43 protein-coding genes (2 of these 43 running past the window's edge) are annotated in these 57,671 nt (G+C 62.0%); 31 read left to right on the top strand and 12 right to left on the bottom strand.

Annotation, left to right across the window (positions count from 1 at the left end; genetic code table 11):
* Positions 1-2,798, top strand: the 3' portion of a protein-coding gene (locus J5M57_RS08105; protein ID WP_207849467.1) for a DUF6543 domain-containing protein. The gene continues 1,999 nt to the left of window position 1, outside the view; the window shows 2,798 of its 4,797 coding nt (coding positions 2,000-4,797); its start codon lies off the left edge, out of view; it ends in the stop codon at positions 2,796-2,798.
* Positions 2,799-2,855: 57 nt separating this feature from the next.
* On the opposite strand, the gene J5M57_RS08100 is transcribed toward J5M57_RS08105, so the two are convergent.
* Positions 2,856-3,125, bottom strand: a complete 270-nt coding sequence (locus tag J5M57_RS08100; protein ID WP_064587422.1) for a PepSY domain-containing protein — start codon at positions 3,123-3,125, stop codon at positions 2,856-2,858.
* A gap of 153 nt (positions 3,126-3,278) precedes the next feature.
* On the opposite strand from J5M57_RS08100, the gene J5M57_RS08095 reads away from it, so the two are divergent.
* Positions 3,279-4,304, top strand: coding sequence for a FecR family protein (locus tag J5M57_RS08095; RefSeq protein ID WP_169841801.1), 1,026 nt, complete (start codon positions 3,279-3,281; stop codon positions 4,302-4,304).
* Between the two features lie 73 nt (positions 4,305-4,377).
* Here J5M57_RS08095 and J5M57_RS08090 read toward each other — a convergent pair whose 3' ends face one another.
* On the bottom strand, positions 4,378-6,738 hold the full coding sequence (locus tag J5M57_RS08090) for an acylase (protein ID WP_207849468.1): 2,361 nt from the start codon (positions 6,736-6,738) through the stop codon (positions 4,378-4,380).
* Positions 6,739-7,015: 277 nt separating this feature from the next.
* On the opposite strand from J5M57_RS08090, the gene J5M57_RS08085 reads away from it, so the two are divergent.
* Positions 7,016-7,393 (top strand): hypothetical protein, encoded by a 378-nt coding sequence (locus J5M57_RS08085; RefSeq protein WP_064587419.1) that lies wholly within the window; start codon positions 7,016-7,018, stop codon positions 7,391-7,393.
* A gap of 18 nt (positions 7,394-7,411) precedes the next feature.
* Here the strand turns inward: J5M57_RS08085 and J5M57_RS08080 are convergent, their stop codons facing one another.
* Positions 7,412-7,600, bottom strand: coding sequence for a hypothetical protein (locus J5M57_RS08080; RefSeq protein WP_025109975.1), 189 nt, complete (start codon positions 7,598-7,600; stop codon positions 7,412-7,414).
* Positions 7,601-7,757: 157 nt separating this feature from the next.
* Between J5M57_RS08080 and J5M57_RS29075 the strand changes: the two genes are divergently transcribed.
* From J5M57_RS29075 to J5M57_RS08055, 6 genes are all read left to right on the top strand, one after another.
* The gene (locus J5M57_RS29075) at positions 7,758-7,892 is read left to right on the top strand and encodes a hypothetical protein (RefSeq protein WP_257737114.1); all 135 of its coding nucleotides are present in this window, start codon (positions 7,758-7,760) and stop codon (positions 7,890-7,892) included.
* A gap of 262 nt (positions 7,893-8,154) precedes the next feature.
* Complete coding sequence (locus J5M57_RS08075) at positions 8,155-9,411, top strand: MFS transporter (RefSeq protein WP_207849469.1); 1,257 nt, start codon at positions 8,155-8,157, stop codon at positions 9,409-9,411.
* A gap of 9 nt (positions 9,412-9,420) precedes the next feature.
* Positions 9,421-10,551 carry an acyl-protein synthase gene (locus J5M57_RS08070; RefSeq protein WP_207849470.1) on the top strand — a complete coding sequence of 377 codons (1,131 nt, stop codon included), beginning with the start codon at positions 9,421-9,423 and terminating at the stop codon, positions 10,549-10,551.
* A gap of 1 nt (position 10,552) precedes the next feature.
* The gene (locus tag J5M57_RS08065; RefSeq protein ID WP_207849471.1) at positions 10,553-12,955 is read left to right on the top strand and encodes an aldehyde dehydrogenase family protein; all 2,403 of its coding nucleotides are present in this window, start codon (positions 10,553-10,555) and stop codon (positions 12,953-12,955) included.
* A 49-nt stretch (positions 12,956-13,004) separates the two neighbouring features.
* The gene (locus tag J5M57_RS08060; RefSeq protein ID WP_207849472.1) at positions 13,005-14,294 is read left to right on the top strand and encodes a phenylacetate--CoA ligase family protein; all 1,290 of its coding nucleotides are present in this window, start codon (positions 13,005-13,007) and stop codon (positions 14,292-14,294) included.
* Entirely contained in the window at positions 14,294-15,226 is a 933-nt protein-coding gene (locus tag J5M57_RS08055) for a GNAT family N-acetyltransferase (RefSeq protein WP_169841807.1), read from the top strand. Before J5M57_RS08060 ends, J5M57_RS08055 begins: the two co-directional genes overlap by 1 nt.
* Before the next feature lie 42 nt (positions 15,227-15,268).
* Here J5M57_RS08055 and J5M57_RS08050 read toward each other — a convergent pair whose 3' ends face one another.
* Positions 15,269-15,796 carry a hypothetical protein gene (locus J5M57_RS08050; protein WP_064587413.1) on the bottom strand — a complete coding sequence of 176 codons (528 nt, stop codon included), beginning with the start codon at positions 15,794-15,796 and terminating at the stop codon, positions 15,269-15,271.
* A 379-nt stretch (positions 15,797-16,175) separates the two neighbouring features.
* On the opposite strand from J5M57_RS08050, the gene J5M57_RS08045 reads away from it, so the two are divergent.
* The 16 genes from J5M57_RS08045 to J5M57_RS07970 all read left to right on the top strand — a co-directional run bounded on the left by J5M57_RS08045 (position 16,176) and on the right by J5M57_RS07970 (position 37,128).
* On the top strand, positions 16,176-18,167 hold the full coding sequence (locus tag J5M57_RS08045; protein ID WP_207849473.1) for a methyl-accepting chemotaxis protein: 1,992 nt from the start codon (positions 16,176-16,178) through the stop codon (positions 18,165-18,167).
* 362 nt (positions 18,168-18,529) lie between these two features.
* Positions 18,530-18,976 carry a DUF411 domain-containing protein gene (locus J5M57_RS08040; protein ID WP_064587411.1) on the top strand — a complete coding sequence of 149 codons (447 nt, stop codon included), beginning with the start codon at positions 18,530-18,532 and terminating at the stop codon, positions 18,974-18,976.
* Positions 18,976-19,410, top strand: coding sequence for a YqaA family protein (locus J5M57_RS08035; RefSeq protein WP_207849474.1), 435 nt, complete (start codon positions 18,976-18,978; stop codon positions 19,408-19,410). Before J5M57_RS08040 ends, J5M57_RS08035 begins: the two co-directional genes overlap by 1 nt.
* Before the next feature lie 86 nt (positions 19,411-19,496).
* Positions 19,497-20,549 carry an alpha/beta hydrolase gene (locus tag J5M57_RS08030; RefSeq protein ID WP_083369209.1) on the top strand — a complete coding sequence of 351 codons (1,053 nt, stop codon included), beginning with the start codon at positions 19,497-19,499 and terminating at the stop codon, positions 20,547-20,549.
* A gap of 13 nt (positions 20,550-20,562) precedes the next feature.
* Positions 20,563-21,516 carry a D-2-hydroxyacid dehydrogenase family protein gene (locus J5M57_RS08025; protein ID WP_207849475.1) on the top strand — a complete coding sequence of 318 codons (954 nt, stop codon included), beginning with the start codon at positions 20,563-20,565 and terminating at the stop codon, positions 21,514-21,516.
* 586 nt (positions 21,517-22,102) lie between these two features.
* A complete protein-coding gene (gene glgA / locus J5M57_RS08020; RefSeq protein WP_207849476.1) occupies positions 22,103-23,689 on the top strand; it encodes a glycogen synthase GlgA in 1,587 nt (528 codons plus the stop codon).
* A gap of 19 nt (positions 23,690-23,708) precedes the next feature.
* Positions 23,709-25,511, top strand: coding sequence for a malto-oligosyltrehalose trehalohydrolase (treZ, locus tag J5M57_RS08015; RefSeq protein ID WP_207849477.1), 1,803 nt, complete (start codon positions 23,709-23,711; stop codon positions 25,509-25,511).
* Positions 25,508-27,586 carry a 4-alpha-glucanotransferase gene (malQ, locus tag J5M57_RS08010; protein WP_064587405.1) on the top strand — a complete coding sequence of 693 codons (2,079 nt, stop codon included), beginning with the start codon at positions 25,508-25,510 and terminating at the stop codon, positions 27,584-27,586. Before treZ ends, malQ begins: the two co-directional genes overlap by 4 nt.
* Positions 27,583-30,351 (top strand): malto-oligosyltrehalose synthase, encoded by a 2,769-nt coding sequence (locus J5M57_RS08005; protein WP_207849478.1) that lies wholly within the window; start codon positions 27,583-27,585, stop codon positions 30,349-30,351. The genes malQ and J5M57_RS08005 overlap by 4 nt, the downstream gene beginning before the upstream one ends.
* Before the next feature lie 27 nt (positions 30,352-30,378).
* The gene (locus J5M57_RS08000; protein WP_064587403.1) at positions 30,379-30,711 is read left to right on the top strand and encodes a DUF2934 domain-containing protein; all 333 of its coding nucleotides are present in this window, start codon (positions 30,379-30,381) and stop codon (positions 30,709-30,711) included.
* Positions 30,712-31,003: 292 nt separating this feature from the next.
* The gene (gene glgX / locus J5M57_RS07995; protein ID WP_207849479.1) at positions 31,004-33,163 is read left to right on the top strand and encodes a glycogen debranching protein GlgX; all 2,160 of its coding nucleotides are present in this window, start codon (positions 31,004-31,006) and stop codon (positions 33,161-33,163) included.
* A 1-nt stretch (position 33,164) separates the two neighbouring features.
* Complete coding sequence (locus J5M57_RS07990; RefSeq protein ID WP_207849480.1) at positions 33,165-34,163, top strand: acyl-CoA dehydrogenase family protein; 999 nt, start codon at positions 33,165-33,167, stop codon at positions 34,161-34,163.
* Positions 34,160-34,933, top strand: a complete 774-nt coding sequence (locus J5M57_RS07985; protein ID WP_083369216.1) for a PIG-L family deacetylase — start codon at positions 34,160-34,162, stop codon at positions 34,931-34,933. Before J5M57_RS07990 ends, J5M57_RS07985 begins: the two co-directional genes overlap by 4 nt.
* The gene (locus J5M57_RS07980; protein WP_207849481.1) at positions 34,930-35,529 is read left to right on the top strand and encodes an SAM-dependent methyltransferase; all 600 of its coding nucleotides are present in this window, start codon (positions 34,930-34,932) and stop codon (positions 35,527-35,529) included. The genes J5M57_RS07985 and J5M57_RS07980 overlap by 4 nt, the downstream gene beginning before the upstream one ends.
* Positions 35,526-36,212 carry a glycosyltransferase gene (locus tag J5M57_RS07975; protein WP_064587398.1) on the top strand — a complete coding sequence of 229 codons (687 nt, stop codon included), beginning with the start codon at positions 35,526-35,528 and terminating at the stop codon, positions 36,210-36,212. Before J5M57_RS07980 ends, J5M57_RS07975 begins: the two co-directional genes overlap by 4 nt.
* Positions 36,213-36,369: 157 nt before the next feature.
* A complete protein-coding gene (locus J5M57_RS07970; protein ID WP_207849482.1) occupies positions 36,370-37,128 on the top strand; it encodes a PIG-L family deacetylase in 759 nt (252 codons plus the stop codon).
* A gap of 371 nt (positions 37,129-37,499) precedes the next feature.
* Here the strand turns inward: J5M57_RS07970 and J5M57_RS07965 are convergent, their stop codons facing one another.
* Together J5M57_RS07965 and J5M57_RS07960 are read right to left on the bottom strand one after the other, a co-directional pair.
* Entirely contained in the window at positions 37,500-37,859 is a 360-nt protein-coding gene (locus tag J5M57_RS07965) for a DUF6124 family protein (protein WP_207849483.1), read from the bottom strand.
* A 153-nt stretch (positions 37,860-38,012) separates the two neighbouring features.
* A complete protein-coding gene (locus J5M57_RS07960; protein WP_083369220.1) occupies positions 38,013-38,387 on the bottom strand; it encodes a DUF6124 family protein in 375 nt (124 codons plus the stop codon).
* Between the two features lie 469 nt (positions 38,388-38,856).
* Here J5M57_RS07960 and J5M57_RS07955 point away from each other — a divergent pair, with 469 nt between their 5' ends.
* Both J5M57_RS07955 and J5M57_RS07950 read left to right on the top strand, forming a co-directional pair.
* Positions 38,857-39,639 carry an endonuclease/exonuclease/phosphatase family protein gene (locus tag J5M57_RS07955; protein ID WP_064587394.1) on the top strand — a complete coding sequence of 261 codons (783 nt, stop codon included), beginning with the start codon at positions 38,857-38,859 and terminating at the stop codon, positions 39,637-39,639.
* A 194-nt stretch (positions 39,640-39,833) separates the two neighbouring features.
* Positions 39,834-42,368 (top strand): autotransporter outer membrane beta-barrel domain-containing protein, encoded by a 2,535-nt coding sequence (locus tag J5M57_RS07950; protein WP_207849484.1) that lies wholly within the window; start codon positions 39,834-39,836, stop codon positions 42,366-42,368.
* 116 nt (positions 42,369-42,484) lie between these two features.
* On the opposite strand, the gene glgB is transcribed toward J5M57_RS07950, so the two are convergent.
* The 3 genes from glgB to J5M57_RS07935 all read right to left on the bottom strand — a co-directional run bounded on the left by glgB (position 42,485) and on the right by J5M57_RS07935 (position 50,236).
* Complete coding sequence (glgB, locus tag J5M57_RS07945) at positions 42,485-44,716, bottom strand: 1,4-alpha-glucan branching protein GlgB (RefSeq protein ID WP_169841816.1); 2,232 nt, start codon at positions 44,714-44,716, stop codon at positions 42,485-42,487.
* A 2-nt stretch (positions 44,717-44,718) separates the two neighbouring features.
* Positions 44,719-48,060, bottom strand: a complete 3,342-nt coding sequence (treS, locus tag J5M57_RS07940; protein ID WP_207849485.1) for a maltose alpha-D-glucosyltransferase — start codon at positions 48,058-48,060, stop codon at positions 44,719-44,721.
* Between the two features lie 178 nt (positions 48,061-48,238).
* Positions 48,239-50,236, bottom strand: coding sequence for an alpha-1,4-glucan--maltose-1-phosphate maltosyltransferase (locus J5M57_RS07935; protein ID WP_207849486.1), 1,998 nt, complete (start codon positions 50,234-50,236; stop codon positions 48,239-48,241).
* 217 nt (positions 50,237-50,453) lie between these two features.
* Between J5M57_RS07935 and J5M57_RS07930 the strand changes: the two genes are divergently transcribed.
* Complete coding sequence (locus J5M57_RS07930) at positions 50,454-50,612, top strand: hypothetical protein (RefSeq protein WP_169841819.1); 159 nt, start codon at positions 50,454-50,456, stop codon at positions 50,610-50,612.
* Between the two features lie 128 nt (positions 50,613-50,740).
* Here the strand turns inward: J5M57_RS07930 and J5M57_RS07925 are convergent, their stop codons facing one another.
* The gene (locus J5M57_RS07925) at positions 50,741-51,253 is read right to left on the bottom strand and encodes an MgtC/SapB family protein (protein ID WP_207849487.1); all 513 of its coding nucleotides are present in this window, start codon (positions 51,251-51,253) and stop codon (positions 50,741-50,743) included.
* Between the two features lie 123 nt (positions 51,254-51,376).
* On the opposite strand from J5M57_RS07925, the gene J5M57_RS07920 reads away from it, so the two are divergent.
* From J5M57_RS07920 to mapR, 3 genes are all read left to right on the top strand, one after another.
* Positions 51,377-51,625: a DUF3203 family protein gene (locus J5M57_RS07920; protein WP_083369225.1), complete on the top strand. Its 249-nt coding sequence runs from the start codon at positions 51,377-51,379 to the stop codon at positions 51,623-51,625.
* A gap of 195 nt (positions 51,626-51,820) precedes the next feature.
* Entirely contained in the window at positions 51,821-53,251 is a 1,431-nt protein-coding gene (ccoG, locus tag J5M57_RS07915; RefSeq protein ID WP_207849488.1) for a cytochrome c oxidase accessory protein CcoG, read from the top strand.
* 168 nt (positions 53,252-53,419) lie between these two features.
* Positions 53,420-54,829, top strand: coding sequence for a GntR family transcriptional regulator MpaR (mapR, locus tag J5M57_RS07910; RefSeq protein ID WP_008087199.1), 1,410 nt, complete (start codon positions 53,420-53,422; stop codon positions 54,827-54,829).
* 134 nt (positions 54,830-54,963) lie between these two features.
* Here mapR and J5M57_RS07905 read toward each other — a convergent pair whose 3' ends face one another.
* Positions 54,964-55,710 carry an SDR family oxidoreductase gene (locus J5M57_RS07905; protein ID WP_064587387.1) on the bottom strand — a complete coding sequence of 249 codons (747 nt, stop codon included), beginning with the start codon at positions 55,708-55,710 and terminating at the stop codon, positions 54,964-54,966.
* A gap of 211 nt (positions 55,711-55,921) precedes the next feature.
* On the bottom strand, positions 55,922-57,671 hold the 3' portion of the coding sequence (locus tag J5M57_RS07900; RefSeq protein WP_207849489.1) for an EAL domain-containing protein. It continues 332 nt past the right edge of the window; 1,750 of the gene's 2,082 nt are visible here — the last part of the coding sequence; the start codon falls outside the window, past its right edge; its stop codon occupies positions 55,922-55,924.

Here is a 57,671-nt window from a genome sequence, read left to right as displayed (position 1 = left end):
GCCATCCGGTAAAACGCCTGGCCTTGCTGGAAAACCTCTCGGCGTTCAGCGATGGAGTTCATCAGCGTTACACGCTGGGTGCGCTGCACCTGATCACTGACAATGTGCTGCACAACCGTACGCAATCGGCCATCGAGCAGTTTCATCAACAGTGCGAACGGGTACGCGGCCTGAAGCTGGCACAATCCCGCGAGGAGCAGGCCCTCAAAGCCCTGGCTGGACAACTGATCAACGTTAATCTGCCCAGAGCAATCGCGCTGGCCACGGCACTTGAGCGCCAACAGACGCTGCCCGCGTGGCTGGGCATGGCCACGCTCGACGAACAGCAACTGCACCTGGAATTGCTCGAGCAATGGCGTCACAGCGTCGTCGATGACAAGGATTACCTGCACGGTTTGCCCACTTTGCGCGAACACGTCCAACAGCGCCTCAAAACATTGCTGAGCAGCCGCTATCAGGCACCGAACCTTGACCCGCAACACATCGAAATCAAACCGCTGCTGGCCCTCGCCGCCCCGGCCACGAACCTGGTCGACTTTGCGCTGAACCACACCAGCGTCGCCGGGCAAATCCGCTTCACGGTCGCATCGAGCGGTGTCCACGCCCTGCCGAAAGGGTTCGACCAACAGGCCGTGCGCACTCTGCTGCAGTCGCTGGATATCCCGGCCTTCGCCACTGCCCATCATTCGCTCCTCACAGGCGATGCGGCCACTGCTGCCCCGCGCAAACAACGGTTCATCCGCCAATTGCCCTGGCAGCTTTTGCAGCACGCTCATCAGATGAAGTTGCAGCAGCGACTGTCCGGCAAGGCGTTTGATTTGTTGAGCCAAGTGCTGGACATGCCCGACGCGCTCGCCCGGGCTGCGGTGCCGGGCGCCAATGCCATGATCCGCCCGGTGCAGTTGATCAAGACTGCGGGGGCTGCGGCGATCAAGGCGCTGGGCCTGTACCTGATCGGGCCGGTATCCGGCCAAGCCGGGCCGCAAGTGCTCTATTCGCCCGGTCACGGTGAACGCGTCTTCAGCGAATTCGAGAACGACGCAGCGGTGGTCGCCGCCTTCAACCTGCCGGGAGCCCTGCAGGACCTGCTGCTGCGCCGCCTGCCTGAAGATCAACAATCGATCTTTGGCGCCCTGCTCAAGGACAGTGCCGGCCAGACCAGCGAAATCCAGCTGGCGCGATCGGCGATCGACGGCCATGCATTGGAATATTTTTTCACCGACAACCTGGCGTTGCTCTCGCGGTTGCTGCACAGCCACGTAATACCGGGTGCGCAGGAAGATTGGGAGGCGGCGAAAAACCTGTTCAGCTCGACGATCAAACCGATTGCAGGACTGCTGCCGGGCAAACTGGCCTATGTGCAGTTTCTCTGGCACAGCTACAAGGACTTTCTCGCCTCCGCCGAACCGCTGCAAGATCATCACTGGACCCGCGCACTCGCCGCGTTCATTGCCGGGGGCGCCGAGATGGTGTCTCTGGGACGTTTGTCACTGGAGTCGACCCTGGCCAGCCAGGATGTTGCGTCTGCGCCAGCCGTTGCGACGCCGCTCAGCGTCCCCCACTGGTCGCAGATCAAGCCGACAGCCTCGGCCCGCACGACCTTGCAAACGTTCGAAGCACCGTCCATTGCCCTGAAAGACCTGACGCCCCATCCGGCCGACGGCACCTATCAGGACCTTGTCAGCAAAACCCGCTACGCCGCGATTGCCGGCAAAGTCTATGCGGTGGAGCGCCCCGGGGCGGTCTGGCGCATCAAGGGCACCGACCACGCGGGGCCAGTGTTGCAGCACACCGCGTCCGGGCAACTGGTGCTCGACCCGGATCGGCACACGGTGCATTTTGGCAAGGCACTGTCGAAAATGTATGACGCGTACGCCAATGAACGGCAGACCCGCCTGCCCATAAACATCGAAGCCCGAGGCATGACGGAAATTCGCGCCAGGCACCCGGAAAAGGCGTGGATGCTCATACAGGCGATTGATCTGGCGCGCTTCTATGCCTTCAACAGCCTGCACAACCTGGCCCAACTGAAGAACCATGCTCCCGGCACCCGACTGGACACCTTCCTGAAGGCATTTTTTGACGTGCCGCGCCTCGACGCCGACGTGCTGGCGAAAATAAAACAGGTGATCACCCCGGTCTGCACCGCACTGGTGGACCCGACCGAAGACCTGATGAACACCGAGCGCTTTGTCGTCGGTTCAAACAAATACCGACACACGGGCCTGATTGCCTTCGTGCTGGATAACGACTCGACCCGAAAAGTGCATTTCACCGAAACCTTCTTCAATCAGGGACTCGAGTGGTATCACGACGGCCTGACCGAACCGTTCGATGTTCAAGGCCATGCCCGGGCGGCAACGTTGATTCATGAGTTCGCGCATCAATTCTCCAAAGCTGTGGACATTGCGTCACTGGAGGCCCGACGGCCGTTTGTCGATCTGATTTCGACGATTACCCACTACGGTGCAGAGTTGAAGGAAAGTCAGACGCGTTTTCAGCGTGAAGCGCTGTCGCTGGCAACACCCCACGAGGAACTGTTTTCGGTCTGGAACCGCGAGCTGCGCGCGTGGGTCAGCCTGGATTCGATCCCTTACCTGTCCCATGTCGGCAAGGAAATTCTCAAGACCACTGCTTGCTCGACCCTGGAGGATGCACGCAAGGCGTTTCTCGACTCGCACAATCCTGTCGTCCGAATCGACACGATCCTGCGCAACGCCGACTCGATTGCCTTCCTGATCTGTGAGATGGGCCGGCAACTGGACCCGGTCACGCAAGCGGTCGAAGGGCTCGCCTGAACGGCAAAAAAAAACGCAGGCCCTTGGGCCTGCGTATTCGCGTGCGGTGGATCAATGTCAGTCTTTCTGATCACGCAGGATGTTGCCGGAGTTGCCGTCAATGCGGAACTCGTAGACCACGCCGTCAGCCTTGCGCCCCTCGCCTTTCCAGTAGCCGTCGTTGTCGGCTTCGATCTCATACACTTCGACATAACCGGCCTTGGTCTTCACGATCTCGATCGCCTTCTCGATGGTCACCCAGCCTGCGCCTGGACGGTCGGCCATGGCGGCACCGGCACTCAACAGGGCGGCAGTGGCAACAACAGCGGCAAAGGTTTTTTTGATCATTTTTTCACTCCATTTGTGGATGATGTTTCGTCAGATGTCCTGTTTTTGGGCGTCGGGCGGAAAAATAAGTTCCACTTTGATGGGCAATTGCCATGACTGATGTTCTCGGCGCCTTGCCCGCAGGGTTAGAATGCAGCAAATCAGGACGAGTCAATGACCCAAGAAACCCTCTCGGAAGCCGAATACGATGCGATCACCGATGCCGCCGCGCACTGGTGCATGCGTCTGCATGCGGTCGACTGCTCCGCCGAGGAGCGTCTGGCTTTCGAGCAATGGCGCGACGCGCATCCGCTGCATGCCTTCGAATACGAAGCCATGCTGGAAATCTGGGACGTTGCCGAACATTTGCCGCGCCCTCTGCCGACAACCGAGGCAGCGTTGAACGTGCCGCTGAATGCGCCGTTGCACGCACCGGTTCGCGCCTGGCGTCGTTACGCAATGGCCGCCAGTGTCTGCGCCCTGGCGTTGCCCTTGGCCGCTTACAGCGGCTGGCAACTGGGCTGGTTGCCCAACAGCTACCAGCACTTCGCAGCCACCGACAATGTCCGTCAGGTCACCTTGAACGATGGCAGCCAGGTCGAGCTCAACCTCAACACCGAACTGACGTTCAGCAATTACAAGGACGAGCGCCGGGTCACGCTGAAAAAAGGCGAAGCCTTTTTCGAAGTCAGCCACGACCTCGCCCATCCCTTTGTCGTCCGGGCCGCCGAAGGCAAGATCCGCGTGACCGGCACCCGTTTCAATGTCTGGCGCTATGAAGATCAAGTGCGTGTCAACCTGATCGAAGGCTCGGTGCTGGTCACCAGCAACGCTGCACTGCCCGGCGATGGCTTGCGCCTGGGGCCGGCGATGCAGGCGCAGTACAAGCGTGGCGACTACATGCCACAGATCAGCCAGACCTACTCAAACGATAACGCGCTCGCCTGGCGCAGCGGCAAACTGGTGCTGGACAACCTCGCACTGAACGAAGCCCTGCCCCTGATCAATCGTTATCTGAGCAAGCCACTGAAACTGGCCGATGCCAGCACCGGCGCGATTCGCGTCGGCGGCGTCTACAACATCAAAGAGCTCGGCGGTCTCGTCAACAGCTTGCCCAAGGTGCTGCCGGTCTACCTGACCCGCAATACCGAGGGTGATCCGGTGATCAACTCGATGCCTCGCCAGCCACCAAAGACCTGAAATCCGCCCCTAAAAAAGCCGCTGCCCCTGTTCAGGGTGCAGCGGCTTTTTCGTTCACGTCGCGATCAATCGCTCACTGCGCCGCCACCTTGGCCGGCTGCTGCGGGACCTCGCGAACCGCCTGCACCTGATACTGCGGATCGGCGGTGATTTGCTGCTGCGTGAACGGCAACACGCTCCACTGCTTTTTCGAAAACGCCTCGGTCTGGTCCCGGGAATATTTCGAAGCCGGATCACTGGACAGGGAAAACGCCAACAGCCCTTGGGCCTGCGGGCCTTTGTCGTCGAAGGTCACCACTTGCAGATAGCTGGTGCCGCTGACCACTTCGAGCTTGCCGTCTTCACGCGGCACACTCTGGATCGCGTTGTAGATCCCCAGCGTCCCCGGCCCGCCGTGAATCGCGGTTTGCTGCGCGCCGCTGCTGACCACCTGAATATCGCCCCAGCGGGTGTCCGGCTTGAGGCCCATTTTCTCGGCAGTGGCGGCCGAAGCCAGCATCGCCTCACGCAGCACCTTGGCCACCGCCGGTTGCTCGATCGCCAGACCGCGTGGAGTGTGTTGCGGATCTTTCGGATCGAACGGCACGCGCCATACATCCGGCGCCTCGAGCAAGGCCTGCATAATGTTCTGGAAATGCACCAGGCCGACGCCGGAATCCAGATTGGCCCGGCCGTCCCACGCTTTGAGGCCGGTGCAAACCGGCTTCAGTGTCGCCGCGTCCGCAGCCAGATCAGCCGCGCAGAACTTCAACAGGTCAGGCAGCACCTGAGTCGCCAGGTACACGTTGTCATCCATCACCATCTGTTGCAGGTCCTTCACCGCCACCGGCCCTTGCTTGCCCAGCGTGCTCAGACGCTCCAGAGCAAACCGCGCCCGCAGACCCAACGGCTGACCCTCCTGGCTGATCAGCGGCGAGAAACCGCTCAGCGGCTGCGCCGGATTCGCCAGCCACGCCGAGTCATTGGAATGCTGCACGAAGTCCTTGCGCAGCAATTGCGGCAACTGGCTGGCGGCATAGATGCCCGGTTGCGCCGCTTGTGGGTCGATATCCCAGGCGCAGGCACGGCGCGAACCGTCCAGCACAATCATCTGCAACCCGGCGCGCGGATCGCTGCACTGGGCGAGTTTGTCGGCGCTGACGTTCGGCACCACCGACAGGTTCATGTAGAGCGTCTGGCCCTTGTCGTCCACCGCCAGGGTGTTGACCCACGGGATGCCCTGAATCTTGTGCACCGAGTCCTGCAGGTCCTTGAGGTTGGCCGCCTGATTCATCGCGTACCACTGCGTCAGCACACGATCGTTACCCAGGTTGGCGTCGCGCAGGCTGTAAGCGTACTGATGGTCCCAGTCGAGTTTGCCCGGCCACTGCACAATCGGGCCGAACACCGAACTGTAAATCTCCCGCGCCACCGGCAGCACCTGGCCATCCGCCTGTTTGACCTGCACGGTCACGGTCTGCTTGTTCAGCGGCAGCGACTGGCCGTCCAGCAGGTAGCGGGTCGGATCTTTCGGATCGAGCTGCAGGCGATACAGGGTGAAGTGCTTGGACGAGTCGACCGTATGGGTCCAGGCCAGATGCTGGTTGAAGCCGATGTTGATCATCGGCAGCCCCGGCAAGGCTGCGCCCATGACGTCGAGTTTGCCGGGAATGGTCAGGTGCATCTGGTAAAAACGCATGCCGCCAACCCACGGAAAGTGCGGGTTGGCCAGCAGCATGCCGCGACCGTTGAACGAGCGCTCGCTGCCGATCGCCACCGCGTTGCTGCCGCGATCCAGAGCGAAGCGCTGCAGGCGCGCGTCCGCCAGTTGATACGCCTGCGCATCATGGCTGACCTGGGCCGACGCCTGCGGCGGTGTGGCGCCGGCCAACGCCTCGGCAAACTGCCCGACACCGCCCTCGACCAGCAGGCGGCGCGTGAGTTTGACCAGGTCTTCGGCAGCGATATCTCGCACCCACTCGCCCTGACATTGCTGCGGCAAACCTTGCTGCCGACGTTCGGCCAGATAGCGGTTGTAACCCGCGGCATAACCTTGCACCAGATCGTGCACGGCGGTCGGTTGCGCGTCCCAGAACGCCTTCACGGCTTCAGGGGTGTTAAGCCACGTAAAGAACAGGTCGCTGACGCGGTTTTCGCGCTCCTCGACCGTGAGCTGATCCGGCCCGAAATAACGCGAACGCTGACCATTGACCGTGACGATCTCGTTGGCCAGCAGGCACAGGTTGTCCTGGGCATAGGCGTAACCGATGCCGAAACCCAGGCCCCGCTCGTTTTCCGCGCGAATGTGCGGCACGCCAAACCCGGTACGCCGAATCTCGGCGCTGGCCTGTGCACTGGTGGACGGCGTGGCGGGACTGAACGCATGGGCCGACAGACTGAGCCCGAGAAACGCACTGGCAAGGGCCAGCCCGGTTAACTGCCTGGAAATAATCACACACGCTCCTGTTCGAAAGGACAAGGATCGACGCGCGCGCCGGATCCGCTCTGAAGTTGACGCCTGCGCCTGGGCGCAAGGGGGCTGTTCAGGAAACGAATCGGGAGAAAAAAATTTAGCCTCGACAACGGCCGGGCAATCCCGTGATTACGGGAAAACAACGAATAAGCGACAAAATTTCTACATATTTCCTTTCATGATTCGCCGTGCTGAAACGTCTTGTTCTTTGAGAGCTGGCAAAACGTTTCCTGATCAGGCTCTGCAAAGGAGTAATCCCATGTACAACTCGCAACTACCAACGGACGGTAGCCAGGCGTCACAAGGAGCTTCCATGAGCCCTAGCGCGAGCAGTTTCGCACCAAGCCCCGAACGATCGGGCAATGAGCGCATTCGCCTGCTGCTCAAGAGCTTCGGCCTGCGCACCAGCCTGATTCGCCTGAAAGTCATCGACGCCCTGCTGGTCGCCGCACAAAGCGACCGACGCCTGGGGGTGCGCGGCGTGCACAGTCAGTTGCTCGACCTCGACGTGCCGCTGTCGTTTCTCAGTGTGCGTGAAGTGTTGAAGCGGCTGTGCGCCGAAGGTGTGGTCACCTTCAACCCGGACAAGAGTTACAGCCTGCATCCACAGGCTGCTGCAGTGCTCAATAACGATTGAAGCATCCCGCGATCGCCGTCAGGGTTTGACCTTGCGGCGCATCACCCCGTTGATCACCACCACGACCACCGCCACACCGATGGCGATGTACTGGAACATCTTCTCGCTGATCATCCCGGCGTTCTGCAGCCAGGACAGGCCGAGCATGATCGCCAGCACCGACAGGGCGATCAGGATCGAGTATTTCAAACGTTGCTTCTGGGTCATTGCGGGTTCCTGAAACTTTCAAATGTATCCGGTTTGTATCCGATTGCATGCCATGCACATACCCTGTTGCGGGGATGAGCCGCGGCGAACGCGGTCTCATGTTACAGCCGATGAAGAGTTTTGGCTTCATGACGGCGTAACCATGAGGATTTCTGAAATGTTCCGTCGAATCACCTGGCTGATTCCCCTCCTTGCCGTACTGACCCTGAGTGGCTGCATCATTTTCCCTCACGGCGGCTGGCACGACGACCACCATCGCTACCAGGAAGGCCCCGGTTATTACCATCGATAGAACAGGAACGTTCGCCTGCCGGTGCCGCTGAAGTGCCGGTGGAGAAACACCACAAGTCTTTTCCGTGCAGACCATGCCCGCCACCCGGCGGGCATTTTTGTGGGTGCGCCGCCCCCGGAAAAACGCCTGTTCGAATCGCGCATCGATTGACTTAAATACGTTGTAAGCATTTGAAATCTCGTGTCGCAGCAAAGCATTGGCTGCTGCGACCGCTCTGCCTCTAGTCTCTGCGCACTTTCTCCACCAGTGGAACAGGGACGTTATGCAGAGAACTTTGATCGTAATGGGACCGGTGCAAATCATTGGATTCTGCCTGGCCATTACCGCTTTTGAACTGATCACCTACATGGCGAGCGACATGATCATGCCCGCCATGTTGTCGGTCACCGACGAATTCCACGCCGATGCCCGGCATGTACCCAACGCTTTCAATCTGTACCTGATTGGCGGCGTCTGCCTGCAATGGCTGATCGGCCCCCTCTCCGACCGCTACGGCAGACGCCGGCTGCTGTTGCTCGGCTGTGCGCTGTTCGGCCTGGCGTGCAGCGCCGCTGTCATGACCCAGCGCATTGAGGCCTTCAACGCGTTGCGCCTGATTCAAGGCATGGGCCTGGGTTTCGTGATTGCGGTGAGCTACCCGACGCTGCAAGAAGTGTTCTGCGAAGCGGACGCGGTGCGGCTCATGGCCTTGCTGGGCAACGTGGCGCTGTTGTCGCCACTGCTCGGGCCGTTGCTCGGCAGTCTTCTATTGGAATGGCTGAGCTGGCGTCAGTTGTTTCTCGGCCTCGGTGCCGCGAGCGCGATAATCTGGCTCGGTCTGTTGGCGTGGATGCCGGAAACCATTGGCGTCGTACGCCGCGACGGCCAGCAACAGGCCCCGGCGCCGTTCTCGTTCAGGCAGATGGGCCAGCGTTACCTTGCCCTGTTGCGCAACCGACGCTTCGTCGCCAGCAGCCTGGCCCTGGGCCTGATGAGCCTGCCGCTGATTGCCTGGATCGGCCTTGCGCCAGTGCTGCTCATGCAGCGCCTGGAACTGTCTGCAATGGCGTATGGCCTGTGGCAGATCCCGGTGTTCTCGGCGGTGATCGTCGGCAATCTGCTGCTTGACCGGTTGCTGGCCGATCACTCGCTGATACGCGTGATTGCACTGGCCTTGTGGCCCTTCTGCCTCGGGCTGCTGCTGTTGATCGCCGCGTCACTCGGCTCGACCTCTTTGATACTGACCGTCGCCGGTCTTGCCCTGTACGCACTCGGCCTAGGCATGAGCAATGCCGCGCTGTACCGGCTGGCACTGTTCGCCAGCGATGACGGCAAAGGCCTGGTGTCGGCGATGATCGGCATGCTGTCGATCGCCGTGATGGGCGGCGGTGGAACGCTCATTGCACTCATCGGCGGCGGCCGCAGCCTGCAATCCTTCGCCCTGTGGGCAGCCCTCGGCGGGCTGCTGTGCCTGCCCCTGCTTTACCGCCTTCTGCGCAACAGCTCATCGGCGCCCGCAACGCCGAACGCACCTCAATAAGGACATTCAATGACTCGCTTCCCCCACAGCGATGCGCTTTGCGCGTTGCCGCACCCCTATTGCCCGGATTCCGTGCCCGGCGGGCTGTTCGATCTGGCCATGGTTGAAATCACCCGGTTCCACGCCGCCCACACGCCCGGTTACGGTCAGTGGTTGCGCGCGCACTCAATCGAGGTCGATGCACTGGACACCGTGCACGACTGGTCGCACCTGCCACCGATTTTCGCCAGTTTCTTCAAGCAACATTTGCTGCTCAGCCCCACTGGCGCGGACGCCCTGGAACTGACCTCCTCCGGGACCAGCGGGCAGAAAAGCCGCATGCGCTACGACAGCCGCAGCCTCGCGGCGGCGCAGTACATGGTCGAGCGGATATTCGCCCAGTACGGCTGGATCACGCCGCACACGCCGTGCAATTACCTGCTGCTGAGCTACGAGCCCGAGCAGCGGATCACCCTGGGAACCTCCTTCACTGACCAATTCCTGTGCCGCTTTGCCCCGGTCAACCGGACCGTGTACGCGCTGCGGGCGAATGGCGACGGTCACCAGTTTGATCTGTTCGGTGTGATCGCCGCCTTGCAGGTATTCGCCGAAGAAGGCCTGCCCGTTCGGATCTTCGGCTTCCCGGCGTTTCTTTGGGAAACCCTGCAACGCATGCGCGCCACCGGCGTGGCGGATCTGCAACTGCCGGCCGGATCACTGGCTTTTTTCGGCGGCGGCTGGAAAACCCGTGCCGCCGAAGAAGTCCCGAAACAGCAGCTGTATGCGCGTATCGAGCAACAACTGGGCATCAACGTACAGGATTGCCGCGATGGCTACGGTGCGGTCGAGCACGCGGTGCCTTACATCGAGTGCGCCCATCATCGCTTTCATGTGCCGGTCTACGCGAAGGTATACGTGCGCAATCCGCAGGATTTTTCCGTGGTGCCGTACGGGCAGCGCGGCCTGCTCAGCCTGGTTTCGCCCTACATTTCCTCGAGTCCGGCGCACGCGGTGGTCATGAGTGACCTTGCCACGCTGCACCCCGGCTCAAGTTGCGGTTGCGGCTTGCTCAGCGACTGGTTCGAGCTGCATGGACGCGCCGGCACCACAGCGGCCAGAAGCTGTGCGATGGCCGCCTCCGAACTGCTGGGGAGGCACTGACATGTACCTGATCAATGGACATCTTTACGCCGACGGCAACCTCGACAACGCCTTGCAGCAACTGGTCGAGGAGCTGCCACAACGGCTGCAGACCCCGCTTCAGACCAGCACGCTGCTGACCGCCGCCAAGGCCTTCGCCGAACGCTTGCAGCAGCAGACTTCGGCGCTGGTGCTCGATGCCGGGCAACGCCAAGCGCTGATCGATTTCTGCCAGCCCGCCGCGCTGCAGGCCAAGCTGGATCGTGAACTCGGTCCGCAGCCCGATTCACTGCGCCGTATCGACGATCGACTGTCGCGCTTCGAACGCTGGGGCCCGTTGGGCCTGGTGGTGCACATCACCCCGGCCAATGCTCCGCTGCTGGCGTTCTGCGCAGTGCTCGAAAGCCTGTTGAGCGGTAACGTCAACTGGTTGCGCCCGAGCAGCAGCGACGGCGGTTTCACCGCGCAATTGCTCCAGGCGCTGCTCGAATGTGATCCGACTGGGCAACTGAGCGGTTACGTTGCGGTGCTGCCGGCGACCACCGCGCAAATCGGCCAACTGTGCCAACACGCCAACGGCGTCGCAGCCTGGGGTGGCGAAAACGCGCTGCACGCCATCCGCCAACAGCTCGCGCCAGGCTGTCGCTGGATCGACTGGGGGCACCGCATCAGTATGGTTTACCTGAGCCCGGACGCCGCATCGCCAGCGGTGCTCGACGCCATCGTCGATGAAGTCTGCCGCCTCGATCAGCAAGCCTGTTCCAGCCCGCAATGGCTGCTGGTCGACAGTGACGACGCGGCCGTCATGCGCGACATCGGCGCGCAAGTGGCGCAGGCCTTCGAACGCCGTGCCGGTCACTGGCCGGCCCTCACGCCGACCTTTGAGGAAGCCTCGCAAATCACCACCTGCACGGCAATGGCGCAGTTGGCGCAGAGCTTCGTCGGGCAAACCGGGCAAGTCTGGAATACACCCGGCTGGCGCGTGATCTGGGGCCATGACCGCCAGCTCGAACCGTCAGCGCTGTTTCGCAGCCTGCTGCTCAAACCGGTGCCCCGCGACATGCTCGCAGCGACGCTGCTGCCGTGGCGCAACGTGCTGCAGAGCTGCGCCTTGCTCTGTCCCGAGGCACAGACCGGTGAACTGGCGCAAACGCTGATCGCCGCCGGGGTCACGCGCATTGCGCCAATCGAAGCCATTCACGATGGCTACGACGGCGAACCGCATGACGGGGTCTACGCCCTGCAGCGCCTGAGCCGACGGGTGTCGGTCAGCTTGCCGCCGACCACGTTGGCGCGCCACGCCACGCTTGATCCGCAGCCCGCGCCGACGCTGCTGGTCGGGGTGCCGATCATGGACAAAAAAGCCTTTACCCGGCAGCCACCCGCCCCAGACGCACAGCTGTATTTTCGCTCCGGGGGCAGCAGTGGCACACCCGCGCTTTCCGCATTCAGTTACCGCGATTTCCAGCGCCAGATGCGGGCCGCTGCCGATGGTCTGCGTGCGGCCGGGCTCGATCCGGCGCACGATCGGGTCATGAACCTGTTCTTCAGCGGCGGGCTGTACGGCGGATTCTCCAGCTTCGCCAAGGTGCTGGAACACCTCGAAGCCAGGCACTGGCCGATGGGCGCTCCGGCTGACGACGATTACCGCGAAATCGCGCAACTGATCGTCGACCAGCAAATCACCGTGCTGATCGGTATGCCCGGCACCCTGCACCGCTTGTTTCTCAACGAACAGCAGACGCTGCGACGCTATGGCGCCGTCGACAAAGTGTTTCTTGGCGGCGAACACCTCAGCGAGCAAACCCGCGCATTGCTGCACAGCTGCGGTGTCAGGCTGATTCGTTCGGCAATTTACGGCAGCGTCGACGCAGGGCCTTTGGGTCACGCCTGCGAAGCCACGGTCGACGGCGTCTTCCACCTGATGAGCGATATCCAGCATCTGGAAATCGTCGACTTCGAACACGACACGCCAGTCGGCGCAGGCCAGTCCGGCCGGCTGCTGGTGACCTCCCGCGAACGCCAGGGCCAATCCGTGCGCCGCTATGACATCGGTGACAGCGGGCGCTGGCTGCCCGGCCGGTGTGCCTGCGGTCTGACCTCGCCGCGCTTTGAACTGCTGGAACGTCACGGCACCTTGCTGCGTATTGGCACCGACTTCATTTCTCTGACGACGCTGGCGCAACACCTGCGAGTGCCGTTTCAACTGGTCCTCGATCACGACCCCGACGGTCTGGAGCGCCTGCACGTGCACTGCCCGTTGCCAGCGTCTGACATCCGGCGACGACTGCTGAACGACCCGAAGCTGACCACCCTGGTGCAGACCGGGTTGCTCACGCTGGCCGTCGAGCACTGTGCCGTCGAGCAGTTTTCCCGAAACAGGCACAGCGGCAAGACGCCGACAGTGATTGATAACCGCCGCTGACCGCATCCACCTGCACGCGGCCCACCGCTACCTTTTTCAAGAAAAGACTATGAACACGATCATTGAATTGAACACCTTGCTCGGCTATACCCGCCGCCACTCGGCGTACTACCGCGAGCATCTCAAGGGCGTGGCTGCGCCCATCGCCGCACTAAGCGAATTGCCCCTGACCGACCCCGAGCACTACTGGCGTGGCAGCCAGAACCCCGAGCAATGGCCAGTGTTGACCGGCGCCCTGGACGATGCGCTGGTGTTCAAGACCGGCGGCACCACCGGTTCAGGCAAGCTTTCGCTGTTCACCCGCGGCGAATGGCAAACCCTGGTGCGCGATTTCGGTCGCCAGCTCACGGCGCAACTGAAACCCGCTGATCGCGTGGCCAATCTGTTTTTCGTCGGTGAGCTGTATGCGAGTTTCGTGTTCATCCACGACGCCTTGGCCCATGTCGAAACACCGGTAAGTGAGTTTCCGTTTACCGGAGCAGTCGACAATGCCGTGCTCGCCGCCTCAGTCGTCGCGTACCGGATCAACGTGTTGGCGGGTGTACCGGCGCAGCTGCTGAAATTCGCCGCCTGGCTTGAACGTGAGGCACAGACACTGGATGGGGTCGACACCGTGCTTTACGGCGGTGAAAGCCTGTTCGCCGCGCAGCAGCAATTGCTGGGCCGGGTGTTCCCGAATGCGCGTATCGCTTCGATCGGCTATGCCAGCGTCGATGCCGGGCTGATCGGCTCCAGCGACCGCGACTGCGCCTGGGGCGAACACCGGATGCAGGAGCATCACAGTCTGCTGGAGATCATTGATGAAGTGAGCGGCGAGGTCATCGAAGAATCGGACCGCACCGGACGGCTGGTGCTGACCAACCTCACCCGCCGATTGATGCCGGTGATCCGCTATCCCGTCGGGGACCTGGCGCGTTGGTGCGAACCGCCCGGGACGCCAATGCGCAAGTTCGCCCTGATGGGCCGCAGCATGCATAGCCAGCGCGTGCGGGTGGGCGTGTTAAGCCTGGACACCGGCGATATTGGCGAGCTGGTGCAGCGCATCGGCGCCAGCGACGATTGGCAATTGCTCATTGAACAGCGAGGGAAAAAAGACCGGCTGAGTCTGCGCTGGGTACCGGCTGCACCTGCGCACGACATCCCCCTGACAAACTCTGCACTACGGCAGGCGCTGACCGCTCAATACGAATTGATCGAACAACTGCAGGTCGATCAGTTACTTGAGTTGCAGGTGATCGCCTGCGCAAGCGATGAACTGGCTTGTCATCCGCGCTCCGGCAAGCGCCAGCGGGTCGTCGACCATCGCGATTACGCGGCCTCCTGCCAGAGGCCCGGGTGATGAACCCGGTCATCCTACGCCGCTATCGCCTCAGCGATGCGCCGGCGGTCAGTAGCCTGTTCCGGGAAATCTACGGCGACCATTACGTACAACCCCACGTCTACCTGCCCTGCATGATCAGCCAGAACCACTGCGATGGTCGCTGGCACTCGCTGGTGGCACTGGTCAATGACAACATCCGCGGGCACGCCACGTTGTTTCGCCAGGCTACCTGCCATTCATCGACCGCGGAACTGGCGCTGAGTGTGGTGCACCCGGACACGCGCGGGCAGAACATTGCCACGCTGTTGGGCCAACAGTTGCTGATCCATGCGCAGGCCCTCGATTACCGGGGCGTCACGATCAAACAGGTGACACAGCACCCGTACACCCAGCGCATGGCCGCGGGGCTGGGGTTTCACAGCTGCGGGCTGTTGCCGGACTACGTGCCCTCACCGTTTGGCGGCTCCGGACGCGAGACCATCGTTGTCGGTTATTGCAGCATTGACGGCTATCGACGCCCGCTGCCGGCGCTGGCCTGGCCCGTGGCGTGTCGCGAGCTGATGCTGCACCTGCAAACCGTATTTGGCATCGCTGACAAAACCCCGCCGTGGAAGGGACCGAAGGTGCACTTCGAACATGCCTCGGGGCGTTACGACGTGACACTCAAGGCGCTGGATGAAAACCTGCTCAAACAGTTAGGGCAATTGCCTGCGCAGTGGCTGACGTCGATCCGCCTGCGACTCGCCGACGGCTTTGCCGACGCAACGGAAGATCTGGCTGCAGTGGGTTTCGCTTTCACCGGGATTGTCCCCGATGACCGCAGCGACGGCTGGCTGGCGTTGTTCCATCGCGGCTATCAGCCCGCCACGCTGACCTTGCACTGCCCGCACATGCAGCACCTGCAGGCTCAGGCGCGGGCGCTCGCTGAAATGCACCGGAACCAGAAATGAAAACGGCCCGCCCAAATGATGGGCGGGCCGTACAGGTTCGGCTTAAGCCTTGGCCTTGACGCCTTGATCTACCGGTTTTGGCGCGTTGCCTTCACCGTAGGTCTTCAGGTTCTGCAGGACGTAGATCGCCTTTTTATATTCAGGGATCAGGTTCTTGCCGTAGGCGTTGCCATTGAGGCCGTTGCTCTGGATGGCGTCGAGCTGGGTGGCGAAATACTCCAGCGCGTTGAATTTGGCATCAACGTCCTTGGTCACGCCGAAACGGTCGAACTTGTCGCCGGCATTGAGCAAGGTGAAGGAAGTGATCTCGGAGATCAGGCCGCGGCTGCGCAGGAAAACGCTCAGATTGCCCAGTTGCTTGACCGAGGTATTCGACGGATCAAAACCCTTGATGTTCTTGCGCAGGCCCTGCTTGTCCATTTCCGCAGTGTTCAGCGCGTTCGGGTCGTTGCCGACCATGGTCAGCATCTGCTGCACCTTGACGCTCTGATTCACCTGCTTTTTCGCGCCGGTATTGCGCACCAGCACCCCTGCCTTGCTCTCCCAGCCGCCGACAATGCCGATCGTCATGAGAAGACTCCCTGTAGAAAAACCATGAAATGTCCTTGGTGGACCACTCGAATGCCGGGAGTATCTACCGGCCAAGTAATGGCACCAACCCTTTTGGTGCAGTCGCTTACAATTTCTGTACATTCTCGATACAAATCATGACAAGCGTGCTGTCGTGGGAGCTACGGTTGATTGCGTGAACGCCATCGAAGATTTTTCAGGCCGCCGCACAGGGCGATTGAAGGGTTTGTATCAACGCCGATACCTGCCTTTGGTCAGCCCCGCGATTTGTTGCACGAAAGTACCTAAAGCTTCGCCGCGCGCCGACGATACGCTGGTGTACCCCCGCCGCTTTTCCCCGACTCCACAATAAAAAATCGCAGCTCAAGGACCGGTATCCATGCCCGCATTCCGCACCATTCAGGCTCGCTACACCCTGTTTCTGGTTCTGTTCATCCTGTTGCTGTCGGTACTGACCGTGGTCGGTATCAGCCAACTGGTCGCGCCCAAGCTGCGTCATACCGAAGAGCAGGTGGTGCTCAACCGCATCGCCGAAGTCGCCGAGCAGATTCAGGGCGAGCTGAACAAGGTTCAATCGCAGCAGCGCAGCATCACCCAGACCATTCCCCTGCTCGACAGCGCGGCCATCGACACGGTATTGCCGGGGCTGGTTGACCAGTACGGCGAGCTGAAAGTGTTTGGCGGCGGGATCTGGCCGCTGCCGGGACAGCGTGAGGCCGGGCGCAACAAATTCAGCACCTTCTGGCACCGTGATGCCTCGGGCAAACTGGCGGTGAACACCTTCTGGAACAGCGACGCCGCGCCCAACTACTACGACCAGAGCTGGTACAAGGGCGGCATGCAGACCCCGCGCGGCCAGTGCGCCTGGGCAGCAGCCTATAAAGATGACGCGAGTGCCGAGCCACGCACCAACTGCGCCATGGCGATCCAGAAAAACGGCAGCGCCTGGGGCGTATCGACCATCGACGTAACACTGGGCTTCTTCAACGACCTGGTGGCGCGCAAGGAAAAAGACCTGAACGCCGAAATGCTGATCGTCGAAGCCGACGGCAAGATCATCAGCAACAGCTCGCGCATCAGCGGCCCGATCGTGCTGAAGAACATCAGCGAACTGGCTGCCGGCTCGACCTTCGCCAGCCAGGTCAAGGCCGGCCTGCAGAATCGCGATCAGGCACAACGCGTCGAGTTCGACAACAACGGCGAGGCCAGCACCTTCTTCATGCGCCCGATCGAGGGCACGCCGTGGTTCCTCGCGACCGCCCTGCCGACCAAGATGCTCACCGCTCAGCGTGACGACGTGCTCAGCACCCTGAGCCTGCTGCAGATTCCGCTGGTGATCCTGCTGGTGCTGTTGCAGGTCTATGCGATCCGCCAACTGGTTTCGCGGATGAAAGCGCTGAAAGCCAACATCGACTTGCTGTCCAGCGGCGATGCCGACCTGACCCGACGCATCACCATCCGTGCCGAGGACGAACTCGGGGCCATCGGCCACTCGATCAACACCTTTATTGCCTACTTGCAAAACATGATCGGTGAAGTGACCCAGGCCACCGGCGCGATGGCGACGAGCCTCGACGACCTGCAACGCACCTCGGCGCACACCAGCCAGATCCTGTTGCGCCATGCTTCAGAAACCGACCAGACCGTCACCGCCATCACCGAAATGAGTTCGACCGCCGACAGCGTCGCGCAGAACGCCGCTGAAACCGCCGCGTTCACTCAACGCGCCAATGAAAACGCCGACCGTTCGCGGGTGGTGGTGGGTGAAGCGACCAACAGCGTGGTGGCGTTGATCGATGAAGTGGCCAGCGCCACTCAGAAAGTCGAGAACATGCAGCAGGACGCGCAACGCATCACCGAGATTCTCGGGGTGATCGGCGCCATCGCCGGGCAGACCAACCTGCTGGCCCTCAACGCCGCGATCGAAGCGGCCCGTGCCGGGGAACAAGGTCGCGGGTTCGCCGTGGTGGCCGATGAAGTGCGCGCCCTCGCCGCCCGCACCCAGGCCAGCACCTCGGAAATCAACGAAATGCTCACCCGCCTGACCCAGGGCGTGAGTTCCTCGGTCAGCGCCATGGAAAACACCCAGGCCAGTTGCCAGTCCGCCGCCGACGCCACCGCCCGGGTCACTTCGGGGCTGGATGAAATGGCCGGTTCGGTCAGCCACATCAACAGCCTCAGCACGCAGATCGCCACAGCAGCCGAGCAGCAAAGTGCGGTGACCGAAGAGATCAACCGCAGCATGGTGCAGATCCGCCACATGGTCGAAGAACTGGTGCACAGCGGCCAGGCCAGCGAAACCAACACCCGCCAGTTGCTGGAAGCCAACAGCCGGGTCAGCGCGATCATGGGGCGGTTCAAGGTTCGTTGATTGCCCCAGCAGCCTGATGTGGAGAGGGAGCTTGCTCCCGCCGGGTCGCGAAGCGGCCCCGACGCTGACACCGCGATAGACAGGTCACCGAAATTGACCGATTGGCGACTGCTACGCAGCCGAGCGGGAGCAAGCTCCCTCGCCACGGAAGGCATCTCCATTCTGCCTGACAGATTTGTAATGCCGCACTCAGCAGGCTGTCAGGCTTGATTGACGATCATCCTGCCGGCCTTTTTTGTATCAACTTGAAACACTCCGTTGATGCCGGGCAGGATAATCCGGTCAAAATGGCCGCCTGGAAACTCCCACCTGTGGCAAGCCACAGGTTCATCTCTGGTTTGTCTGCGAGTCGAGAACCCCTCATGCGAAATCCTTTGCGACTGGCCGCCCTCGGCGCCTTGCTCCTGTCCTCACTGGCCCAGGCCGCCGACCTGATCCCGATCGAAGTCCATCGCGACGCCAATTGTGGCTGCTGCAAAAAATGGATCAGCCACCTCGAAGCCAACGGCTTTAAAGTCGAAGACCACGTCGAAAGCGACATGAGCAGTTTCAAGCAGCAACACGGCGTGCCACCGCGCCTGGGCTCGTGCCACACCGCGCTGATCAACGGCAAGTTCGTCGAGGGCCATGTTCCGGCTGAACAAGTGCTGGCCCTGAGCAAACGCGACGACCTGCTGGGCGTGGCCGCACCGGGCATGCCGATGGGTTCGCCGGGGATGGAAATGGACGGCATGAGCGATGCCTATCAAGTGATCGGCCTGAAGAAGGACGGCACGGACGTGGTGGTGGCGGACTACCCGGCTCACTGATGGCCGCCGGTTACGTCGGGCTGTTCGCGGCGGCGTTCGGCGCGGCGACACTCTTGCCGCTGCAATCCGAAGCGCTGCTGGTCGGCCTGATCGTCAGCGACCGCTACTGGTTGTGGGGGCTGCTGGCCGTGGCGACGCTGGGCAATGTGCTGGGTTCGCTGGTCAACTGGTGGCTGGGACGCGGCATCGAACGCTTTCAGGATCGGCGCTGGTTTCCCGTCAGCGCGAAGCACATGGCCAGCGCGCGCAAGCACTATGAGCGTTACGGTCACTGGTCACTGCTGCTCAGCTGGTTGCCGGTGATCGGCGATCCGCTGACCCTGATCGCCGGCGTCATGCGCGAGCCACTCGGGCGCTTTGTGTTGATCGTCACCGTCGCCAAGGCTGCGCGTTACGCCGTGGTGGCGCTGCTGACTTCCGGTTGGCTGGGTTGAACATTTCGCCGCGGCGGTTGCCTGTGGTTAACGTCGCCCTAATCCCGCCGTTCCAGCATCGGCCGATTTCAATGGAGTTTGCCCCTATGTCCGTCACGCTGACCCGCTGGCTGCCCGGCCTGTTCCTGACGGCCGCGTTGCCGCTGTTTGCCCAGGCTGCCGCGTCCACTGATGCAGTGCCCGAAGCGGGCCCCACGTATGGCCCGGAGCTGCAAGGCTTCCAGTATCCCTACACGCTCAAGCACTTTGCCTTTCAGTCCCAGGGTAAATCCCTGCAGATGGGTTACATGGACGTCGCCGCCCACGGCAAAGCCAATGGCCGCACCGTGGTGCTGATGCACGGCAAGAATTTTTGCGCTGCCACCTGGGACAGTTCGATCAAGGCCTTGAGCGAGGCCGGCTACCGGGTTGTCGCGCCGGATCAGATCGGTTTCTGCACCTCCAGCAAGCCCGACCACTATCAGTACAGCTTCCAGCAACTGGCGAGCAACACCCAGCAACTGCTCAAGGCACTGGGCATCCAGAAAGCCACCCTGCTCGGTCACTCCACCGGCGGCATGCTCGCCACGCGCTACGCCCTGTTGTTCCCGGACCAGGTCGAGCAACTGGCGCTGGTCAACCCGATCGGCCTGGAAGACTGGAAAGCCCTCGGCGTGCCCTGGCGCACGGTCGATCAGTGGTATCAGCGGGAACTGAAGGTCACCGCCCAAGGCATTCGCGACTACGAGCGCAGCACCTATTACGACGGCCGCTGGAAACCGGAATTCGAGCGCTGGGTCGACATGCTCGCCGGCCTGAGCAATGGCCCGGGCAAGACCCAGGTGGCGTGGAACTCGGCGCTGATCTACGACATGATCTTCACCCAGCCGGTGTACTACGAGTTCAAGGACCTGAAGATGCCGACCCTGTTGCTGATCGGCACCTCCGATACCACGGCCATTGGCAAAGATCTCGCTACCCCTGAGGTCAAGGCGAAGATCGGCCACTATGACGTGCTCGGCAAACAGGTCGCCAAGCTGATACCACAGTCGACACTGGTGGAATTCCCCGGCCTCGGCCACGCGCCGCAGATGGAAGAACCGGCGAAATTTCATCAGGCCTTGCTCGGCTGGCTGAACAACCCGAATCCCGTTCGTTGATGAGGTAAGGCTGATGGCGGTGCAGATTGCAGTAATTGATGACTGGCAGGACGTGGCACGGGATGTGGTCGACTGGTCGGTGCTCGACAGCATCGGCGAAGTGACGTTTGTACATGATTACCCGGCGGACAACGCCACACTGGCCGAGCGACTGGGCCAATACCAGGTGATCTGCGTGATGCGCGAGCGCACGCGTTTCGACCAGGACCTGCTCCAGCGCCTGCCCAACCTCAAGCTGCTGGTCACCGGCGGCATGCGCAACGCAGCGCTGGACATGCAGGCGGCCGCCAGCCTCGGGATCAAGGTCTGTGGCACCGACAGCTACAAACACGCGGCGCCGGAACTGACCTGGGCGCTGATCATGGCCGCCACGCGCAATCTGCTCAATGAAGCCAACGCCCTGCGCGCCGGCGGCTGGCAGCGGGGGCTGGGCGGCGACATGCATGGCCAGACCCTGGGCATCCTCGGTCTTGGCAGCATCGGTCAGAAGGTCGCGCAATTCGGTCAGGTGTTTGGTATGCGCGTGATCGCCTGGAGCGAAAACCTCACCGCTGAACGCGCGCAGCAGGCCGGCGTGACCTACGTCAGCAAACAGCAATTGTTCGAACAGGCCGATGTGCTCTCGGTGCATCTGGTACTCAGCGAGCGCAGTCGCGGACTGGTCGACGCCCAGGCGCTGGACTGGATGAAGCCGACAGCGTTGCTGGTCAACACCGCCCGCGGGCCGATCGTCGATGAAGCGGCGCTGATCAAGGCGTTGCAGAAACAGAAGATTGCCGGGGCGGCGCTGGATGTGTTCGATCAAGAACCGTTGCCGGAACTGCATCCGTTTCGCACCCTGGACAATGTGCTGGCCACGCCACATGTGGGGTATGTCAGCCGGCAGAACTATCAACAGTTCTTTTCGCAGATGATCGAGGATATTCAGGGTTGGGCGACCGGGAGCCCGGTTCGCCTGTTGAACTGACCGCAATTTCTCGTTGCGGTGCGCCCTCCGACGCCATCGCGAGCAGGCTCACTCCTACACATTGCAATGCGTTCCTCTGTAGGAGTGAGCCTGCTCGCGATGAGGCCCGCACAGACACCCGATCAACAATCTGCCCGCACCACAACAGTGCACCCTCCCTTTGCACTAGCACAAAATCGTGACCGACCAGTCACCGTTTTGGCCCTCTGCAGCAAAAAAACCTGCACTTCGTCGGTGCGTTTCTGTCTGCAGACCACGGCTTTCGCCGCCTGCCAACCGATTGTCGAACAATTTACCCCTTTGCTCTGGCCCGCTCTAGGATCTGGCCTAGACTGATTTTCGCGGGGTAAAACCGCCCGGTCACATAGCCGAAAAATTGTCGAAACTTTTGCTGATTGCGGCGGGTCATCTGAAAGGCAGGGTCAACGCGACTGGTGCAATCCTTGCAACGGCCCCTTCACCCATTCTGCTTTGCACGTGTTGGGTAGCGTTTGCTCACCGATGCGTGGCGCGTTTGCGCCCGGCCACAGGATTTGGCCACAGCTTGTTCGATACAAGAATCAGATCAACGACACGGGAGATTCATATGATCAGTGCGGCATTGGAAATTCAGGGAGAGCGTGCTCAGCAAGCGGTTGGTGAATCGAGCACCGTGAGTCTTCCCGGCAGCCGGTCGATCAGCGTCCCGAGCACCAAAACGCTGACGCCCGTCGCCAGCCAGAACCCCAACAAGAAAAAAGTATTGTTCGTGACCTCGGAAATCGCCGATCTGGTGAAGACCGGTGGTCTGGGTGACGTCTCCGCCGCCCTGCCCCGCGCCATGGCGCACCTGCACGATGTGCGGGTGTTGATCCCCGGCTACCCGCAGGTGATGCACAGCGAAAACCCGATCCACATCATCGGCGAGCTCGGCGGTCATGCCGCGTTGCCACCGTGCAAGATCGGCCGCATGGACATGCCTGACGGCCTGGTGATTTACGTCCTGATCTGCCCCGAACTCTATGAGCGCGAAGGTTCGCCGTACGGCGCCAACAACGGCCGCGACTGGCCGGACAACCATATTCGTTTCGCCCGCCTGGGCCTGGCCGCTGCCGACATCGCCGCCAACCTCGCACAAATCCACTGGTGCCCGGATCTGGTGCACGCCCATGACTGGCCCGCCGGTCTGGCGCCCGCCTACATGCACTGGCGCGGGCAACGCACGCCGACCCTGTTCACCATTCACAACCTCGCCTATCAAGGCGTGACCAGCCTCGGCTCGTGCCCGGAGCTCGGCATTCCGACCCATGCCCTGCAACAGGAAGGCATGGAGTTCTACGGCAAGATGTCGTTCCTCAAGGCCGGCATGGCGTATTCGAGCCATATCACCACGGTCAGCGCGACGTATGCGCAAGAGATCACCACCCCGGATTTTGGCTGCGGTCTCGACGGCTTTCTCGCCGCCAAGACCCAGCAAGGCTTGCTCAGCGGCATCCCCAACGGCATCGACGAGAGCTGGGATGCTGCGACGGATCCACACCTGTTCGCGCCGTTCCATATCGGCGACTGGGAAGGCAAAGCGATCAACGCCGCCCATGTACGTGAACTGTTCGGCCTGCACGATTCCACCGGGCCGTTGTTCGCCGTGGTCTCGCGTCTGGTTTATCAGAAAGGCCTGGACCTGACTCAGGCGGTGTCCGAGTACATCGTGCAGAACGGCGGCCAGATCGCAATCATCGGTCGCGGCGAGCCGGAAGAAGAACAGGCCATGCGTGAACTGGCGCTGCGCTTCCCCGGGCAGATCGGCGTGCGCATCGGCTTCAATGAAACCGACGCCCGGCGCATGTTTGCCGGCAGCGATTTCCTGCTCATGCCCTCGCGCTACGAGCCTTGCGGCTTGAGCCAGATGTACGCGCAACGATTCGGTTCGTTGCCAGTGGCGCGCAATACCGGCGGGCTGGCCGACACCATCGAGAACGGTGTCACCGGCTTCCTTTTCGACGAATCCACCGCCGACAGCTACCGCGAAGCCCTGAGCCGCGCGTTCAAGGTGTTCGCCTTCCCCGAGCTGCTCAACGCCATGCGCTGCCGGGCCATGGCCGCGCCGTTCAACTGGTGCAAAGCGGTCGAACCCTACGCCGAACTTTATGAACAACTGGTCGCCAAGGCGCTGGGTAAAGCCGGCCACAAATAACTCAGGGAGTTTTTTCACGATGCCGTTACGGACCCAAGATAACTGGCCCCACGGCGCGATCATGCAGGACGCCGAACACACGCAATTTGCGCTGTGGGCACCGGATGCGTTTTACGTCAGTGTCGAACTTGCCAACGGCCAGTCCCTGCCGATGCTGCCGCAGGGTGATGGCTGGTTCGTGATCAAGACCCGGTGCCCCGCGGGCACCCGCTACCGCTACAACATCGACGGCGAACTTGAGGTGCCCGACCCGGCCTCCCGCGCCCAGGATGGCGACCTTGACCGCCACAGCGTGGTGGTCGATCCGCTGGCCTACCAATGGCAGCACACCACCTGGCAAGGTCGGCCGTGGAGCGAAGCGGTGATTTACGAGCTGCACGTCGGTGCGCTCGGCGGTTTTGCCGAAGTCGAGCAACATCTGGCGCGCCTGGTCGAGCTGGGGATTACCGCCATCGAGCTGATGCCACTGGCACAGTTCCCCGGCAGTCGAAACTGGGGCTACGACGGGGTACTGCCCTACGCGCCGCAAGCCTCCTACGGCACGCCGGAACAACTCAAGCATCTGATCGACAGCGCCCACGGCCTTGGCCTGGCGGTGATTCTCGACGTGGTCTACAACCACTTCGGCCCCGACGGCAATTACCTGGGCCGCTACGCCAAAGGCTTCTTCCGCGAGGACAAGCACACGCCCTGGGGCGCCGCCATCGACTTCCGCCGCCGGGAAGTGCGGGATTTCTTCATCGAAAACGCACTGATGTGGGTGCTGGAATACCGCTTCGACGGTCTGCGCCTGGACGCGGTGCACGCCATCGAAAGCCCGGATTTCCTGCCGGAACTGGCACAGCGCATCCGTCAGCAAATCGATCCGAGCCGTCATGTCTGGCTGACCGTGGAAAACGAGCTCAACCAGTCGAGCCTGCTCGAAGAGGATTACGACGCGCAGTGGAACGACGACGGGCACAACGCCTTGCACGTGCTGCTGACCGGTGAAACCGACGCCTACTACGCCGACTATGCGCTGCAACCGACCGAACAATTGGTGCGCTGCCTGAGCCAGGGGTTCGTGTTCCAGGGGCATATCACCCGCCACGGTGAACCGCGCGGCGAGCCGAGCGAGCACCTGCCCTCCACCGCCTTCGTGCTGTTCCTGCAGAACCACGACCAGATCGGCAACCGCGCCTTTGGCGAGCGCCTGCATCAACTGGCCAACCCTAAGGCGGTGCAGGCGGCCACCGTGCTGTTGCTGCTGTCCCCGATGATCCCGCTGATGTTCATGGGCGACGAATACGCGGCGGAACAGCCTTTCCTGTTTTTCACCAGCCACCACGGCGAGCTGGCGGATCTGGTGCGCGAAGGTCGGCGCAATGAATTTGCAGACTTCAGCGCTTTCAGCGATCCGCACAAGCGCGAGCAAATTCCCGACCCGAATGCCGAACAGACCTTTCATGCCTCGCAACCACGGCTGATTGGCAGCGGTAGCGCGAAACAGCAGGAAACCCTCGCCCTGTACCGGCAACTGCTGCAGCTGCGCCACCGCTACATCATCCCGCATCTGTCAGGCACCCAGGCGCTCGGCGCCCACATGCTCGGCCACGGCGCGGTCAGTGCACGCTGGCGCCTGGGCGATGGCAGCGAGCTGCGAATTGACCTGAACCTCAGCGATACGCCAGTGGTCAACCCTCCACAGAGCGATGCCGTGTGGCTGTTTCAACAGCCGCCTGCGGTTGCCCTGTCGGAACCGGGCCAACTGCCCGCGTATTGCGCGCTTGTCAGCCTCACGGCCGCAACCCCCTTGCAACCTTTGGATGGAGAGCGCCTATGAGCGATGCGCAACTGGAAATTCTCGCCAGCAGAGCTGGCCTCGCCGTTGACTGGATCGACGCCAACGGCCGCCCGCAAAAAGTCGCCCCGGCGGTACTGCGCAATGTCCTCACCGGACTCGGGCATCCGGCCAATACCGCGCAGGAAATCGACGCCAGCCTGCTGCAATTGCAACAAGTGCAACAGGATCTGCACCTGCCGCCGCTGCTCACTGCCGACGTAGGTGTCGGCGTGGATCTGGCGCGCTATTTCGAACCGCAAACCCCGTGTGAGATTCATCTCGAAGACGGCTCGCGGCTTAACCTCAAGCTTGATGACAACGCCGTGCTGCCGGGATTGGTCCCGGTCGGCTATCAACAGGTGCACATCGCCGATCAGTATTTCACCCTGGCCGTGGCGCCGGAGCGCTGCTTCAGCGTCGGCGATGCGGTGGACAACCCGATCCCACGGGTCTGGGGTCTGAGCGCGCAGCTCTACGGTCTGCGTCGCCCCGGCGATGGCGGTTTCGGCGACACGCAGGCGCTGGAAGAATTGGTTCGGGTGGCCGGCGAGCGCGGTGCCGATGCGTTGGCGATCAGCCCGCTGCACGCGATGTTCAGTGCCGACACCGGGCGCTACAGTCCTTATTCGCCGTCCAGTCGTCTATTCCTCAATTCGCTGTATGCCGCCCCCGGGGCGATCCTCGGGGAACGGGCACTGCGCGATGCGATTGACGCCAGCGGCCTGGCCGAGCAATTCCAGCAACTGGAAGAGCTCAAACTCATCGACTGGCCGACTGCGGCCGACGCCAAGCAAAAATTGCTGCAAGCCTTGTACGACGGCTTCGTCGCCGGCGAGCATCCGCTGCACGCGGATTTCGCCAGTTTCCGCCACAGCGGTGGCGAAGCACTGGAAAACCATTGCCGCTTCGAAGCCATTCAGGAAATGCGCGCTGCCCGTGGCGAAAGCCTCGATTGGCGCGAATGGCCGGAACACTGGCACGACCCGCGCGGCGCCGCACTCGAAGCGTTTGCCGAGGAATACGCGGAGCGCATCGCTTACTTCGCCTTTTGCCAATGGCTGATCCACCGCTGCCTGGAGCGCGCACAAACCGCCGCGCGCAGCGCCGGGATGGGCATCGGCCTGATCGCCGACCTGGCCGTGGGTGCCGACGGTGCCGGCAGTCAGGCCTGGAGTTTTCAGGACGAATTGCTCGCCTCGCTGACCGTTGGCGCACCACCCGACATCCTCAACCGCTCCGGCCAGGGCTGGGGGATTTCCGCGTTTTCTCCCGAAGGCCTGATCCGCAATGGCTTTCGCGCGTTCATCGACATGCTGCGTGCCAACTTCGCCCATGCCGGCGGCCTGCGCATCGACCACGTCATGGGCCTGCAACGCCTGTGGGTGATCCCCAACGGTGCTGCCCCCGCCGACGGCGCGTACCTGTATTACCCGGTGGACGATCTGCTGCGCCTGCTGACCCTCGAATCCCATCGCCATCAGGCGATCGTGCTTGGAGAAGACCTCGGCACTGTGCCCGAAGGCCTGCAGGAAAAACTCATCGCCCGTTCGATTCTCGGCATGCGCGTGCTGCTGTTCGAACAGGACAACACCCGTTTCAAACCGATTCTCGACTGGCCGGACAACGCCCTGGCCACCACCACCACCCACGACCTGCCGACGCTCAACGGCTGGTGGCATGGCCGCGACATCGACTGGAATGCGCGCCTGGGCTTTGTCGACGCTAACGGTGAAATCGACTGGCGGCGTCATCGCCAGCGCGAACGCGAAGGCTTGCGCAGCGCCTTGAGCCAAGACCCGCAGAACTTCCGCGAAGAATCCCACGAAGCCGATCAGGTGGTGGACGCCAGCGTGCGGTTCCTTGGTCATACCCGGGCGCCGCTGGTGTTATTGCCACTGGAGGACGCATTGGGCATCGACGAACAGGCCAACCTGCCGGGTACCATCGACAGCCACCCGAACTGGTCGCGGCGGTTGCCCGGCAACAGCGAAGCCTTGCTCGACGGGGTCGATGCGGCACGTCGTCTGGAACTGCTGGCCTGCGCCCGCCTTCAGGCAGCCGAGCGTGACCAATGAACCAGACGCTCATCCAGCCACTGCGCGCGACCCTGCGCCTGCAATTTCACAAAGGCTTCACCCTGGAACAGGCGGTGCCACTGGTGCCGTACTTTGCCAGCCTCGGTATCAGCCATATCTATGCCTCGCCACTGCTCGCCGCGCGAGCCGGCTCGATGCACGGCTACGACGTGGTCGACCCGACCCAGGTCAACCCGGAACTCGGCGGCGAACCGGCGTTGCGGCGCCTGGTCAGCACCCTGCGCGAACACAACATGGGGCTGATCCTCGACATCGTCTCCAATCACATGGCCGTCGGCGGCGGTGACAACCCATGGTGGCTCGATCTGCTGGAATGGGGCCGACTGAGCCCTTATGGCGAGTTCTTCGACATCCAGTGGCATTCGCCGGATCCGTTGATGGAAGGCCAGTTGCTGCTGCCGTTTCTCGGCAGCGATTACGGCGTCGCGCTGCAGGAAGGCACGCTGAAACTGCATTTCGATGCGCAGCAGGGACGCTTCCACGTCGAGCATTACGAGCATCACTTCCCGATCTGCCCGAATGACTACGGTGACCTGCTCAAACCGGTCGAAGCGCTGCAGTCGCTGGCCGAGCGTTTCAGCGCCCTTAGTTACCAGACCGACGCTCATTCGCTGGCGCTGCCGCTCAAGGCAGAGTTGCGCGAGCTGGCAGGCGATCCGCAGATCCTCAAAGCCATTGAGGCCAACCTGACGCATTACGACTCCACCACCGAGGAAGGTTTCGACAAACTGCACCAGTTGCTGGAGCGCCAAAGCTACCGCCTGGCGAGTTGGCGCACCGCTGCCGATGACATCAACTGGCGGCGTTTTTTCGACATCAACGAACTCGGCGGCTTGCGCGTCGAACGCCCGGCAGTCTTCGAAGCGACCCACGGCAAGATCTTCCAGTTGATCGCTGAAGGGCTGGTCGACGGTTTGCGCATCGACCACATCGACGGCCTCGCCGATCCGCGCGGTTACTGCCGCAAGCTGCGCCGGCGCCTCGACCTGCTCGCACCAGGGCGGCATTTGCCGATCTACGTCGAGAAGATTCTCGGCGCTGGCGAAACCCTGCGCCGCGACTGGGCGGTGGATGGCAGCACCGGTTACGAGTTCATGAATCAACTGTCGCTGCTGCAACACGACCCCGACGGCGAACACGTACTCGGCGACCTCTGGCAGCGGCGTACCGAGCGCCCGGCGGCGTTCATCGAAGAAGCGCAACTGGCGCGCCAGCAGATCCTCAATGGCTCGCTGGCCAGTGACTTCGAAAGCGTCGCCCAGGCCCTGTTGCAAGTGGCCCGGGACGACCTGATGACCCGCGACCTGACCCTGGGCGCGATCCGCCGGGTGTTGCAGGCGCTGATCGTGCATTTCCCGGTCTACCGCACCTATATCAGCGCATTGGGCCGCCCGGCACAGGATGAACATTTCTTCCAGCAGGCCATGGACGGTGCTCGCCAGACGCTTGGCGAAGGCGACTGGCCGGTGCTCGATTGCGTCGCTGCGTGGCTCGGCGGCACACCGTGGCGGCACAAACCGCGCGGGCGCTCGCGCAAGATCCTCAAGCACGCCTGCGTACGCTTCCAGCAACTGACCTCACCGGCAGCGGCCAAGGCAGTCGAAGACACCGCGCTGTATCGCTCGGCGGTGCTGCTGTCGCGCAATGACGTCGGCTACAACACCGAGCAGTTCAGCGCGCCGCTCAGCGACTTCCATGCCATCAATCAGCTGCGGATGGAGGCGTTTCCCGACAACTTGCTGGCCACCGCCACCCACGATCACAAGCGCGGCGAAGACACCCGGGCGCGGCTGGCGGTGCTCAGCGAACGCAGCCACTGGTACGCCGAACAGGTGGAGCTGTGGCGCGCCCTCGCCCGGCCGCTGCGCGACGACGATCAACTGCCGTCGTCCGCTGATGAACTGATCCTCTATCAAGCGTTGCTCGGCAGTTGGCCGCTGCAGCTGCGCGATGACGATCAGGCAGGTTTTGCCGATTACGCCGAGCGCATCTGGCAATGGCAACAGAAAGCCCTGCGTGAAGCCAAGCTGCAAAGCAGCTGGAGTGCGCCCAACGAAGCCTATGAAAACGCTGCGCAGACCTTCACCCAACGCCTGCTGACCGGTGACGAAGGCGAACTGCTGCGCGCGGCACTGAGCAAGACCGTCAACAGCATCGCCGCCGCCGGTGCGCTCAATGGTCTGGCGCAAACCTTGCTGCGCATGACCGTGCCGGGGGTGCCCGATCTGTATCAGGGCAACGAGTTCTGGGACTTCAGTCTGGTTGATCCGGACAACCGCCGGCCGGTGGATTACGCCGCCCGCGAGCAGGCCCTGCATGCGCATGCAGAGGTCGAGAAGTTGCTGGCGAACTGGCGTGACGGGCGCATCAAGCAAGCGCTGATCGCCCAGGTGCTGAACCTGCGCGCCGAACACGCCGAGCTGTTCCGGCGAGGCTCGTACCAGGCCCTGGAGGTGCTGGGCAGCCAGGCGCATAACGTGCTCGCGTTTGCCCGTGAACACGAGGGGACGTACGCCATCGTGATCGTACCGGTGCGCTGCGCGACGCTGCTGGAAAACAGTGCCATCCCTCAGGTCGATGCGCTGCGCTGGGGCGATACGCGGGTGGTTTTACCGTTCGCCGCCTCCGACACAAACCTGAAGGGACTTTTTCACAGCAGCGCAGTCACAAAAAACAGGGAGCTGAACGTCAGCGCCGCGCTGGGGGATATCCCGGTCAATCTCTTTATCCAACTCTTTACGTAACGACGAGTTCAGTTCAGGAGCATTGCGATGAGTACCGACGATAAACGCATCCGCGAGTTCGCCTATCAGATCTGGGAATCAGAGGGCAAACCTGAAGGTCACGAAGCACGCCACTGGGAGATGGCGCGCAAACTGGCTGAAGCCGAGGCTTTGGCGCCGAAGAAATCGCCGAAGGCAACCGGCAGCAAGACGGCCGGCAAGACGGCCAGCAAAGACACCGACAGCAAAGCCGCAGCGGCCAAACCCAAGGCTGCGGCGGCCGCCAAGGCCAAACCGGCCGGCGCGGCGAAGGTCGTTCCGCCGGGCGAAAAGGCCCCCGAGAAAAAGCCCCGGGCAACCCGCAAGCCCCCGGCCAACTGACCCACCCGGATTATTGAACTGAATGACCGTGTGGCGAGCTTGCTCGCCACCGAGGGCCAACTCGTCCTCAAGAAATGTGAAAAACCCTGACTGGAGAGCGTTTTGTGGTGAGGGGATTTATCCCCGATGGGTCGCGCAGCGGCCCCAAAGCAGCAATGGCGATGTCTCAGACATTCCGCGTGCACAGGTTTTGCGACTGCTTCGCAGCCGATCGGGGATAAATCCCCTCGCCACACAATCTGCTCCCGTAATTGATCAGTTATTCGAACCAACCCGTTTTGCAGGAGCAATCATGTCCAGTCCCAAAAAAGCCGAGCCCGCAACGCACGCCGAGCCGTCCAGAATCCGTGAAGGCCTGCCCTTCCCGCTCGGTGCGACCTGGGATGGGCTGGGGGTTAACTTTGCACTGTTTTCCGCCAACGCCACCAAGGTTGAACTGTGCATCTTCGATGATGCCGGTGAAGTCGAACTCGAACGCATCGAACTGCCGGAATACACCGACGAGATTTACCACGGCTATCTGCCGGACGCCCACCCGGGGCTGATCTACGGTTATCGCGTCTACGGCCCGTACGACCCGGCCAATGGTCATCGCTTCAACCACAACAAGCTGCTGATCGACCCCTACGCCAAGCAATTGGTCGGCGAGTTGAAATGGTCCGAAGCACTGTTCGGCTACACCATCGGCCATCCGGACGCCGACCTCAGTTTCGACGAACGCGACAGCGCGCCCTTCGTGCCCAAATGCAAAGTCATCGACCCGGCGCACACCTGGGGCAATGACCACCGCGTCAGCGTGCCGTGGGACAAAACCATCATTTATGAAACCCACGTACGTGGCATCAGCATGCGGCACCCTTCAGTGCCGGAGAACGTGCGCGGCACATTTGCCGGGCTGATGGTTGACGATGTGCTCGAACACATCCGCAAGCTCGGCGTGTCGTCGGTGGAATTGCTGCCGATCCATGCCTTCGTCAACGACCAGCACTTGCTGCACAAAGGCATGACCAACTACTGGGGCTACAACAGCATCGCCTTCTTCGCCCCGGACCCGCGCTATCTGGCCAGCGGCAAGATCGCCGAATTCAAGGAAATGGTCGCGCACCTGCACGAAGCCAATCTGGAAGTGATCCTCGACGTGGTCTACAACCACACCGCCGAGGGCAACGAACAAGGCCCGACCCTGTCGATGCGCGGCATCGACAACGCCTCGTACTACCGGCTGATGCCCGACGACAAGCGCTTCTACATCAACGATTCCGGCACCGGCAACACGCTGGACCTGAGTCACCCGTGCGTGTTGCAAATGGTCACCGACTCGCTGCGTTACTGGGCCAGCGAGATGCACGTCGACGGGTTCCGCTTCGACCTGGCGACCATCCTCGGCCGTTATCACGACGGTTTCGACGAGCGTCACAGCTTCCTCGTCGCCTGCCGTCAGGACCCGGTTCTGCGTCAGGTGAAAATGATCGCCGAACCGTGGGACTGCGGCCCCGGCGGCTATCAGGTGGGCCACTTCCCACCGGGCTGGGTCGAGTGGAACGACAAGTTCCGCGACACCGTCCGTGCGTTCTGGAAAGGCGATGACGGCCAGGTCGCCGATTTTGCCAGCCGCATGACCGCATCCGGCGAAATGTTCAACCAGCGCGGACGGCGGCCGTATTCGTCGGTCAACTTCATCACCGCGCATGACGGTTTCACCCTCAATGACCTGGTGTCGTACAACGACAAGCACAACGAAGCCAACGACGAGAACAACCAGGACGGCAGCAACAACAACCTGTCGTGGAACCACGGCGTCGAAGGTCCGACCGACGACCCTGAAATCAATGCGCTGCGCCATCGGCAGATGCGTAACTTCTTCGCCACCCTGCTGCTGGCCCAGGGCACACCAATGATCGTCGCCGGCGACGAATTCGCGCGGACTCAGGATGGCAACAACAACGCCTATTGCCAGGACAGCGAGATCGGCTGGGTCAACTGGGATCTGAGCGAGGACGGCAAGGCACTGCTGAAGTTCGTCAAACGCCTGATCAAGTTGCGCATGGCTTATCCGATCCTGCGTCGCGGACGTTTCCTGGTCGGCGAATACAACGAAGACATCGGCGTCAAGGACGTGACCTGGCTTGCGCCGGACGGCACCGAGATGACCACCGAACATTGGCACGACGCGCACAACCGTTGCCTGGGCATGCTCCTCGATGGCCGCGCGCAGGAAACCGGGATTCGCCGCAAGGGCGCCGACGCGACCCTGCTGCTGGTGGTCAACGCGCACCACGACATCGTCAACTTCCAGCTGCCGGAAGTGCCGGAAGGCAGTTTCTGGACCTGCATGATCGACACCAACCAACCGGCGATTCGCGGTCAGGAACGCTTCGAGTTCGGTCACGAATATTCCGTCACCGGCCGTTCGCTGCTGCTGTTCGAACTGCAACGCGAAGAAGAAGACTGATATGGACCTGCACAATTATCTGGCACGCCGCCCGCCGGACTATCGCGACACCGCGGCGCTCGGCCACTGCCTGCGGGCGCTGGTCGAGGCCGGGCTGGATCAGTTGCCGTTACCGGGCAGTGGCCGCACGCTGGAGCGTTTTCAGCGCCTGGCGGAAGTCGGTGGACACGATCTGGGCTTGTGCAAGCTCTATGAGGGTCACACCGACGCGTTGGCGATCATCGAACAACTCGGTGGTTCGCCGACACCCGGCAGCACCTGGGGCATGTGGGCCGCAGAACCGCCTCAAGCGCGCGTGCAAGCGCGCCCGGCCGGGCACATGGTCCGTCTCGACGGGCGCAAGGCCTGGTGCTCCGGGGCGGCGGTGCTCAGCCATGCGCTGCTCACCGCGTGGGACGCCGATGAGCGTCAGCAACTGGTGGCGGTGGCGCTCGATCAACCCGGCGTGAACGTCACCGATCAAGGCTGGCAAGCGGTTGGCATGGGCGCCACCGGCAGCGTCGAGGTGCTGTTCGACGGCGCCGAGGCGCAGGCCATCGGCAACCCCGGCGATTACCTGCAACGCCCGGGTTTCTGGCAAGGCGGAATCGGCATCGCCGCGTGCTGGTACGGCGCGGCGCAACAGCTTGCCCAAGCGCTGCGCCAACACTGCGCACAACGCCAGGAACCGCATGCCCTCGCGCATCTTGGTGCCGTCGATTCGGCGTTGCATGCGGCGGCCAACGTTTTGCGCTTCAGCGCGCTGCACATCGATACTTACCCCGAGGCCCACGCCGAACTGCTCGCCCGACGCGCCCGTGCGGTGGTCGAAGACACCGCCGAACAAGTCCTGCGTGAAGCCGGACGGGCATTGGGTGCGGGACCGTTCTGCAAGGACCGCCACTTTGCGCAATTGAGCGCCGATCTGCCGGTATTCCTGCGCCAGAGCCATGCCGAGCGCGACCTGGCGGCCCTCGGCCAATGGCTGGCCGAACACCCCGAGGAGGCCTGGACCCTATGAATGCCGCCAGCAAACCCGATCCGATCATCGGCCACCAGGGCACTTCGCTGCTGCAATGGCAACACTCCCGGCACCTTGCGGCGCTGGACAGTGTCGATGTCCTCAGTCTGGTTCCACCGGGCGCCCGTGCGGTGATTGTCGCCCCGCACCCGGACGACGAAGTGCTCGGCTGCGGCGGCCTGTTGCAGTTGCTGGCGGCCGCCGGGCGTCAGTTGCAACTGATCTCGGTCACCGATGGCAGCGCCAGTCATCCCGGTTCCGCACGCTGGCCCGTCGAACGCCTGAGCGTGGTGCGGCCGCAGGAATCGGCCGAAGCCCTGCGCCGCCTCGGCGTACCGCTGCACCGGATGAAATGGCTACGCGGTGGTTTCAGCGATAGCCAGGTCGCCGCGGATGAGCCGTCGCTGGTCGCGTTCATCGAACGCCACCTGCGCCCCGGCGACGTGGTGTTCAGCACGTGGTGCGAGGACGGCCATTGCGATCACGAAGCCGCGGGGCGCGCCAGTATCGAAGCCGCGCGGCGGGTCGGCGCCACTTGTCACGAATTGCCGGTGTGGACTTGGCATTGGGCCTCCCCCGAAGACGCCTCGGTGCCGTGGCAACGCGCGCGCAAGATTCTGTTGTCAGCGGAGCAAGTGGCGCGTAAACGCCACGCGGTGCACGCCTTCGCCAGCCAACTGGAAGGCGACCCGCAAGCCGGGCTGCAACCGGTATTGGCGCCGTACGTGCTGGATCGTCTGCTGCAACCGTTTGAAGTGGTGTTCCTATGAGTGTCGATGATCGCTATTTCGACGGGTTGTTCAGCGCCAACGACGATCCCTGGGCCTTTCGCGAACGCTGGTACGAACAGCGCAAACGCGCCATCACCCTCGCCGCCCTGCCCCGCGCACGTTATCGGACGATCTTCGAGCCCGGTTGCGCCAATGGCGAACTCAGCGCCGAACTGGCTGAGCGTTGCGACCGCCTGCTGTGTTGCGACACCGCCAGCGCTGCAGTGAATCTGGCCCGTACCCGTTTGAGTCTTTTTGACCACGCCGAAGTGCGCCAGAGTCGTTTGCCCGACGACTGGCCGGAGGAAAAATTCGACCTGATTGTATTTAGCGAAATCGGCTACTACCTCGATGCCCAGGATCTGACAGAAGTGATCCGGCGCATCAGTCAATCCCTGACGGCTGACGGCCAATTACTGGCCTGTCACTGGCGCCCACCGATTGACCAATGCCCGCTCAATGCGCGTCAGGTCCACGACCTTATCCATGAGCATCTGGCGCTGCCGCGTGTGGCGCTGCATCAGGAAGCGGACTTCCTGCTTGAAGTCTGGAGCCGCGAACCGCGTTCGGTGGCCGCACTGGAGGGTCTGCGATGATCGGTATTCTGATTCCTGCGCACAACGAGGAAGCGCTGCTCGGGCAATGCCTCAGCGCCGCGTTGCGCGCCAGCAAGCACGGGCTGTTGGCCGGCGAACGGGTGGAAGTGCTGGTGGTGCTCGACAGTTGCACCGACCGCTCGGCGCAGATTGTCAGTGACTTTCCAGTGCTGAGCCTGCACATCGACGCGCGCAACGTCGGTCAGGCCCGGGCCGCCGGCGCGCAAGTCCTGCTGGAGCGCGGTGCGCGCTGGATCTCCTGCTCCGACGCCGACAGCCGCGTGGCGGATGACTGGCTGGTGGCGCAGCTGGGCCTGGGTGCCGACGCGGTGTGCGGCACCGTGACCGTCGAGCACTGGGATCAGTCGTTCAATGAGTCAGCCCAGATCCGCTATCACCGCCACTATCAGGCCCGTGACGGCCATCGGCACATCCACGGCGCCAACCTCGGGATCAGCGCCGACGCCTACCGCTGGGCCGGTGGCTTCCCGCCGCTGGCCTGCGATGAAGACGTGCAACTGGTGCGGCGCCTGGAATTGTCGGGGGCGGACATCGCCTGGAGTCATCGCCCACAGGTGCACACCAGCGCGCGCCTGGACAGCCGCGCGCGCGGAGGATTCGGGGATTATTTGCGGAATCTGGCACAGATCGATCAAAAAAAACCGGGTCAGTTTGATCTGTGACGCGACGAACCGGTGATCTTGAGCAATACTCTGCTGCGCGGCAATCCAGGGTTCGGAGCGTCGCACGGCAATCCATCCGCCTTCACGGGTCGCGCGCGCCTGATTGTTCACGGCGTCGGTACGACTGAGGGCCAGACTCAACAAGGACGTAACACCCATGAAACCGTTATCCCTCAGCGATAATCCGCTGCCGGCGCAGATATGGAACAACGCCCCGCAGCTCGACAACATTCCCGTCATCAATACCCACAGTCTGGTGCCACCCGGTGCCCGAGCCGTCGTGGTCGCCCCGCATCCGGGCGATGAAGTGGTGACCTGCGGCGGTCTGCTGCAACTGCTCTCCAGCCTCGACCACCCCTTGCAATTGCTGTCGATCACCGACGGCAGCGCCAGCCACCCCGGCTCGCGGCAATGGTCGGAAAAACGCCTGAGCGTGTTCCGCCCGCAAGAGAGCGTCGAGGCGCTGCGGCGCCTGGGTCTGCCGATGCACAGCCTGAAATGGGTGCGCGGCGGGTTCACTGACAACGCGCTGCTCGACCGGCAGACCGAGCTCACCGAATTCATCGCACGCTACCTGCGTCCCGGTGACGTGGTGTTCAGCACTTGGCGCAACGATGGCAATGCCGACCACGAAGCGGTCGGACGCGCCAGTGCCCAAGCGGCAGCGCAAGTGGGCGCGACCTTCCACGACGTGCCGGTCTGGGCCTGGCACTGGCCGGAGCGCGATCACAGCCTGATCCCCTGGGAGCGGGCGCGCAAACTGCGCCTCGATACGTGGACCGTGGCGCGCAAGAGCCACGCCACCCACGCCTACGCCAGTCAGCTCAAGGGCGAACCGGCAATCGGCATTGCGCCGATGCTGCCGCCGGTCCTGCTCGAACGCATGCGGCTGCCGTACGAAATCGTCTTCATCTGAAACACCTTCTCCCTGTAGGCCTTCGCCTGTTCGCGATAGCGGTCGATCAAACAATAACTGCGTTGACTGACACACCCCTATCGCGAACAGACCCGCTCCCACAAGTAATGCTGCTCACTTCAGAAATTTTGCGTTCAATTGAAACCCGTGGCGAGGGAGCTTGCTCCCGCTTGAGTGCGCAGCGCTCACAAGCTTTTGGATCTGCTGCGCAGCCCAGCGGGAGCAAGCTCCCTCGCCACAGTCACAGTGTCGGGCTTAAGTGAACAGCATTACGCTTCCACAAGGGATTTTTGTCAGGGCACATGACCTGTGACCAACGCAGATCCACTGTAGGCCATCGCCTACTCGCGATGAGGCCACACAGGTGACGCCTAATCCTTGGGCACGACGTTATCCAGCGCCTGATTCACTGCCAACTCCCCCAGCATCACCACTTGGGCAATGCCCAGCGCCGTATTGCGACTTGGCCCTTCCAGCGTGCCGGCGAAATCGCCGAGCATGACCGTGACTGAGGCCAGGGATTCGCAGGCGTTGGCCAGCAGGGATTCGGTATCGGTTTGCGGGTTGACCATGAACATGCTGCTGGGGGTGTAAGGCGTCGCCATGATTTGCGCGGGCGCGAGGTAGTGGTCGAGGGCGCGTTCGGCGGCTTCGTGGAGTTTTCTGGAGTTGTGGGATTCGTAGGGTGATACCGCGTCTGTGTTCGGCGGATTGGGGGTGGTTTCGGGCATCAGATGGAACTCCGATCGAGGCACTTTTGAAAGAATGAGTCTCTGTAGGAGCTGCCGCAGGCTGCGATCTTTTGATCTTGTTTTTAAAAGCAAGATCAAAAGATCGTCCGAACGCGGCCCGAACCTGCGGCAGCTCCTACAGGGACCGGTCAGTTAGTTCGGCACGCGGCGGCCGTCCAGGACTCGGTTGACCATCAGTTCACTGAGCATGATCACCTGATGCAGCATCAGCACGGCGCGGCGGTGTGAGTCGTCGAGCGCGCTGCCGATATCGCGGGCCATGTCGCTGGCGGCGGCTAGTGATTCACAGGCTTCGACGAGCAAGGTTTCTTCGTCCACGGTCGGGTCGATGAGGAAGATTCTGTTGGATTTGCGTGACGGGGTTGAAGGGATCGAGATCTTCAGTGCGCCGGGGTTGAGGTAGAACTTGATGGCGCGGTCGGTCGCCTCTTTTATCTTCTGCGGATCGAGGGCCGGGTCGTATGGGATCGGATCGGCGTCTGGGGGGTTGGGTGTGGCTTTGAACATAGATGAAGCTCCGTATCGAGAAACAGGAGCCATCACCCTCGCTACCAAACGATGGGTGGCGGCCATGCGCGGGTTGGTAGACCGGTCGATACGGAACCCGGCGCTCACGAATGAGCCCCACGCATGTCCACCATATATAGCTGAGCCGCAAGAAAGAGGCTGCATAAGGTGCTGCCATACAGTCGTACCGAAACGGGCTACCAAACCCGATCACTGATTTTCAGTGACAGGGAAACGATATAGCCCGGCCCATAGCCGTGTAAGCCGGCGGATTCTGGCGTACGCGTAGGTAACGGCGCAAGGCGCTGTAGCCGTTATGGCGTAACGGTTCGTGTACTTTAAACGTGGTTGCGGGTTTGTGTTTATGCCCGAGGTTTGCCCGGTTGTATTGGCCGGAGCCATCTGGAAGGAACTGCCCGCTCACAGACCAGTCGCATGAACAGGAAGCCTGTTTTTCAGAGGAGTGAACGTGTCCAGCGATCCCAAGCGTCACGCCGTCGACGCCCCCGTCATCCATCGCCTGCGCGTGCTGACGGTCAATACCCACAAGGGCTTCACCGCCCTCAATCGGCGCTTCATCCTGCCGGAGCTGCGCGAGGCGGTGCGCAGCACGTCGGCCGACCTGGTGTTTCTGCAGGAAGTGGTGGGTGAACACGAGCGCCATTCCAATCGCTACAACGAATGGCCGCAAACCTCGCAATACGAATTTCTCGCCGACAGCATGTGGAGCGATTTCGCCTACGGGCGCAACGCGGTCTATCCCGATGGCCACCACGGCAACGCCCTGCTGTCGAAATACCCGATCCGCGAATACCGCAACCTCGACGTATCGATCACCGGCCCCGAGCGCCGTGGCCTGCTGCACTGCGTGCTGGACGTGCCGGGCCACGCCGAAGTCCACGCGATCTGCGTGCACTTGAGCCTGCTCGAAAGCCATCGCCAGTTGCAGTTGCAACTGCTCTGCCAGTTGCTGGAATCGCTGCCCGAGGATGCGCCGGTGATCATTGCCGGTGACTTCAACGACTGGCAGTTGCAAGGCAACCAGGCCCTCGCCCGCCGCGACTACCTGCACGAAGCGTTCGAGCGTCACCACGGGCGACCGGCCAAGACCTATCCGGCACGTTTCCCGCTGCTGCGCCTGGACCGCATCTACCTGCGCAACGCCAGCAGCCACGACCCGCAGATCCTCGGCAACAAGCCGTGGACGCACTTGTCGGACCACTTGCCGCTGGCGGTGGAAGTGCATCTGTAATCGCGGTTCTGACATGACCGTTAGTCAGGCGCACTTGATCGCAGATCAAAACCATCTACACCTAAATCAGCTCAAGGAGTAGCGCATTCAATTCGTTAGAGCATGGATCTCATCTAGTGCCTCAGTAGCATCGCGAGGCTGATCGTATGCTCGCTCAAGGATGATTTCCCCGAATTTGGCTGTAGGGAATCGCCATGACGCGCTACTCCAGATACCTGCGGGCACTGCCGCAGACGTTGTTCTTGCCTGCCTCGCTATTGCTCGCCAGTTCACCCGCCTCCGCCGCTTGCTCACTGGTGCCAGGGCCCGGCGACGACGCCTTCACCTGTGACAGTGGCACCAGCGGTTCGCTGACCGATCTAGCGGGCAATAACCGCCTCACTTTGCCCGCCAACGGCACCGGCCTGATCAACGGCAACGTGACCTTCGGCGCCGGCGCTGACCGGGTCGTAATCAATTCCGGAACCATCACCGGCGCAGTCAACCAGGGCGCCGGCATCGACGATTTCGTCATGAGCGCAGGCTCGATCGGCTCACTGGCGCAAGGCGATGGCCGCGATACCTTCCTGATGACCGGTGGCACCATCATCGGCGCTTTCGAAGACGGCGATGTCGCCCGCATGACCGGTGGCACCATCGGCCGGGTCGACATGAAGCTCGACAACAATATTTTCGACCTGTCCGGCGGGCAGATCCTCGGCAACCTGGTCACCGGGTTCGGCAACGACACCATCATCGTTTCCGGTGGCCGCATCGGTGGCAACATCAGTGTCAGCGGCGGCAATGACAGCATCACCGTGACCGGCGGCGAAATCGTCGGCGAGATCCGCGCCAGCGTCGGAAACGACACATTGTTATGGGATGGCGGCGGAGTCATCCGCTCGGCGATCCTGATGGGCGACGGTAACGACAGCGCAACACTGCGCAACCTCGATGACAGTGTGCTGGCACTGACCCCCACCGTGGATGGCGGCGCGGGCAATGACGTCCTGACGTTTGACAACACCCGTACCGCGTTGCCCGGGCGCTTTGCCAATTGGGAAACCGTGAATCTGACCAACGCTTCGCAGCTGGATCTGGGGACGAGCAGTCTGGTGCTTGGCGATGCCGTCAGCGGCGTGCTCAACGTCGATGCCCGGAGCAGCGTGTTCTCGACTCAGGGCGCGGTGTCACCCGCCGTGGCCGGGCAGGCAGTGACCTTCAACAATGCTGGGGTCATCGACCTGACCCGCAACAACAGTCGCACCGATGACACCCTGAACGTCAACGGCAACTACGTCGGCAACGGCGGCCAGTTGCTGCTGCAAAGCGAACTCGGTGCCGACGGCGCGCCTAGCGACAAACTGGTGGTCAACAATGGCAACCTCAGCGGTAGCACTGTCATCAGCGTGACCAACATCGGCGGCCTCGGTGGACTGACCCAGGAAAACGGCATTCAAGTGGTGCAAGCCCAAGGCTCGACCGTCAGCACCGACACTGCGTTCAACTTCAGCGGTCCCGTGTCTGTGGGGGCTTACGATTACTACCTGTTCAAGGGCGGCGTTACCGCCGGCACCGAAAACAGTTGGTACCTTCGCTCCGCCGTGGTCGCGCCGCAGGTGGTCAGCGTGCCCAACCCCGATCCGAGTCTGCCGCCGGTTCTGGTACCGGTGGTGGCAACCCCGGTTGCCGCAGCGATCACCCCGTTGGCAACAGCGCCAGGCGAATCTGCGCCGATCGTCAGCGCTAACCTGCCTGTGCTGCCCGCCGCCGTGGCAGGTGCCGAGCCGATTCCACTCTATCGCCCCGAGGTACCGAACTGGTCGGTGCTGCCGCCCGCCGCCGCGCAACTGACCCTCAGCGCCCTCGGTACGTTTCATGACCGTCAGGGCGATCAGCGTCTGCTCAGCGAAACCGGTGCATTCGGTGCTGGTTGGGCCAGGGTCTATGGCAAGAACCTCGACCAGACCTGGGCCGGGACTGTGACACCACGCCTGAACGGTTCGCTCAATGGTTTCCAGGTCGGCAATGACCTGTGCAGCGCACAGACGTCGGGCGGGCAAACGCAACGCATCGGCCTGTTCGTCGGCCATAGCCGGATTCAGGGCGATGTCGACGGTTTCAACGAAGGCTTCGAAAACAACAGCGCGGGCAAGATCAAACTCGAGGGCGACAGCTATGGCCTGTACTGGACGCTGACCGATCCGTACGGTTGGTACATCGACACCGTGGCAATGGGCACGCGTTTCGACGGCGACAACCGTTCCGACCGTGGACTGAAACTGGACAACCGCGGCCATGCCCTGACGCTCTCGGCCGAGGCTGGCTACCCGTTCCCGCTCAACGACACTTGGGTGTTCGAACCGCAAGTGCAAGTGATCCACCAGAAAATCTCCCTCGACAGCCAGGACGACGGCATCTCACGGGTGTCATTCGATTCCGACGGCGCCTGGACCGGTCGCCTCGGCGCGCGGCTCAAGGGTCGTTATCAAGTCAATGGTCTGCCACTGGAACCGTACCTGCGGGCCAATCTGTGGCACACCTTTTCCGGCACCGATTCGGTGACCTTCGATGGTACCGATACCATCAACAGCCAGCAGAAATCCTCGACCGCAGATATCGGCCTCGGTGTGGTGCTGACGCTGGACCGTGCAGTAAGTGTTTATGCCAGCACCGATTACAGCAGCAACATCGACAGCAATGACCTGCGGGGGCTGGCAGGAAATCTGGGGGTACGAATAAGCTGGTAAGCGCCTTCACGCGGTGTCACCACTGACCCCATCGCCAGCAGGGTCCCTCCCACAGTTGAAATGCATTCCCCCTGTGGGCGTGAGCCTGCTCGCGATGGCAGCGACGCGGTTCCGGATCAGCCCTCCGGCTTGAGAATCAGCACCGCCAACGGCGGCAGATTCAATTCCAGCGACAGCCCCTGCCCATGACTCGGCACTTCTTCAGTAAATGCCCCACCACCGTTGCCATAGTTGGAACCGGCATAGGTGTCGGCATCACTGTTGAGCAACTCAGTCCAGCGCCCGGGGAACGGCACGCCAACGCGATAGGACTGACGTGGTACCGGCGTGAAGTTGGCAACCACCAGCACCGGTTTGCCGTCCTTGCTCCAGCGCAGCCACGCATACACGCTGTTGATCGCATCATCGCCAATCAACCACTGGAAGCCCTGCGGCGCGTCGTCCTGATCGTGCAGCGCCGGTTCGTCGCGGTACAGGCGGTTGAGGTCGCCGACCAGTTTCTGTACGCCTTTGTGTTCCGAGTATTGCAGCAAGTACCAGTCCAGCTGCTGATCGTGATTCCACTCGCGCCACTGGCCGAATTCGCAACCCATGAACAACAGCTTCTTGCCCGGGTGGGTCCACATGAAGCTCAGATAGGCGCGCAGATTGGCAAACTTCTGCCAGCGATCACCGGGCATCTTGTCGATCAGCGAATGCTTGCCGTGTACCACTTCGTCATGGGAAATCGGCAGGATAAAGCGCTCGGACCAGGCGTAGACCAGACCAAAGCTCAGTTCATTGTGGTGATGCGCGCGGTACACCGGGTCCTGCTGGATGTAATGCAGCGAGTCGTGCATCCAGCCCATGTTCCATTTGTAGGCGAACCCTAGGCCGCCCTGCTGGGTGCTCTGGCTGACGCCCGGCCATGCCGTGGACTCTTCGGCAATCACCAGCGCGCCGGGGGCTTCCAGCTCGACCACGTCATTCAAGTGCCGCAGGAAATCGATGGCTTCGAGGTTTTCCCGGCCGCCGTGGCGGTTCGGAATCCATTCGCCAGCCTTGCGCGAATAATCGCGATAGAGCATCGAGGCCACGGCATCCACGCGCAGGCCGTCGATGTGGAAATGCTTCAACCAGTGCAGCGCCGACGCCAGCATGTAGCCGTGCACTTCGGTGCGTCCGAGGTTGTAGATCAGCGTGTCCCAATCCTGGTGGAAACCTTCCAGCGGATTGCCGTATTCGTACAGCGCGGTGCCGTCGAACTGCGCCAGGCCGTGGGTATCGGTCGGGAAATGCGCCGGCACCCAGTCGAGAATCACCCCGATCCCCGCCTGGTGGCAGGCGTTGACGAAATCGCCGAACTGCTCCGGCGTGCCATAACGGGCGCTCGGGGCGAATTGCGAAAGCAGTTGATAGCCCCACGAACCGCCGAACGGGTGCTCCATGATCGGCATCAGTTCGATGTGGGTGAAGCCCAGTTCCTTGACGTAAGGAATCAGCCGCTCGGCCAGTTCCGGCCAGGTGTATTGGCGGGCAACTTCGCCCAGATCGTCCAGCTCGCACTGCCACGACCCGACATGCAACTCGTAGATCGACAGCGGCTGCGAGTGCTGTTGCCGCTCGCGACGGCCGTTCATCCAGTCCTGATCCTGCCAGTCGATCTGCAGCGGCGCGGCGACTTTCGAAGCGGTGTCCGGTGGCAGGCTGGTGGCCAGGGCCATCGGGTCGGCCTTCAGCGGCAGAATGCCGTGGGCGCCGAGAATTTCGTACTTGTACAACTCGCCCGCCTGCAGGCGCGGAATGAACAACTCCCAGACCCCGGACGGATGCCGCAGGCGCATCGGATGCCGGCGCCCGTCCCACACGTTGAAATCGCCGACCACCGAGACGCGCCGGGCATTCGGTGCCCACACGGCAAAGCGCACGCCTTCCACGCCGTCGACCGTGGTCAGTTGCGCGCCGAGGCAACTGCTCAGATCGCGGTGATTGCCTTCGGCAAACAGATACAAGTCCATTTCACCGAGCAACTGACCAAAGCTGTAGGGGTCCTCTGCCACCTGCTCACCGCCGGCCCAGCGGGTGCGCAGCAGATACGGTCGGGCCTGCTCGAAGTGCCCGACAAACAGCCCCGGGGTTTCGCTGGCCGTCAGTTCGCCGCGTTCTTCGCCGCTGTCCTTGTCCAGCACTTCGACTTTCAGCGCACCGGGCAGGTAGGCCCGGATAAATTGCCCGCCGGCACCATCGCCGTGCGGACCGAGAATGGAAAACGGGTCGTGGTGTTCGGCACGCACCAAGGCATCGATGTCCTGTGCGGCCGGCAATAATGCTTCTTTAGCGTGACCCTGTTCCTTGTTCGAGAAACTCATGACTACTCTCCACCAAGATCGGAAAAGGGTTTAAGCCCTGTCAATAACCCATACAAACCGTGCAACGGCACGGGCAACCACGTGGGGCGATTTTCGGCTTCATAGGCCACTTCATAGGCCGCCTTCTCCAGGCCGAACAGCGCAAGCGCAGCGTCGGCACCCGCAGGATCCTGCCAGGCATGTTCAAGACTAGCTGCCGCCCGGCGATATGCCTCGACAAATGCTTCTCGCGCTTCACGCAAATAGCGATCCGCCACACGGCGCCGTGCCTCTTCAGACTCCGGACTGTGATCAACGTTGTGCACGTTGATGGTCATCGCCGCCGCGTAATCGAAGGAACGCAGCACCCCGCTGACGTCCTTGTACGGACTGTGTTTGCCGCGACGTTCGTGCAGCGGCCGTGCAGGTTCGCCCTCGAAATCGATCAGATAGGCATCGCCCTTGATCACCAGCACCTGCCCCAGGTGCAGGTCGCCGTGGACACGAATGCGCAAGCCGCCGACCGCTTGTTTTGCCAGCTCCTGCACATGGCCGAGGATGACCTTTTTGTTGTCCACCAGGCGCGTGACCAGCTTCTGATCTGCCGCGCCCAAATGGCCCTGATGCTGCTTGAGCAACTTCAACGCATGTTCGACTTGCGCCGCAACGTCCTTGCCGGTCGCTTGCGCGTCCTTGGCCCTGGTGATCTGTGCAGCGAAGTCCGGGTTGTCGCTCGGCGCCGCCAGCACCTGGTGCATTTCGCCCAGACGCTGACCGAGCATGCCGGCAAAGTCTTTCAGTTCACCGAGGGCGTTGTAATGCTGCTCCTGCTCGGACATGGCATCGGCCAGTTCGTCACGCAGCGCGCGTTCGAGGTTGTTCTGGGTCCATTCCCAGGCATCGCCCTGATTGCTCAGATAGCCTTGGGCGATCATCAGCAGATTGTCGTCGCCGTTGGCATCACGGCGAATCACTGAACCCAGCAGCGGCGAGATGTTCTCGAACCCGGCCTCGGTCAGGTAGGCGCTCATTTCCAGTTCCGGGTGCACGCCGGAGGCGACTTTGCGGATCAGCTTCAGCACCAGGCTGTTGCCGATCACCACCGAACTGTTCGATTGCTCCGCCGACAGATAACGCACTTCCGACTCGGCACCGAGGCCGAGCGCTTCCAGCTGAGCCGTCGGGGCGAAACGGATCTCGCCTTCTTCGGAGTTCAACACCGTGTTGTTCTGCATTCCCTCAAGTACCGCGCGGACAAACGTTTCAAGGCTGAACGCATCGGTGATCAGTCCGACCTGACGGCCACGCCGTACCCGGGACAATGCCAGTTGCTGTGGCAGTGCCGGGCCGACCTGATCTTCCGAGATGAAACCAAACGGCAGTTGATAGCGGCTGGTCTGCCCGGCGCTGGTGACTTCAATCTCGCTGAGCAACACCGGATGCTGCGCGTCGCCGAAGCGCACGCCGTAGGCCAGATGCACCTGCTCGATAGCCGCGTCCTTGCCAGCAAACCAGCGACGGTTCTGCAGCCAGCTCGGCAGAATGCTCTGCTCCAAAGTCGCCCGGGTTGGCGCTTCGAGCAGCTCTTCCATGCGTTTCTTCAGCACCAGCGTGGTGAAGTCCGGCAGGCTCTGCGCCGGTTCCACGTGCCAGCTCGGCATCTGGTTTTCCGTGGCCAGGGCGAACCAATAGAAGCCATAAGGCGCCAGGGTCAGGAGGAAATTCAACTGGCCAATCGGCGGGAACGCGTTGCCGCCCAGCATCTCCACCGGGACCATGCCGACGTATGCCGACAGATCGAGCTCCGCCGCCTGCGCGCTGCGCGACACGTTGGCCACGCAGAGAATGATTTCATGCTTGCCGTCGGCGTCGGTGAATTCCCGGGTGTAGGCCAGAATCCGTCGGTTGCTCGGCGAGAGCATTTTCAGCGTGCCGCGACCGAAGGCCTTGGACTGCTTGCGCACGGCGAGCATGCGGCGGGTCCAGTTGAGCAGCGAATGCGGATCGCCGGCCTGGGTTTCGACGTTGACTGACAGATAACCGTATTGCGGGTCCATGATCGGCGGCAGCACCAGACTCGCCGGATCGGCGCGGGAGAAGCCGCCGTTGCGGTCGATCGACCATTGCATCGGCGTGCGCACGCCGTCGCGGTCGCCGAGGTAGATGTTGTCGCCCATGCCGATTTCATCGCCGTAATACAGGGTCGGCGTGCCGGGCATCGACAGCAGCAGGCTGTTGAGCAGTTCGACGCGGCGGCGGTCTCGCTCCATCAATGGCGCCAAACGCCGACGAATGCCGAGGTTGATCCGCGCGCGGCGGTCAGCGGCGTAGTAATTCCACAGGTAGTCGCGCTCCTTGTCGGTGACCATCTCCAGCGTCAACTCATCGTGGTTGCGCAGGAAGATTGCCCACTGGCAGTTGGCAGGGATTTCCGGGGTCTGCCGCAGAATATCGGTGATCGGGAAGCGATCTTCCTGGGCCAGCGCCATGTACATGCGCGGCATCAGCGGGAAGTGAAAGGCCATGTGGCATTCGTCGCCATTCAGGCCTTGAGCATCGGTATCACCGAAGTACAGCTGGGTGTCTTCCGGCCATTGGTTGGCCTCGGCCAGCAGCATGCGGTCGGGATAATTGGCGTCGATTTCGGCACGGATCTGCTTGAGGACGTCGTGGGTCTCCGGCAGGTTTTCGTTGTTGGTGCCGTCGCGTTCGATCAGGTAAGGAATCGCGTCGAGACGCAGGCCGTCGATGCCCATGTCCAGCCAATAGCGCATCACCGACAGCACTGCTTTCATCACTTGCGGGTTGTCGAAATTCAGGTCGGGCTGGTGCGAATAGAAGCGGTGCCAGAAGTATTGGCCGGCGACCGGGTCCCAGGTCCAGTTGGACTTTTCGGTATCGAGGAAGATGATCCGGGTGCCGTCGTATTTCTGATCGTCATCCGACCACACGTAGAAATCCCGCGCCGCCGAACCGGGCTTGGCCTTGCGCGCCCGCTGGAACCACGGGTGCTGATCGGAGGTGTGGTTGATCACCAGCTCGGTAATCACCCGCAGGCCACGCTTGTGGGCCTCGGCAATAAAACGCTTGGCGTCGGCCATGGTCCCGTAGTCGCTGTGCACGCCGCGGTATTCGGCGATGTCGTAACCGTCGTCGCGACGTGGCGAGGGATAGAACGGCAGCAGCCAGATGGTGTTGACGCCGAGTTCGGCGATGTAATCGAGTTTGGCGATCAGGCCGGGAAAGTCGCCGATCCCGTCATTGTTGGAGTCGAAAAACGATTTGACGTGTACTTGATAAATCACCGCGTCCTTGTACCAGAGCGGGTCTTTGATAAAGGTGGCTGCCTTGGGTTTCTTCGCCATGTGAAACTCCTGTTGAATTCTGGAAGCCACAGCAGAAAACCTGTGGCGAGGGAGCTTGCTCCCGCTGGGTTGCGAAGCAGCCCCATTGCATTTATTCAGATGCACCGTGTCTGCCGGTTTTGCGACTGCTGCGCAGCCGAGCGGGAGCAAGCTCCCTCGCCACAGGTCGGTGTGTGTCTTAGGCGGCCGTAATCCGCCAGATGCCAAATGGCTGATACGCCGGGTCAATGCGCATGAATTGATACTTGCCATGCCAGTCCCAACGATGCCCGTTCATCAAATCCTCACCGTGGGTGGTCGCGTCATCCGACAGGCCCATTTCCCACAGCGGCAGCTCAAAATTCGCCTCCTGCACGTTGTGCGGATCGAGGCTCACCGCCACCAGAATGAAATTGCTGCCATCGAAGCTGCGCTTGCCGAAGTACAAAATGTTGTCGTTCCACGCGTTATAGATTTTCAGGCCCAAGTGCGTGTGCAGCGCCGGGTTCTGTCGGCGGATGCGGTTGAGCTGGGCGATTTCGGCAATGATGTTGCCCGGCGCATTGAAGTCGCGGACGCGGATCTCGTACTTCTCCGAATCGAGGTATTCCTCCTTGCCCGGCACCGGCGCCGCTTCGCACAATTCGTACCCCGAATACATGCCCCACAGGCCCGAGCCCATGGTCGCCAGCGCCGCACGGATGAGAAACCCCGGACGTCCGGATTCATGCAGGAACGCCGGGTTGATGTCCGGCGTGTTGACGAAGAAGTTCGGCCGGTAGCATTCGCGCCACGGCGACTCGTTGAGCTCGGTGAAGTAACTCGCCAGCTCGGCCTTGGTGTTGCGCCAGGTGAAATAGGTGTAGCTCTGGGTGTAACCGACCTTGCCCAGCCGCGCCATCATTGCCGGCGTGGTGAAGGCTTCGGCAAGGAAGATCACTTCCGGGTGCAGGGCGCGCACATCGGCGATCAGCCATTGCCAGAACGGCAGCGGCTTGGTGTGCGGGTTGTCGACACGGAAGATCTTCACGCCTTCGTTGACCCAGCCCACCACAATGTCGCGCAACTCGACCCACAGGCTGGGAATCGCGTCCGGCGCATAGAAGTCGACGTTGACGATGTCCTGATACTTCTTCGGTGGGTTCTCCGCGTATTTGATCGTGCCGTCCGGCCGCCAGTTGAACCAGCCCGGGTGTTGCTTGAGCCACGGGTGATCCTGGGAGCACTGAATGGCGAAATCGAGGGCGATTTCCAGTCCGTGCTCGGCAGCGGCCGCCAGCAGGCGGCGGAAGTCTTCACGGGTACCGAGTTGCGAGTGAATCGCCTCGTGGCCGCCCTCCTCGCTGCCAATCGCATAAGGACTGCCCGGATCATCCGGCCCGGCCGTCAGGGAATTGTTGCGGCCCTTGCGATGGGCGCGGCCGATCGGGTGAATCGGGGTGAAGTAAAGGACGTCGAAGCCCATGTCCTGAATCATCGGCAACCGTGCATGCACGTCATTGAAGGTGCCGTGCCGGTTGGGATCGTCGGTGATCGAGCGGGGAAACAGCTCGTACCAACTGGCGAACTCGGCCAGTTCCCGTTCGACATCCATCGGAAATTCGGCGCTCAGGCTCAAGTAGGCGCGGTGATCGGCCTGGGCCATCAATTGCGCACTGCGCGGGTGCAGAAACAGCGCCACCTGCTCGGTTTCGAGCAGGCCGGACAACTCATGGTGCAGCGCCGCCAGCTCTTCGCTGAGCGGCCCGTCGCTGCGCTCGGCAGCCTGTTGCACCATGCTCCGGCCTTCCTGCAATTCCAGCGAGACCGGGACGGCGGCGTTGTGCTTTTTCTCCAGCTCGTACTGGAAGCTGGCGAAATGGTCGATCCACGCCTCGACGCAAAACAGATAGCGCCCCTGATGTTCGGGACGGAAGCGCCCTTCCCAGCTGTTATTGCCGAGGTCGCTCATGACCTCGCTCTGCCAGGTTTCTTCGCCTTCTTCGCGCCAGCGGATGCGCACGGCGAGCTTGTCGTGACCATCGGCAAATACTTTGCTGGTGACAACGACATCGCGGCCGGCAATCGACTTGACGGCGAATTGCCCGCCGTCGAGGGTCGGCATGGTGTTTTCGATCACGATGCGCGGCAGCAGCAACGCTTGCGACAGCGGCATGTGCGGGTTGTAGCTCAGCTCTGAAGATTTTTCAGCAGACATCGAGCATCTCTCCTTTACGCCCCAAGGACGCTCTTGTGCCGGATCCGTGTTCACAAGGAGGCACCGGCCCCGACATGAACTCACTTAGGTTCCGAGCGACCGGCCCGGGGAAAAGTTCACAGGGATTTGCCTGGATAAAAAAGCGGATCGAATTCACCAGGAGGTGGTCAATCCACTTAAGCACTTCTCACGCCATGTGCCACACGGAGGTCTACAGATGAACATCCCGATCCCGGCAGAAACGCCTGATCCGAACATCGACAAACCCACCTTGCCCGAGACCGAGCCACCACCGATTCCCGAGCAGGAACCACCGGGCACCACGCCACCGCCGAAGGAAGAGCCACCGACGACGATGCCGCCCGTGATCCTCTGATCTGAGCAGCGCGCCCCCTGTAGGAGCTGCCGAAGGCTGCGATCTTTTGATCTTGTTTTTAAGGATCAACATCAAAAGATCGCAGCCTCCGGCAGCTCCTACAGGGATCAGAGAGTCCGCGCGGGTTGTTACAGATGTTGGTTTTTCTCGTCGCTCTTCTCGAACAGCCTGACAATTCGTGGCATCACGCTGAAAATCCCCAACGCCAGTAACGTGCTGAGCAACGCCGTCGCTTCCTTGCCCAACCCGGTCGCCACGCCGATCGCCGCCGTCATCCACAAACCCGCCGCCGTGGTCAGCCCTTTGACGTGGCCTTCGTCACCTTCATGATTCTTCAGGATCGTCCCGGCACCGAGGAACCCGATCCCGACGATAACGCCTTGCAACACCCGACTCATCGCATCGGATTCCGCCCCAGAGGTCTGCGGCACCAGTACGAACAGCGCCGCCCCCAACGCCACCAACATGTGCGTGCGCACCCCGGCGGCCTTGCCCTTGTGTTCGCGTTCGAAACCCAGAATCCCGCCCAACACCGCCGCCATCAGCAGGCGCACGGTGATGCGAGTCAGTTGCGAGGCATCGCCGATGTCGGCGAACTCCGCTTGCAGCGTTTCCCACACTTCATCCCACCAAGCGTTCATCGCACGGTCCTTTTTATTGGTCGTTGATCGATGGACAGCGCCGACCATTAATCGGTTGCGTCGAACGATCATCCGGCGCTGCGCCCTAACCTTTCAGATACCCCCCGGAAAAAGGACAGCCCCATGCCCGTTCGAATCGATGAATCCAATCCCGAATCAAAAGTGTGTTTTTTCACCGTCGAAAATGGCGAGGAAATTCGTATCTGCGACACGCTGGAAGTCTGCACAGACAGTGACAAATCCATGTCTTTCGTGGAAATCGAAAGCCGGCGCATTTACATCACCGAAGCAGAAGCCGACGCCTTGACGGTTGCAGGCGCCAGGGATGGCCGGAAACACCTGAAGGCTGACGAGAGTGATTCGGTGATTTGACTGACCCTGATCAACACTCGCCGCAGACGCCTGCGATAGGCGTTTGCGCCTGTGCCTGCGGGCTGCTTCAAGTTGTCGCAGATCGGCCGCAAAAAGCCATCTGATACGCTTTTTAATGAAATAGCTGAGTCTGTTATGCAAACAGTTCGGCGCTCATAGTTCATTCGCCTGATGGAGGCTGATGAGCGAACGACCATGAGCGAACTAATCCCCGTCCGAACCGTAGAAGCAAGCCCCACCATAAGAAATGTGCCGGGTCGCCCGATGAAGGCGAAGGCCGGTTCCACCGACAAGCAGATTCATACCCGCAGCTTCACCGGCCTGTTCCGCACCTTGCGCATGAGCGGCGCGGGGTTTCTGTTTTTGCTGTTCTTCGGCACCGTGTGGCTGAACTGGGGCGGCCGTCAGGCAGTGCTGTGGGATCTGGCCGAAAGCAAATTCCACATCTTTGGCGCGACCTTCTGGCCCCAGGATTTCATCCTGCTCTCGGCGCTGCTGATCATTGCCGCGTTCGGCCTGTTCGCCATCACCGTGTTCGCCGGCCGGGTCTGGTGCGGTTACACCTGCCCGCAAAGTTCGTGGACATGGATCTTCATGTGGTGCGAGAAGATCACCGAAGGCGAGCGCAACCAACGGATCAAACTGCAGGCAGCGCCCTGGGGCCTGAACAAACTGGCGCGGCGCGCGGCCAAGCACACCCTGTGGCTGGCGATCAGTGTGATGACCGGGCTGACCTTCGTCGGCTACTTCACGCCGATCCGTCCGCTCGCCGAAGAACTGTTCACCCTGCAAATCGGCGGCGTCAGCCTGTTCTGGGTGCTGTTCTTCACCGCCGCCACTTACATCAACGCCGGCTGGCTGCGCGAAGCGGTGTGCATGCACATGTGCCCGTACGCACGGTTCCAGAGCGTGATGTTCGACAAGGACACCCTGGCGATTTCCTACGACGTGGCCCGCGGCGAAAACCGTGGCCCGCGCAAACGCGATGTGAAGCCCGCCGAGGCCGGCCTCGGCGATTGCATCGACTGCCAATTGTGCGTGCAGGTTTGCCCGACCGGCATCGACATCCGCGACGGCCTGCAGATGGAATGCATCGGCTGCGCGGCATGCATTGACGCCTGCGACTCGATCATGGACAAGATGAACTACCCGCGCGGTTTGATCCGCTACAGTTCCGAGCGCGAACTGCAAGGTGGCAAGACCCACCTGCTGCGGCCGCGACTGATTGGCTACGTGGCGGTGCTGCTGGTGATGATTGGCGCCCTGGCGCTGGCCTTGGTCGAACGGCCCATGGTCTCGCTGGACGTGACCAAGGACCGTGGGCTGTTCCGCGAGAACGGTCAGGGCCAGATCGAGAACATCTACACCCTCAAGGTCATCAACAAGACCCAGCAGCGTCAGGACTACAACCTGAGCCTGGTGGACGGCGACGGCTTCCAGTTGCAGGGCAAGACCGAGCTGAGCCTGGCGCCGGGAGAGATTGTCGATGTGCCTGTGTCGGTGGCGATGACCACGGAGCGCCCGGCCAGCAGCTCGCAAACCTTGAGCTTCAAGATTGCCGACAGCGATGAGCCTGAGATTTATAGCGTGGCGAAAAGCAGGTTTGTGGCACCGATGAATCGCTGAGCCATTAAGATGCATTTCTGTTTTGACACTGCGATACCTGTGGCGAGGGAGCTTGCTCCCGCTTGAGTGCGTAGCACTCACCAGCTTTGGGGGCCGCTATGCAGCCCAGCGGGAGCAAGCTCCCTCGCCACAAAAAGCAATCCGAATTCAGTCCATCGCGGGATACCGATGAAACGCTACGAAAAATTCGCCGACGACATCGCTGAACTGATCCGCTCCGGCGTCCTCGGGCCCGGGCAGCGAGTGCCGTCGGTGCGCTACGCCAGCCAGACTTACGGGGTCAGCCCGTCCACGGTGTTCCAGGCCTATTACCTGCTGGAACGTCGCGGCCTGATCCGTGCGCGGCCGCGCTCCGGCTATTTCGTCAACACCCACGCGCCCAGTCCGTTCTCGGAACCGGTGATCAGCAGCCACGTCAACGACTCCACCGAAGTCGACGTCAGCGAACTGGTGTTCTCGGTCCTCGAATCGATCAAGGACCCGAGCACCGTGCCCTTCGGCTCGGCGTTCCCCAGCCCGACCCTGTTCCCGCTGCAACGCCTGTCGCGCTCGCTGGCCAGCGCGGCGCGGGAGATGGACCCGCGCATGGTGGTCACCGACATGTCGCCGGGCAACCCGCAACTGCGCCGGCAAATCGCCCTGCGCTACATGGTCGGCGGGCTGATGCTGCCGATGGAAGAGTTGCTGATCACCAACGGCGCCCTGGAGGCGCTGAACCTGTGCCTGCAAGCCGTAACCGAGCCGGGCGATCTGGTGGCCATCGAAGCCCCGGCGTTCTACGCCAGCCTGCAAGTGCTGGAGCGCCTGAAACTCAAAGCCGTGGAAATCCCCGTGCACCCACGCGACGGCATCGACCTCGGCGTGCTCGCGCAGACGCTGGAACGGCATCCGATCAAGGCCTGCTGGTGCATGACCAGTTTCCAGAACCCGATGGGCGCAACCATGCCCGAGGCGAAGAAACAGGAACTGGTGGAACTGCTGCGCCGGCATCAGGTGCCGCTGATCGAAGACGACGTCTACGCCGAACTCTATTACGGGCAGCAAGCGCCGAAACCGGCCAAGGCGTTCGACACTGAAGGATTGGTGATGCACTGCGGTTCGTTCGCCAAGAGCCTGGCCCCCGGCTACCGCATTGGCTGGGTCGCCGCCGGGCGTTACGCGCAGAAAATCGAACGGCTGAAACTGATGACCTCGCTGTGCGCCTCGATGCCGGCGCAAGCGGCGATCGCCGACTATCTACAACACGGCGGCTATGATCGCCACCTGCGCAAATTGCGCTATGCTCTGGAAGAACAGCAGAGCGCGATGCTCGCAGCCATCGCCCGCTACTTCCCGGCACAGACCCGGGTCAGCCAGCCGGCCGGCGGCTATTTCCTGTGGCTGGAATTGCCGCCGCAGATGGATTCGTTGAAGCTGTTTCAGATGGCCTTGGCACAGGGCATCAGCATTGCACCGGGGCCGATCTTCTCGCCGACCCAGCGCTTCAGGAATTGTATCCGGCTGAATTACGGCAGCCCTTGGACCGAGGACTCGGAGAAGGCGATGGAGACGTTGGGGCGGATTGTGCGGTCGTTCTGACAGCCCTGTGTTGTCTGGGCTATTGCCTTCGCGAGCAGGCTCGCTCCCACCCTGGATTTGTGCGGGACACAGAACCAATGTGGGAGCGAGCCTGCTCGCGAAGAGGGCCGACCTGACAGCGAAACGCTCTGGACTTAACGCCCACCACCCAAATCAACAAACGTCCCCGTCGCATAAGAAGCCTTGTCCGACAGCAACCAGACAATCGCCTCAGCCACTTCGTCCGGGCGTCCGCCCCTGGCCATCGGGATCGCCGACTCCAGTTTGCTGACCCGATCCGGATCGCCGCTCAAGGCATGGAAATCGGTATAGATGTAGCCCGGACGCACCGCGTTGACGCGAATCCCCTCGCCCGCCACTTCTTTGGACAGACCGATGGTGAAGGTGTCGAGCGCACCTTTGGACGCGGCGTAGTCGACGTATTCGTTGGGCGAACCCAGACGTGCAGCGACCGACGAGACGTTGACGATGCTGCCGCCCTGCCCGCCGTGTTTGGGCGACATGCGCAGGATCGCGTGTTTGGCGCAGAGGATCGGCGCCAATACATTGGTTTTCATGATTTTGAGGATGCGGAATTCGGACATTTCATCGACCCGCGACTTGTGCCCGACGGTGCCGGCGTTGTTTACCAGCGCGGTGACTCGCCCCAGTTCGGTGTCGACCCGGTGGAACAGCGCGATCACTTCGTCTTCGATACTGACATCGGCGCGCACCGCAATGGCTTGCGCCCCCAGCGCTCGCACTTGCTCCAGCACGCTTTGCGCGGCTTGTTCATCCGACTGATAGTTGATGCAGATCCGATAGCCCTGCTCGGCAGCCAACAACGCCGTGGCGGCGCCGATTCCACGCCCGCCCCCGGTGATCACAATGACTTTATCCATGCTGGCCCTTCCCCCCAATGCACACGTAACAGTCGGGTGGAAGAATAACCGCCATTCGCGGGTTTTGCATGGGCTGTGTCAAAGGCTTGAGCGCTCACGCCGTTTGTGGCGAGGGAGCTTGCTCCCGCTGGCCTGCGCAGCAGGCCCATGCTTGAAGAGAGGGGTCGCTTCGCGACCCGGCGGGAGCTTGCTCCCTCGCCACAGCAGGCAGTCAGTCAGCCGCCAGCGCCTCTCCACGGGCAATGTTCTGCATGAAGCGATCAGCCGGCATCGGATGCCCGAGCAGGTAGCCCTGCAACGAATCACAGCCCAATTTTGTGAGGAAGTCCTGCTGCACGCCGGTTTCCACACCCTCGGCGACAATCCGCAAGCCCAACGCCTGACCCAGCGCGACAATCGCCGAGACGATGGCCGCGTCGTCGCTGTCATGCTCCAGATCGCGGACAAATCCACGGTCGATCTTCAGCTCGTTCGCCGGCAAGCGCTTGAGATACATCAGGCTCGAGTAGCCGGTGCCAAAGTCATCGATCGACAGATCGACGCCCATGTCCGACAACTCCTGCAGCACCGTCATGCTCGCGTCGGCGTCGCTCATGGCCGTGGTTTCGGTGATTTCCAGGGTCAGGCTGTTGGCCGGCAGATGGTGCGTCGCCAGCGCCTTGGCCACGCTGCGCACCAGTCCTGTGTGGCAGAACTGCAAGGCCGAAAGGTTCACCGCGATACGCCAGTCGGTGTAGCCAAGCACATACCACTCGCGCATCTGCCGGCAGGCCTCGTTGAGCACCCATTCGCCAATGCCGATGATCACGCCGGTCTTCTCCGCCAGATCGATGAATTTGTCCGGCAGCAACATGCCCTGTGTCGGGTGCTGCCAGCGCAGCAGCGCTTCGGCGCCCACCGGGTGGCCATTGGCGGCATCGAACTTGGGTTGGTAATGCAGGCTGAACTGGTTGTGCTCCAGCGCTGCGCGCAGGTCCTGCAACAGTTGCAGTTGCTTGCGCGCGTTGTTGTTCATCGAGGCGTCGAAAAAGCTGTAGCCGTTCTTGCCACCGCCCTTGGCGTGATACATCGCCGCGTCGGCGTTCATCAGCAACTCCTGGGCGCTCTGACCGTTGCCCGGATACAGGGCAATGCCGACGCTGGCGGAAATCTGCAAGTCATGTTCGGCCACGCGGAACGACTGACCAATCAGGCCGACCTGGCGCGCGGCCAGGCCCAGGGCGTCATCGGGTTCGGTCAGGCGCACCAGCAGCACGAACTCGTCGCCGCCAATCCTGGCCAGCGTATCCAGGCTGCGCAAATCTTCGCGCAAGCGCAGGCCGACTTCGCGCAACAGTTGGTCACCCATGTGATGGCCGAATGCGTCATTGACCGGTTTGAAACCGTCCAGGTCAATGAACATCAAGGCAAAACAGCCACCCTGCTCGTTGACCTTTTTCATCGCCTGATTGATCCGGTCATCCAGCAGCATGCGGTTCGGCAGGCCGGTCAGGGTGTCGTGCAGCGCCAGTTGTGTCAGCTCACGGTTGGCCAGGGTCAGCGAATGCGCCAGATCGGCGGTGCGCGCTTCGAGGCGGGCATCGAGGATCGACGTCAACAAGGCAATCGACAGCACCGCCAGCGTGGTGATCAACACCAGACTGTCGAGGCCGTTACCCTTGAGGCCGTTGAGCGTAGCGCTACAGAAACTGCCGTCGGCAAACTGCGCGGCCGCCATGCCGGTGTAGTGCATGCCGACAATCGCAATCCCCATGATCACCGCCGCTCCGGCACGAATCAGGCGCACATACGGTGATTGCTGGCGCAGGCGGAAGGCGATCCACAAGGCGGCCGCCGAGGCTCCGACGGCGATCAGCAATGACGCGCCGAACAGCGTCGGGTCGTAATCGATTCCCGGGGTCATGCGCATCGCGGCCATGCCGGTGTAGTGCATGGCGCTGATGCCGGCGCCCATGATCAGC

It is taken from the genome of Pseudomonas sp. 86_A (genome assembly GCF_017491705.1).
Classification (GTDB): Bacteria; Pseudomonadota; Gammaproteobacteria; order Pseudomonadales; family Pseudomonadaceae; genus Aquipseudomonas; species Aquipseudomonas koreensis.
The sequence above is the reverse complement of the archived record's forward strand: the minus strand, read 5'-3'. Positions and strand labels throughout refer to the sequence as shown.

What these genes read in the sequence shown, in the direction of transcription:
- J5M57_RS07985 (WP_083369216.1), top strand. Translation starts at nt 34,160, where the DNA reads ATGAATGCCGCCAGCAAACCCGATCCGATCATCGGCCACCAGGGCACT.
- J5M57_RS08075 (WP_207849469.1), top strand. Translation starts at nt 8,155, where the DNA reads ATGCAGAGAACTTTGATCGTAATGGGACCGGTGCAAATCATTGGATTC.
- J5M57_RS07920 (WP_083369225.1), top strand. Translation starts at nt 51,377, where the DNA reads ATGCCCGTTCGAATCGATGAATCCAATCCCGAATCAAAAGTGTGTTTT.
- glgB (WP_169841816.1), bottom strand. Translation starts at nt 44,716, where the DNA reads ATGAGTTTCTCGAACAAGGAACAGGGTCACGCTAAAGAAGCATTATTG.
- J5M57_RS29075 (WP_257737114.1), top strand. Translation starts at nt 7,758, where the DNA reads ATGTTCCGTCGAATCACCTGGCTGATTCCCCTCCTTGCCGTACTGACC.
- J5M57_RS07960 (WP_083369220.1), bottom strand. Translation starts at nt 38,387, where the DNA reads ATGTTCAAAGCCACACCCAACCCCCCAGACGCCGATCCGATCCCATAC.
- J5M57_RS08065 (WP_207849471.1), top strand. Translation starts at nt 10,553, where the DNA reads ATGTACCTGATCAATGGACATCTTTACGCCGACGGCAACCTCGACAAC.
- J5M57_RS07980 (WP_207849481.1), top strand. Translation starts at nt 34,930, where the DNA reads ATGAGTGTCGATGATCGCTATTTCGACGGGTTGTTCAGCGCCAACGAC.
- J5M57_RS08080 (WP_025109975.1), bottom strand. Translation starts at nt 7,600, where the DNA reads ATGACCCAGAAGCAACGTTTGAAATACTCGATCCTGATCGCCCTGTCG.
- J5M57_RS08030 (WP_083369209.1), top strand. Translation starts at nt 19,497, where the DNA reads ATGTCCGTCACGCTGACCCGCTGGCTGCCCGGCCTGTTCCTGACGGCC.
- J5M57_RS07950 (WP_207849484.1), top strand. Translation starts at nt 39,834, where the DNA reads ATGACGCGCTACTCCAGATACCTGCGGGCACTGCCGCAGACGTTGTTC.
- ccoG (WP_207849488.1), top strand. Translation starts at nt 51,821, where the DNA reads ATGAGCGAACTAATCCCCGTCCGAACCGTAGAAGCAAGCCCCACCATA.
- J5M57_RS07990 (WP_207849480.1), top strand. Translation starts at nt 33,165, where the DNA reads ATGGACCTGCACAATTATCTGGCACGCCGCCCGCCGGACTATCGCGAC.
- J5M57_RS08045 (WP_207849473.1), top strand. Translation starts at nt 16,176, where the DNA reads ATGCCCGCATTCCGCACCATTCAGGCTCGCTACACCCTGTTTCTGGTT.
- treS (WP_207849485.1), bottom strand. Translation starts at nt 48,060, where the DNA reads ATGGCGAAGAAACCCAAGGCAGCCACCTTTATCAAAGACCCGCTCTGG.
- treZ (WP_207849477.1), top strand. Translation starts at nt 23,709, where the DNA reads ATGCCGTTACGGACCCAAGATAACTGGCCCCACGGCGCGATCATGCAG.
- J5M57_RS08005 (WP_207849478.1), top strand. Translation starts at nt 27,583, where the DNA reads ATGAACCAGACGCTCATCCAGCCACTGCGCGCGACCCTGCGCCTGCAA.
- J5M57_RS07925 (WP_207849487.1), bottom strand. Translation starts at nt 51,253, where the DNA reads ATGAACGCTTGGTGGGATGAAGTGTGGGAAACGCTGCAAGCGGAGTTC.
- J5M57_RS07970 (WP_207849482.1), top strand. Translation starts at nt 36,370, where the DNA reads ATGAAACCGTTATCCCTCAGCGATAATCCGCTGCCGGCGCAGATATGG.
- J5M57_RS08040 (WP_064587411.1), top strand. Translation starts at nt 18,530, where the DNA reads ATGCGAAATCCTTTGCGACTGGCCGCCCTCGGCGCCTTGCTCCTGTCC.
- J5M57_RS07905 (WP_064587387.1), bottom strand. Translation starts at nt 55,710, where the DNA reads ATGGATAAAGTCATTGTGATCACCGGGGGCGGGCGTGGAATCGGCGCC.
- J5M57_RS08100 (WP_064587422.1), bottom strand. Translation starts at nt 3,125, where the DNA reads ATGATCAAAAAAACCTTTGCCGCTGTTGTTGCCACTGCCGCCCTGTTG.
- J5M57_RS08055 (WP_169841807.1), top strand. Translation starts at nt 14,294, where the DNA reads ATGAACCCGGTCATCCTACGCCGCTATCGCCTCAGCGATGCGCCGGCG.
- J5M57_RS08070 (WP_207849470.1), top strand. Translation starts at nt 9,421, where the DNA reads ATGACTCGCTTCCCCCACAGCGATGCGCTTTGCGCGTTGCCGCACCCC.
- glgA (WP_207849476.1), top strand. Translation starts at nt 22,103, where the DNA reads ATGATCAGTGCGGCATTGGAAATTCAGGGAGAGCGTGCTCAGCAAGCG.
- J5M57_RS07975 (WP_064587398.1), top strand. Translation starts at nt 35,526, where the DNA reads ATGATCGGTATTCTGATTCCTGCGCACAACGAGGAAGCGCTGCTCGGG.
- J5M57_RS07930 (WP_169841819.1), top strand. Translation starts at nt 50,454, where the DNA reads ATGAACATCCCGATCCCGGCAGAAACGCCTGATCCGAACATCGACAAA.
- J5M57_RS08000 (WP_064587403.1), top strand. Translation starts at nt 30,379, where the DNA reads ATGAGTACCGACGATAAACGCATCCGCGAGTTCGCCTATCAGATCTGG.
- J5M57_RS08095 (WP_169841801.1), top strand. Translation starts at nt 3,279, where the DNA reads ATGACCCAAGAAACCCTCTCGGAAGCCGAATACGATGCGATCACCGAT.
- J5M57_RS08085 (WP_064587419.1), top strand. Translation starts at nt 7,016, where the DNA reads ATGTACAACTCGCAACTACCAACGGACGGTAGCCAGGCGTCACAAGGA.
- J5M57_RS07965 (WP_207849483.1), bottom strand. Translation starts at nt 37,859, where the DNA reads ATGCCCGAAACCACCCCCAATCCGCCGAACACAGACGCGGTATCACCC.
- J5M57_RS08035 (WP_207849474.1), top strand. Translation starts at nt 18,976, where the DNA reads ATGGCCGCCGGTTACGTCGGGCTGTTCGCGGCGGCGTTCGGCGCGGCG.
- J5M57_RS07935 (WP_207849486.1), bottom strand. Translation starts at nt 50,236, where the DNA reads ATGTCTGCTGAAAAATCTTCAGAGCTGAGCTACAACCCGCACATGCCG.
- mapR (WP_008087199.1), top strand. Translation starts at nt 53,420, where the DNA reads ATGAAACGCTACGAAAAATTCGCCGACGACATCGCTGAACTGATCCGC.
- J5M57_RS08050 (WP_064587413.1), bottom strand. Translation starts at nt 15,796, where the DNA reads ATGACGATCGGCATTGTCGGCGGCTGGGAGAGCAAGGCAGGGGTGCTG.
- J5M57_RS08060 (WP_207849472.1), top strand. Translation starts at nt 13,005, where the DNA reads ATGAACACGATCATTGAATTGAACACCTTGCTCGGCTATACCCGCCGC.
- malQ (WP_064587405.1), top strand. Translation starts at nt 25,508, where the DNA reads ATGAGCGATGCGCAACTGGAAATTCTCGCCAGCAGAGCTGGCCTCGCC.
- J5M57_RS08025 (WP_207849475.1), top strand. Translation starts at nt 20,563, where the DNA reads ATGGCGGTGCAGATTGCAGTAATTGATGACTGGCAGGACGTGGCACGG.
- glgX (WP_207849479.1), top strand. Translation starts at nt 31,004, where the DNA reads ATGTCCAGTCCCAAAAAAGCCGAGCCCGCAACGCACGCCGAGCCGTCC.